51 protein-coding genes, 1 tRNA gene and 1 pseudogene (2 of these 53 only partly in view) are annotated in these 57,671 nt (G+C 60.8%); 33 read left to right on the forward strand and 20 right to left on the reverse strand.

The features are described from left to right. From CV102_RS26590 to tuf, 5 genes are all read right to left on the reverse strand, one after another. Nucleotides 1–149, reverse strand: the 5' portion of a protein-coding gene (locus CV102_RS26590) for a DUF7563 family protein (RefSeq protein WP_148858489.1). 91 nt of this gene lie to the left of the window's left edge; only the first 149 of its 240 coding nucleotides appear in the window; it begins with the start codon at nt 147–149; its stop codon lies off the left edge, out of view. A gap of 311 nt (nt 150–460) precedes the next feature. Continuing rightward, nucleotides 461–532 (reverse strand) — tRNA-Ala (locus CV102_RS13235). A gap of 83 nt (nt 533–615) precedes the next feature. Further along, entirely contained in the window at nt 616–1,290 is a 675-nt protein-coding gene (locus CV102_RS13240) for a rhomboid family intramembrane serine protease (RefSeq protein WP_148858490.1), read from the reverse strand. A 137-nt stretch (nt 1,291–1,427) separates the two neighbouring features. Then, nucleotides 1,428–1,736: a 30S ribosomal protein S10 gene (gene rpsJ, locus CV102_RS13245; RefSeq protein ID WP_004215311.1), complete on the reverse strand. Its 309-nt coding sequence runs from the start codon at nt 1,734–1,736 to the stop codon at nt 1,428–1,430. Beyond that, on the reverse strand, nt 1,737–3,002 hold the full coding sequence (gene tuf, locus CV102_RS13250) for a translation elongation factor EF-1 subunit alpha (RefSeq protein ID WP_148858491.1): 1,266 nt from the start codon (nt 3,000–3,002) through the stop codon (nt 1,737–1,739). Between the two features lie 556 nt (nt 3,003–3,558). Between tuf and CV102_RS13260 the strand changes: the two genes are divergently transcribed. After that, nucleotides 3,559–4,755: an inorganic phosphate transporter gene (locus tag CV102_RS13260; RefSeq protein ID WP_148858590.1), complete on the forward strand. Its 1,197-nt coding sequence runs from the start codon at nt 3,559–3,561 to the stop codon at nt 4,753–4,755. Nucleotides 4,756–4,803: 48 nt separating this feature from the next. Here CV102_RS13260 and CV102_RS13265 read toward each other — a convergent pair whose 3' ends face one another. The 5 genes from CV102_RS13265 to CV102_RS13285 form a co-directional block, all read right to left on the reverse strand. Next, nucleotides 4,804–5,757, reverse strand: a complete 954-nt coding sequence (locus tag CV102_RS13265) for a homoserine dehydrogenase (protein WP_148858492.1) — start codon at nt 5,755–5,757, stop codon at nt 4,804–4,806. Then, nucleotides 5,757–6,311, reverse strand: a complete 555-nt coding sequence (locus CV102_RS13270; protein ID WP_187432963.1) for an amino acid-binding protein — start codon at nt 6,309–6,311, stop codon at nt 5,757–5,759. The genes CV102_RS13265 and CV102_RS13270 overlap by 1 nt, the downstream gene beginning before the upstream one ends. Before the next feature lie 177 nt (nt 6,312–6,488). Continuing rightward, nucleotides 6,489–6,851: a NifU family protein gene (locus CV102_RS13275; protein WP_148858494.1), complete on the reverse strand. Its 363-nt coding sequence runs from the start codon at nt 6,849–6,851 to the stop codon at nt 6,489–6,491. A gap of 51 nt (nt 6,852–6,902) precedes the next feature. Then, complete coding sequence (locus CV102_RS13280) at nt 6,903–8,357, reverse strand: LVIVD repeat-containing protein (protein WP_148858495.1); 1,455 nt, start codon at nt 8,355–8,357, stop codon at nt 6,903–6,905. A 64-nt stretch (nt 8,358–8,421) separates the two neighbouring features. Next, on the reverse strand, nt 8,422–9,399 hold the full coding sequence (locus CV102_RS13285) for an ROK family protein (protein WP_148858496.1): 978 nt from the start codon (nt 9,397–9,399) through the stop codon (nt 8,422–8,424). A 122-nt stretch (nt 9,400–9,521) separates the two neighbouring features. Here CV102_RS13285 and CV102_RS13290 point away from each other — a divergent pair, with 122 nt between their 5' ends. Then, a complete protein-coding gene (locus CV102_RS13290) occupies nt 9,522–9,971 on the forward strand; it encodes a hypothetical protein (protein WP_148858497.1) in 450 nt (149 codons plus the stop codon). A 104-nt stretch (nt 9,972–10,075) separates the two neighbouring features. Here CV102_RS13290 and CV102_RS13295 read toward each other — a convergent pair whose 3' ends face one another. Continuing rightward, entirely contained in the window at nt 10,076–10,531 is a 456-nt protein-coding gene (locus tag CV102_RS13295; protein ID WP_148858498.1) for a universal stress protein, read from the reverse strand. 183 nt (nt 10,532–10,714) lie between these two features. Here CV102_RS13295 and CV102_RS13300 point away from each other — a divergent pair, with 183 nt between their 5' ends. The 6 genes from CV102_RS13300 to CV102_RS13325 all read left to right on the forward strand — a co-directional run bounded on the left by CV102_RS13300 (nt 10,715) and on the right by CV102_RS13325 (nt 14,842). Then, a complete protein-coding gene (locus tag CV102_RS13300) occupies nt 10,715–11,455 on the forward strand; it encodes an SDR family NAD(P)-dependent oxidoreductase (protein ID WP_148858499.1) in 741 nt (246 codons plus the stop codon). Between the two features lie 176 nt (nt 11,456–11,631). Further along, entirely contained in the window at nt 11,632–12,042 is a 411-nt protein-coding gene (locus CV102_RS13305; protein ID WP_148858500.1) for an ester cyclase, read from the forward strand. Nucleotides 12,043–12,151: 109 nt separating this feature from the next. Continuing rightward, nucleotides 12,152–12,838, forward strand: a complete 687-nt coding sequence (locus tag CV102_RS13310; protein WP_394349486.1) for a YqjF family protein — start codon at nt 12,152–12,154, stop codon at nt 12,836–12,838. 55 nt (nt 12,839–12,893) lie between these two features. Beyond that, nucleotides 12,894–13,388, forward strand: a complete 495-nt coding sequence (locus tag CV102_RS13315) for an MOSC domain-containing protein (RefSeq protein WP_148858501.1) — start codon at nt 12,894–12,896, stop codon at nt 13,386–13,388. An 87-nt stretch (nt 13,389–13,475) separates the two neighbouring features. Continuing rightward, a complete protein-coding gene (locus tag CV102_RS13320; RefSeq protein ID WP_148858502.1) occupies nt 13,476–14,273 on the forward strand; it encodes a YqcI/YcgG family protein in 798 nt (265 codons plus the stop codon). Further along, nucleotides 14,270–14,842 (forward strand): cysteine hydrolase family protein, encoded by a 573-nt coding sequence (locus CV102_RS13325; protein WP_233710684.1) that lies wholly within the window; start codon nt 14,270–14,272, stop codon nt 14,840–14,842. Before CV102_RS13320 ends, CV102_RS13325 begins: the two co-directional genes overlap by 4 nt. A 19-nt stretch (nt 14,843–14,861) precedes the next feature. On the opposite strand, the gene CV102_RS13330 is transcribed toward CV102_RS13325, so the two are convergent. The 3 genes from CV102_RS13330 to CV102_RS13340 form a co-directional block, all read right to left on the reverse strand. Further along, nucleotides 14,862–15,680, reverse strand: coding sequence for a ZIP family metal transporter (locus CV102_RS13330; protein ID WP_148858504.1), 819 nt, complete (start codon nt 15,678–15,680; stop codon nt 14,862–14,864). Between the two features lie 125 nt (nt 15,681–15,805). After that, nucleotides 15,806–17,050 (reverse strand): digeranylgeranylglycerophospholipid reductase, encoded by a 1,245-nt coding sequence (locus CV102_RS13335; RefSeq protein ID WP_148858505.1) that lies wholly within the window; start codon nt 17,048–17,050, stop codon nt 15,806–15,808. Nucleotides 17,051–17,240: 190 nt separating this feature from the next. Then, a complete protein-coding gene (locus tag CV102_RS13340) occupies nt 17,241–17,444 on the reverse strand; it encodes a DUF7557 family protein (RefSeq protein WP_148858506.1) in 204 nt (67 codons plus the stop codon). A gap of 57 nt (nt 17,445–17,501) precedes the next feature. On the opposite strand from CV102_RS13340, the gene CV102_RS13345 reads away from it, so the two are divergent. Beyond that, a complete protein-coding gene (locus CV102_RS13345; RefSeq protein WP_148858507.1) occupies nt 17,502–17,744 on the forward strand; it encodes a hypothetical protein in 243 nt (80 codons plus the stop codon). Between the two features lie 13 nt (nt 17,745–17,757). Here CV102_RS13345 and CV102_RS13350 read toward each other — a convergent pair whose 3' ends face one another. The 3 genes from CV102_RS13350 to CV102_RS13365 form a co-directional block, all read right to left on the reverse strand. Beyond that, a complete protein-coding gene (locus tag CV102_RS13350; protein WP_148858508.1) occupies nt 17,758–18,771 on the reverse strand; it encodes a BtrH N-terminal domain-containing protein in 1,014 nt (337 codons plus the stop codon). Between the two features lie 503 nt (nt 18,772–19,274). Beyond that, nucleotides 19,275–19,682 (reverse strand): hypothetical protein, encoded by a 408-nt coding sequence (locus CV102_RS13360; protein ID WP_148858509.1) that lies wholly within the window; start codon nt 19,680–19,682, stop codon nt 19,275–19,277. 858 nt (nt 19,683–20,540) lie between these two features. Continuing rightward, nucleotides 20,541–21,272: a hypothetical protein gene (locus tag CV102_RS13365; protein WP_148858510.1), complete on the reverse strand. Its 732-nt coding sequence runs from the start codon at nt 21,270–21,272 to the stop codon at nt 20,541–20,543. Nucleotides 21,273–21,723: 451 nt separating this feature from the next. On the opposite strand from CV102_RS13365, the gene CV102_RS13370 reads away from it, so the two are divergent. From CV102_RS13370 to CV102_RS13405, 10 genes and pseudogenes are all read left to right on the forward strand, one after another. Further along, nucleotides 21,724–22,293: a YdcF family protein gene (locus CV102_RS13370; protein WP_148858511.1), complete on the forward strand. Its 570-nt coding sequence runs from the start codon at nt 21,724–21,726 to the stop codon at nt 22,291–22,293. A 986-nt stretch (nt 22,294–23,279) separates the two neighbouring features. Next, entirely contained in the window at nt 23,280–27,059 is a 3,780-nt protein-coding gene (locus CV102_RS13375) for an outer membrane protein assembly factor BamB family protein (RefSeq protein ID WP_148858512.1), read from the forward strand. Between the two features lie 573 nt (nt 27,060–27,632). Beyond that, nucleotides 27,633–27,797, forward strand: coding sequence for a hypothetical protein (locus tag CV102_RS25995; RefSeq protein ID WP_187432971.1), 165 nt, complete (start codon nt 27,633–27,635; stop codon nt 27,795–27,797). A gap of 48 nt (nt 27,798–27,845) precedes the next feature. After that, nucleotides 27,846–31,079, forward strand: a complete 3,234-nt coding sequence (locus CV102_RS13380; protein WP_148858513.1) for a surface glycoprotein — start codon at nt 27,846–27,848, stop codon at nt 31,077–31,079. Nucleotides 31,080–31,448: 369 nt separating this feature from the next. Next, on the forward strand, nt 31,449–32,789 hold the full coding sequence (locus tag CV102_RS13385) for a hypothetical protein (protein ID WP_148858514.1): 1,341 nt from the start codon (nt 31,449–31,451) through the stop codon (nt 32,787–32,789). 276 nt (nt 32,790–33,065) lie between these two features. Then, nucleotides 33,066–35,543, forward strand: a complete 2,478-nt coding sequence (locus tag CV102_RS13390) for a PKD domain-containing protein (protein ID WP_148858515.1) — start codon at nt 33,066–33,068, stop codon at nt 35,541–35,543. A gap of 164 nt (nt 35,544–35,707) precedes the next feature. Further along, nucleotides 35,708–37,075, forward strand: coding sequence for a right-handed parallel beta-helix repeat-containing protein (locus CV102_RS13395; protein ID WP_148858516.1), 1,368 nt, complete (start codon nt 35,708–35,710; stop codon nt 37,073–37,075). Nucleotides 37,076–37,337: 262 nt separating this feature from the next. Beyond that, complete coding sequence (locus tag CV102_RS13400) at nt 37,338–39,932, forward strand: S8 family serine peptidase (protein WP_148858517.1); 2,595 nt, start codon at nt 37,338–37,340, stop codon at nt 39,930–39,932. Between the two features lie 505 nt (nt 39,933–40,437). Then, nucleotides 40,438–40,539: pseudogene (locus CV102_RS27220) on the forward strand (surface glycoprotein); the annotation flags it as partial. Nucleotides 40,540–40,614: 75 nt separating this feature from the next. Next, on the forward strand, nt 40,615–43,218 hold the full coding sequence (locus CV102_RS13405; RefSeq protein WP_233710685.1) for a PGF-CTERM sorting domain-containing protein: 2,604 nt from the start codon (nt 40,615–40,617) through the stop codon (nt 43,216–43,218). Between the two features lie 703 nt (nt 43,219–43,921). Here CV102_RS13405 and CV102_RS26000 read toward each other — a convergent pair. Then, complete coding sequence (locus tag CV102_RS26000) at nt 43,922–44,086, reverse strand: hypothetical protein (RefSeq protein ID WP_187432964.1); 165 nt, start codon at nt 44,084–44,086, stop codon at nt 43,922–43,924. A gap of 224 nt (nt 44,087–44,310) precedes the next feature. On the opposite strand from CV102_RS26000, the gene CV102_RS13410 reads away from it, so the two are divergent. Beyond that, nucleotides 44,311–44,814 carry a cupredoxin domain-containing protein gene (locus tag CV102_RS13410; protein ID WP_148858519.1) on the forward strand — a complete coding sequence of 168 codons (504 nt, stop codon included), beginning with the start codon at nt 44,311–44,313 and terminating at the stop codon, nt 44,812–44,814. Between the two features lie 37 nt (nt 44,815–44,851). Here CV102_RS13410 and CV102_RS13415 read toward each other — a convergent pair whose 3' ends face one another. Further along, the gene (locus CV102_RS13415; protein ID WP_148858520.1) at nt 44,852–45,349 is read right to left on the reverse strand and encodes a hypothetical protein; all 498 of its coding nucleotides are present in this window, start codon (nt 45,347–45,349) and stop codon (nt 44,852–44,854) included. Nucleotides 45,350–45,525: 176 nt separating this feature from the next. Between CV102_RS13415 and uvrA the strand changes: the two genes are divergently transcribed. From uvrA to CV102_RS13465, 9 genes are all read left to right on the forward strand, one after another. Beyond that, entirely contained in the window at nt 45,526–48,489 is a 2,964-nt protein-coding gene (gene uvrA, locus CV102_RS13420) for an excinuclease ABC subunit UvrA (protein WP_148858521.1), read from the forward strand. An 89-nt stretch (nt 48,490–48,578) separates the two neighbouring features. Then, nucleotides 48,579–48,986, forward strand: a complete 408-nt coding sequence (locus CV102_RS13425; protein WP_148858522.1) for a hypothetical protein — start codon at nt 48,579–48,581, stop codon at nt 48,984–48,986. 81 nt (nt 48,987–49,067) lie between these two features. Continuing rightward, entirely contained in the window at nt 49,068–50,081 is a 1,014-nt protein-coding gene (locus CV102_RS13430; RefSeq protein ID WP_148858523.1) for an ABC transporter ATP-binding protein, read from the forward strand. Beyond that, nucleotides 50,081–50,878 carry an ABC transporter permease gene (locus CV102_RS13435; protein ID WP_148858524.1) on the forward strand — a complete coding sequence of 266 codons (798 nt, stop codon included), beginning with the start codon at nt 50,081–50,083 and terminating at the stop codon, nt 50,876–50,878. The genes CV102_RS13430 and CV102_RS13435 overlap by 1 nt, the downstream gene beginning before the upstream one ends. 57 nt (nt 50,879–50,935) lie before the next feature. Next, nucleotides 50,936–51,142 (forward strand): hypothetical protein, encoded by a 207-nt coding sequence (locus CV102_RS13440; protein ID WP_233710686.1) that lies wholly within the window; start codon nt 50,936–50,938, stop codon nt 51,140–51,142. 68 nt (nt 51,143–51,210) lie between these two features. Then, nucleotides 51,211–52,257 carry a WD40/YVTN/BNR-like repeat-containing protein gene (locus CV102_RS13445; RefSeq protein WP_148858525.1) on the forward strand — a complete coding sequence of 349 codons (1,047 nt, stop codon included), beginning with the start codon at nt 51,211–51,213 and terminating at the stop codon, nt 52,255–52,257. Nucleotides 52,258–53,037: 780 nt separating this feature from the next. Next, nucleotides 53,038–53,355: a 30S ribosomal protein S24e gene (locus tag CV102_RS13455; RefSeq protein ID WP_148858526.1), complete on the forward strand. Its 318-nt coding sequence runs from the start codon at nt 53,038–53,040 to the stop codon at nt 53,353–53,355. Further along, nucleotides 53,356–53,490, forward strand: a complete 135-nt coding sequence (locus tag CV102_RS13460; RefSeq protein ID WP_148858527.1) for a 30S ribosomal protein S27ae — start codon at nt 53,356–53,358, stop codon at nt 53,488–53,490. Between the two features lie 130 nt (nt 53,491–53,620). Beyond that, nucleotides 53,621–55,291, forward strand: a complete 1,671-nt coding sequence (locus CV102_RS13465; RefSeq protein ID WP_148858528.1) for a bifunctional N(6)-L-threonylcarbamoyladenine synthase/serine/threonine protein kinase — start codon at nt 53,621–53,623, stop codon at nt 55,289–55,291. Here CV102_RS13465 and CV102_RS13470 read toward each other — a convergent pair whose 3' ends face one another. Continuing rightward, nucleotides 55,292–55,513: a YgaP family membrane protein gene (locus tag CV102_RS13470; protein WP_148858529.1), complete on the reverse strand. Its 222-nt coding sequence runs from the start codon at nt 55,511–55,513 to the stop codon at nt 55,292–55,294. A gap of 178 nt (nt 55,514–55,691) precedes the next feature. Here CV102_RS13470 and pcp point away from each other — a divergent pair, with 178 nt between their 5' ends. The 4 genes from pcp to CV102_RS13490 all read left to right on the forward strand — a co-directional run. Then, nucleotides 55,692–56,321 carry a pyroglutamyl-peptidase I gene (pcp, locus tag CV102_RS13475; RefSeq protein WP_148858530.1) on the forward strand — a complete coding sequence of 210 codons (630 nt, stop codon included), beginning with the start codon at nt 55,692–55,694 and terminating at the stop codon, nt 56,319–56,321. Between the two features lie 118 nt (nt 56,322–56,439). Continuing rightward, nucleotides 56,440–56,718, forward strand: a complete 279-nt coding sequence (locus CV102_RS13480; RefSeq protein WP_148858531.1) for a DUF5808 domain-containing protein — start codon at nt 56,440–56,442, stop codon at nt 56,716–56,718. Nucleotides 56,719–56,822: 104 nt separating this feature from the next. After that, nucleotides 56,823–57,029 carry a DUF4177 domain-containing protein gene (locus CV102_RS13485; protein WP_148858532.1) on the forward strand — a complete coding sequence of 69 codons (207 nt, stop codon included), beginning with the start codon at nt 56,823–56,825 and terminating at the stop codon, nt 57,027–57,029. Continuing rightward, on the forward strand, nt 57,022–57,671 hold the 5' portion of the coding sequence (locus tag CV102_RS13490) for a hypothetical protein (RefSeq protein WP_148858533.1). It continues 361 nt past the right edge of the window; the window shows 650 of its 1,011 coding nt (coding positions 1–650); it begins with the start codon at nt 57,022–57,024; the stop codon falls past the right edge of the window. The genes CV102_RS13485 and CV102_RS13490 overlap by 8 nt, the downstream gene beginning before the upstream one ends.

The raw sequence follows: 57,671 nt of genomic DNA on the forward strand, positions 1-57,671 counted from the left end.
CGAGCGAATGTATCGCAGTCACCACAGCGATGGGCTCGGTCGCTATCGTCACCGAAGACGCGACGGAACCTATCAGAAACGTGAGTACCACAGTTACGGCACGTCGAGTGATCGACCGACGGCCAGGGAGCGACGGTCACGCCGACCACCCCCAATTTCCTTCGCCAAAACCGCAGGACAGCGGGGATGCGAATCCCCCGCCGGTAATCACTCGGTTTTGATAGGCGTTTTCTACGTTCGCACCGCTACTGAATGATGCAGAGACAGCCGCTAAGTCGGCGACTATCTGGACAATTCGAAACGTTACAAAATTCTGATGGACTCGCTGGGATTTTGAACTACGCCCAGACGTTCCGGGTCGCTCGCTGCGCTCGCTTCCCGGGCTGCGACTGGTCTAGGCTCAAATCCCAGCGTCGACGATAATTTGCGTCGCTCACGAATTGTTCGCGACGCAGAACCATGGACTCGCTGGGATTTGAACCCAGGGCCTCTTCCTTGCGAAGGAAGCGATCTACCACTGATCTACGAGCCCTCGACCGTTCCTACCCGCGAGATCTATTTGTAACTTGTGTTTCGAGAGCGACGTGGGTGTTCGCCACACGCCTCGAGCCCCCCTCAGACCGTCGACGCGTTCCGCGAGCGTTGCGAACGAGTCTCGAGCACGCCGGCACGGCCCGCCAGCAACCCCACCAGAAAGCCGGAGAAGTGGGCGATCAGGGCGACACCCGGCTGAGCCGTCGCCAGGGTGACGATCACCGCGAGGACGAAGAAGATCGCCCAGGTGACCCACCGGGGGACGTCGACGACCGAGGCGATCACCGACGAGAGCCGGTTGGACGCGATGAGATAGCCGAGCAGGGCGAAGACGGCCCCGCTGGCGCCGAGTACGCCCTCGGTTGGCGTCACTCCCATGAACGGCAGCGACGCGAACACGCCCGTCAGGACGATTTGGGAGACCCCAGCGAGTGCGCCCGTCAGGAGCACGAACGTGTGAAAGCGAAGCCGCGTCGTCGCTCGAGCGACCGGCCAGCCGAACAGAACCAGCGCGACGCTGTTCGAGAGGAGGTGGCCCAGTCCGGCGTGAGCGTAGACGCTCGTGACGATCGTCCACGGGTTGTCCGCGAGCGGCGGCGCGAGGACGAACAGCCCGATCATCGCGCCGGCGGCGGCCGCGACCGCCTGGAGGACGTAGACGACGACGAAGATCACCAGCAGGTCGATCAGTGGGCCGCCCGAGTCGGACTGCTCGTCTCGACTCGAGGAGTCCCGCGAACGCGATCGTCTCGACATACACTGTACTGTGTGCCGAGCGACAAAAGTTCACACTGCTTACTGCGGCCTGCATATAATATACGGAGCTACTGCGTGAGGATCGTCGCCACTACGGGCGAAAAAGAACGGAAAATCGCGCGGTCGCGACCGAGTCCTCAGTCTTCGAGGACGATCTCGATCGAAACGTCGTTCGGCACCTGGATGCGCATGAGCTGTCGGAGTGCGCGTTCGTCGGCGTCCAGATCGATCAGGCGCTTGTGGACGCGCATCTCCCAGTGCTCCCACGTGGCGGTACCCTCGCCGTCAGGCGACTTCCGGGTCGGCACCTCGAGGGTCTTCGTCGGCAGCGGGATCGGACCGCTCAGGTTGACGCCGGTGTTGTTCGCAATCTCGCGGACGTCGTCACAGATGTCGTCGAGGTCGTCTGGACTCGTGCCCGCGAGTCGAACGCGTGCCTGCTGCATTTATTTGTCGTCGACGCTCAGGACTTTGCCTGCTGCGATGGTCTGACCCATGTCGCGGATGGCGAAGCTCCCGAGTTCGGGGATCTCACTGGACGGTTCGATGCTGAGGGGCTTTTGCGGTCGGATCGTCACGACTGCAGCGTCACCCGACTGGATGAAGTCGGGGTTCTCCTCTGCGACCTCGCCGCTTGCGGGGTCCATCTTCTTGTCGATGGATTCGACCGTACACGCGACCTGTGCCGTGTGGGCGTGGAAGACCGGCGTGTATCCAGCGGTGATGACGGAGGGGTGCTGCATGACGACGATCTGCGCCTGGAACGTCTCGGCGACGCTCGGCGGCTCGTCCGCAGGACCACAGACGTCACCACGGCGGATGTCGTCCTTGCCGATGCCGCGGACGTTGAATCCGACGTTGTCACCGGGTTCGGCCTTTGGAACCTCTTCGTGGTGCATCTCGATCGTCTTCACTTCGCCGCCCACGTCGCTGGGCTGGAAGGAGACGTTGTCGCCGATGTTCATGACACCGGTCTCGATACGTCCGACGGGGACGGTACCGATGCCGGAGATCGTGTAGACGTCCTGGATCGGGAGTCGAAGCGGCGCGTCCGTCGGCGGCTCCGGCTCCGGCAGGGCGTTCAGGGCCTCGAGCAGGGTTTCGCCGTCGTACCACGGCGTCTCGTCGGAGGCCTCGGCGATGTTGTCGCCCTCGAAGGCCGAGATCGGGATGAACGAGGCGTCGTCGGTCTGGAACTGAACCTGCTTGAGCAGCTGGTTGACTTCCTCGACGACCTCGTCGAAGGTGTCCTCCTTGTAGTCGACGACGTCCATCTTGTTGATGCCGATGATGAGTTCGTCGATACCCAGGGTGCGGGCCAGGAAGACGTGCTCCTGGGTCTGGGGTGCGACACCGTCGTCGGCGGCGACGACGAGGACGGCGTTGTCGGCCTGGCTCGCGCCAGTGATCATGTTCTTGACGAAGTCGCGGTGACCAGGACAGTCGACGATAGTGAACTCGTACTCGTCTGTCGAGAACTCCTGGTGGGCGATGTCGATGGTGACACCGCGCTCACGCTCTTCGGCGAGGTTGTCCATGACGTAGGCGAACTCGAAACCGCCTTTGCCTTTCTCTTCGGCTTCCTCGCGGTGCTGTTCAATGACGTGCTCTGGTACGCTCCCCGTCTCGTAGAGGAGGCGTCCCACGAGCGTACTCTTCCCGTGGTCAACGTGGCCGATGATGGCCAGGTTCTGGTGTCGTTTGTCGCTCATTGTTGTAGCTCACGCGCAAAGGCGCTTATATCGGTATCTTTTGCCCGTTGCGGTTAAAACCATTTCGAAAGCGAATTCCGCCGATCTCGACGCTTGCTTGCGGTTTGTGTCTGGTGCACACGATTCACGCCACGATCGCGCGTCCAAATATCATCGTCCCAACCGAAACGGTCGACACACCGATCGTACGACGGAAGCGTGGTTCGGAGCGAGCGCGGTTCGGAACGTGCGCGGTTCGGAACGAACGAAGTGAGTGAGAACCGCGAAACGCGAACGGGGAGGAACGACCCGTGAGCGAACGAAGTGAGTGAGAACCGCGGAACGCGAACGGGGAGCGACGCAAGCGAGAACCGCGGACAGCGCAATCGGGCGTGTACTGACGTTCAGCAGGCACGCACTGACGTTCAGCGGCTCTGACGCTCCGTGTGGCGATCCGGGTTTTGTCGGGTTCCGTACCCGTTAAACAAATAGCTGTTCGACGCCTTGCTTCGAACGAACCGTCGACGAACGTGGGTACCGTTCCGCCGTGGTGACAACGGAGTACTACGGGTCACAGATGGTCGAACTCAGCGCCGCACTGCTGTTCGTCCTGGCGATCAGTGCAAGTTTTTTCGCCGCCTGGACGATCGGTGCGGGATCATCCGGCTCGACACCGTTCGCACCCGCAGTCGGCGCGAACGCGATTACGACGCTGCGAGCGGCGTTCATCGTCGGCCTTCTCGGGTTCGCCGGTGCGGTGTTACAGGGTGCGGCGGTTACCGAAACCGTCGGCGCCGGGCTCGTCGAGGGTGTGACCCTCTCCCCGCTCGCCTCGGCGATCGCCCTCACGATCGCGGCGACCTACATCGCCGCGGGGGTGTTCGCGGGATACCCAATCGCGACGGCGTTCGCGATCACCGGGAGCGTCGTCGGCGTCGGACTGGCGATCGGCGGCGAACCGGCGTGGGACACGTACGCCGAAATCGGGCTGTACTGGTCGGTGACACCGGTCGCAGTCGCACCACCTGCATACGTGGTAACGAAACTGCTGCGCGGAGAGGCGGTGTCAGAGAAACTGGTCGTCACCGTCCTCGGCGCGTCGGTAGGGCTCGTCGTGGCGAACATGGAGTTTCTGTTTCTCGGGCCGCCGGGCGAACAGGCGTCGTTCGCAGCGGTCGTCGCGGCGAGGCTCCCGGGCTCGAGCCTTTTCGGCGTGGCCACGACGACGGCAGCTGTCGCCGCCGGCACCGCCTGGCTGGTCGCACGCGCGCTCGATCGTGACCGCGTCGGCGCACAGCGACGGTTCTTGCTCGTCCTCGGCGCCCTCGTCGCGTTCACCGCCGGCGGCGGGAAAGTCGGCCTCGCGGTCGGACCGCTGTTGCCACTCGCGGAGGGAGCCTTCCCCGTCGGTGCGATCATCCTCGTGTTGGTGTTCGGCGGCATCGGAATCCTGCTCGGCTCGTGGATGGCCGCCCCGCGAATGATCAAGGCGCTCTCGCAGGATTACTCCGAACTCGGACCGCGTCGGTCGATCGCCGTCCTCATCCCCTCGTTCATCTTCGCCCAGATCGGGATCTTCTTCGGCATCCCGATGTCGTTCAACCAGATCTTCATCGGCGCGATGGCCGGCGTCGGCTACGCCGTCGGCGGCGACACCGTCAGCGAGCGAAAACTGGTACTGACCGCGGTCGCGTGGATCGGCTCGCTCGTCTTCGGGCTGGTCGTCGGTTACCTGCTCCAGACGGTAGCGATATCGCTGGTCGAACTCGCCTGATCCCAGCAAACGCCCCTCCAGGCCGAAACAAAAAGCTCGTCGCCGCGTTCACTCGTCGAGCGGCGGCAGCCGACCGACGTCGGACAGCACGGCCGTCGCGGTTTCGGGACCGCCCGCGCCGCGACCGCTGTTGTGGAGACTGCCGGCGTGTTTCGTCTCGATCTGGACGATGTTGCGCGTCCCCGTCACGGCGAGGGCGCCGTTTTCGGGAACGAGGCGCGGACCGACGCGAATGCCCTCTCGAGACGCCTCGCCGATGAGCCGGATCGTCCGGCCGTCCTCGGCGGCGAGTTCGAGCGCGCTGCCGGGAATGTTCTGGATCCCCTCGACGGTCGCATCCTCGAGCGAGAAGCCGCCGTCGGCCAGCACGTTCGCGAGGATGACGAACTTGAGCGCGGCGTCGGTGCCGTCGACGTCGAACGTCGGGTCGGCCTCGGCGACGCCCAAGTCCTGGGCTTCCGCGAGGACGTGTTCGTAGTCGAGCCCTTCGGCGGCCATCCGCGTGAGGATGAAGTTCGCGGTCCCGTTGAGCACGCCCCGAACCGCGGTGACGGCCTGCGGCGTCGAGTCCTCGATCGTGGAGAGCACGGGAATCGCGCCGCCGACGGTCGCCTCGAATCGGATCGAACCCTCGCTGTCGGCCTCGAGCGCCCGCAGTTCCTCGTAGCGCTCGGCGACCGGTCCCTTGTTCGCCAGCACGACGTGGTGATCGCTCTCGAGTGCACGCGTTACGTGCGTAAAGCCCGGTTCGGCGTCGCCGAGCGTCGTCGGCGTCGCCTCCACGAGGACGTCGTAGGCGGTCTCGAAGACCGCTTCGGGGTCGTCCGGACCGAGGGGATCGCCACCGAGTTTGCGCTCGAGCGCCCGGTCGACGTCGATGCCGTCGGGATCGACCGCGGCGTCGCTCGAGTCGGCGAGCGCGACGACGTCGTGGCCGTACTCGCTGGCGAGGTCGGCGACCGACCGTCCGACGTCACCGGCACCGAGGATCGCGAGTCGCATCAGGCGTCACCTCCGACCAGCGGTTCGACGACGGTAAACTCCTTCTCCGCACCGATCGATCGGACGACCTCGAACACCTGGTCGGACCGTCCGGAGTCGATCGCGAGTCGAATCCGCGCACTCGAGGTGGCGTCGGTGCCGTCGGGCGCGGCGAGCGAGAGATCCTGAACGACGGCGTCGGCCTCGTCTTCGATCCGCGAGAGCGTTCCCGAGAGATCGTTCTCGACGATGTGGCCGACCAGCACGACGCTCAACTCCTCGCCGTAGTGCTCGGCGCCGGCCTGGATGACGTTGACGCCGGCGTCGCGGAGCCCCTCGACGATCTCGTCGAACCGCTCGGGTGGGCTCTCGAGGTCGACCTCGACCGGAATGTGTCCGCGGGGTGTGATGTTGCCGCGCTCGTGGTGAATACTCAGGAGATTGCCCCCGTTGTCGGCGATGGGCGCAAGTGCGCGAAGTAACTCACCAGGTTCGTCGACGAGTTCGAGACGGACGGTGTAGGCACGAACGCCGCCGTCCGTTTCGGCCTCGTCCTCGGCGGACTCGTCAGCCATCGCCACCACCTGCTTGCGGGCGTCCACGCGTCATTATGATCTATGACTCAGTATCGTGCGGGTAAAAGGATATAGGAGTTCTCAAAACTCTCCGGCCGTGTCAACAGTCGGCACGTTGGGTCCGCCGAGTTGCTCGAACGGGGTTCCGGTTGTGGCCGCAGAGTTCCGGTTGTGGCCTCAGAGGTGATCTTCTCCCGGGTTCGACGACCCCCAGTCGCCGCGCCCCCCTTCGGTGCGGTCGACTCCCATGATCGATTCCGCCTGGTCGGGCCCGCCGAGGCTCTCGCGGGCGTCCGGGACGCGAATGGTGATATCGTCGATCTCGGGCCACTGAATGAGTTCGGCCTCGATGTTGCCCGTCGTCACGTCGCTGACCGAACACCCCTTGCAGCCGCCGCCGAGTTCGATGATAACCTCGCCGTCGTCCGGATCGGCCTTCCGGACGGCGCTGGTCCCGCCGTGCATCTGGATGATCGGCATCTCGCGCGTGAGCCACGCCTCGACTCGCTCCTTGAGCGGTTCGTCCTCGGAGTCAGTCATTGATCGCGCTAGGGACTCGAGCGGTGAATAGGTTCGGTTTGACGACCCCACTTACCGCCGATTGCGGTGCCTGCGAAGCCACTCGAGTGCGACCGCCCCGCCGGCAGCGCCGACCGCGCCGGCCGCGGTGAATCCCGGAATGGTATCGTCGCCCGAATCCGTGTCAGTTTCCCCGTCGTCGGACCCGTTACTGGCGGTCCCGTTCTCGTCGGCGTCGGTGACGGTTCCGCGCTCCTCGGAATCGGTCAGCGACGGCGGATCCGTCTGTTCGCCGGTCTCGATCGGAAAGGTGTACAGCGCCCCCTGGATGTCCGTGTTCGGTATCATCTCCGTGCTGCTCGCGACGAACGTCTCGCCGGGTTCGGCGACGCGCGCGGTCCAGAACGCCGCCTCGTCGGGGTCGCGCCACGAGGTCAGTTCCTCCGGTTCGGCGGGATCGCTCACGTCGTGGATCTTCACGCCGCCCTGGTACCACGAGGAGTAGAGCCGCCCGTTCCGGATCTCGAAGTTGTGTGCCGTCGTCCACAGTCCGCCGTCGTACGTCTCGTCCGCCGCTTCGGGCGCGTCGATCGACGACTGGAGTTCCGGCTCCGCGGGATCGCTCACGTCGTAGAGGTCGATCCCACCCGGCCCGTCCGGTTCGTCGCCGCCGGTCGCCCACGCCTCCCGGCCGACCGCCAGCAGGTCTCCGGTGTCGTCGACCGCGGAGTAGTGGTCGTTGCCCGGCAGGCCGAGCTGAGCCTCGTCGTCCTCGAGTTCCCGCTGCTCCTCGAGGGCCGTCTCGCTCACGTGTGAGAGATACTCGGGCGCCGTCGGATCGCTCACGTCGAGCAGATAGGTGCCGGGATTCCAGTGGGCGACGTAGGCGATCCCGTCCTGGACGTAGACGTCGTGGTTGTAGCGAGCGCGCCAGAAGACGTCGCGCCAACCGGGTTCGTGATCGAGCAGGGACCAGCGGCCGATCTCCTCGACGCCGTCGCCGACGTCGAAGATCACGAGCGGGTTCTCGTCCTCGTCGTTCGCGACGACGAACAGCAGGTCGTCATCGAGGTAGCAGTTGTGGATGTGATACCCCGTTTCGTACGGCTCCGTCGCCGGGACGGGGTCGGCGGGATCGCTCACGTCGTAGACGACGAAGCCGTGAAAGACGTCTTCGGCGGTTCTGGTGGCCGGTCCGACGACCGCCAGTCGATCGCCGTCGACTTTCACGTCGAGGATCCCCGTCAGCGGACGGTCGTCGACCTCGAGTCCCCGTTCCTCGGCGAGCGTTTCGGGATCGGCGGGATCGCTGACGTCGACGGTTGCAAAGCCGTCGGTGGCGGCGAGGTAGGCGATTTCGCCGTCGTCGCCGACGACAGCTTCGGCAGCCTCGTCGACGGAAACGCGACCGAGCGGTTCGTAGCCGTCCTGCCGTGTAGCCGCCGTGGTAGACGCAGCAACCGATCCAGGGATCGTCAGGACAGTGCCGACTGCGGCGCCTGCCCGAAGGAGGGTTCTCCGGCGCATAGTTGTATCACGAAACGAGCGAGTAAATACCGTAGGTTCAGCCGCGGTGTCGAGCCGGGTCGCGTTAACTCCGCATCCGCTGTCTGTCACCCGTCCCCTCCGTCAGGGCGCTCGCGATCGCACCCTCGAGGACGACGTCGTCGCCGTGTTCGGTGACGCGGATCTCGGGAACGTTGTTCAGCAACATGTTCGAGACGCGCTCGCGGATCGGATCGACGACCAGTTCCTCGTTGTGGAGGGCGACGGCGCCGCCGAAGGAGACGACGATCGGCGCGAACGACTGGACGACGTTGGTGACGCCGATGGCGTTCCAGTGGGCGAGCTGGTCGATCACGTAGTCGGCCAGTTCGTCCTCGCCGGCCATCGCGAAGACGTCCTTCGCGGTGAAGTCGGGGCCGTCGAGCGGCAGTTCGGTCGAGACAGTCGGATCGTCGTTCGCGAGCAGCCGGGCGAAGTCGGGGATGCCGTTCCCCGAACAGTAGGCCTCCCAGTGGCCGTCGTGGCCACAGCCACAGGTCAGCCGGCCGCGCGGATCGACGACGCAGTGGCCGACCTCGCCGGCGTTGCCGTCCCAGCCGTCGAGGATTTCGCCGTCGCAACAGACCCCGGCGCCGATCCCGGAAGAGATCGTGATGTAGACCATATCGTCCGGGTTGCGCGACGCGTGGAACCGCTCGCCGATGACCCCTGCAGTGGTGTCGTTGTGGAGATGGACCTCGTCGCTGTCGACGAGTTTCTCGATGGGGCCCGTCAGCGGAATCCGATCGATCGAATCGGGAAGGTTCGCCGGGTCGATCACTGCCCCCTCCGCGAGGTCGAACGGTCCGATCGAACCGATCCCCGCGGCGGCGATCTCTTCCGGAGCGATACCAGCGTCGCCACACGCCTCGCGGAGCGTGCGGAGAACGCCCTCAGTCACGTCGATTCCGGTGGGGCCTCGAGGCGTCCCGTTGCGGCTGACCCCGATCGTCGTTCCGTCGTCCTCGGCGACGGCCGCCCGGACGTTCGTCGCGCCGAGATCGACGCCCGCGTAGTAGACCATGCTATCAGAGAGAGTGCCGTCGTCGTACTTAACTACCGGTATCTTCACTCGAATGGGAGTAGCTACCGCAACGCAGCGCGGTGACCGACATACGTATGACACACGATATCATAGTAGGTCGTATGGCCACCGATCAGCCCGGGACGGAGGCCGAACCCGAAACCACACTCTCCGACGCTGAACTCGAGGCGCTCCACGAGGTCGAACTCGGACTCGAGTGGCTCCAGCGCGCACAGGGTAACCTGCTCGAGTTCCACCACGCGACGGGACACGGGATGGACCACCTCTACGAGGCCGAAGCGCTGCTCGACGCCGCCGGCCACGAGGAACTGGCGGATACGATCCGGACCAACCTGCTCCCCCACGGGGTCGTCGACGGCGATCGATGGTCCTACGATGTCCTCGAGAGCTTCCAGGAGACGATGCTGGCCGAGACGTCGAGTTTCGAACGCCGCGTCCGGCGAGAGCTGGCGGACGGACAGCGCCACGTCCGTGAACGACGCCAGGAACGAACGTGGAAGGAACAGGCGGAACGCTCCCGGCAAGCGAGTGAGGAGGATCGCACCGACTGAACCGGTTTCCACACCGATCGCACAGCCGTCGTCGGCGAGGTCCGTAGTGTCGACCTCGAGGTGACCCCGATCGGCTGTGCACCGGCGGTCAGTGGCTACTGGCGCTACTCGGCGCTGCGGACGAACGTCACCGGGCAGGGCGAGGAGAGCAGGACCTCCTGTGCGGTCGAGCCGAAGACCGCCTTTCCGGTCGGTGAGCGGCGACGACCGCCGACGACGACCCGATCGGCAGCGACCCCGGTCGCAAGTTCGACGATCGTCGGTCCGTGGTCGCCGATCGCGCCGCGAACGTCGTACTCGATCCCTTCCTCGTCGAGTTCGCTTCGCAGGTCCCTGATCGTCGAGTGGCGAGAGGCGACCTCGTCGGGGCGAACCTGATCGCTGTCGGCGTCCATCTCGAGGTTGCCGAGCACTTCGTTGTACTCGTCTTCGGTAAAGACGTGGGCGAGAACGACTGTCGCGTCGGCCGGTTTGGCGACCTCGAGGACTGTTTCGGCGAGTTTGTCGGTGCGGTCGGCGTCGCCGGGTCCGACGGCGAGCAGGATCGTCTGGAGTGTCATACCCCCACTATGCGTGGCAATCTACTTAAACGCCGGACTTTCTCGAAACAGAATTCGGGGGCGCGAGAACCCGGTTAGTCGTCGGCCGCGACGGTCGATTCCGTCCCAAAACCGACTCTCGCGTTCGGCCGGACCTGCGTTTCGGTGCCTACTATACCCTTCCGCGGCGTTGTCGAGCCCGGAATGAACGACCTCGATCTCTCGAATCGGACCGTGCTCGTGACGGGCAGCGCCAGGGGTGTCGGCCGCGAACTCCTGCTTTCGACCGCCGACCGCGGGGCGAGCGTCGCCGTCCACTACCACACCAGCGCGGACGCCGCCCGCGATGTCGCCGACGAGGCCCGCGAGCGCGGCGCGGCCGAGGCGATGACCGTCCAGGGAGACGTCACCGATCCGGAGAGCGTCGACGGCATCTTCGCGGCCGTCGAGGCCGAACTCGGCTCCGTCGACGTCCTCGTGAACAACGTCGGCGACTTCGCGCCCACCCACTGGGAGGAGATCGAGTTCGAGACCTGGAACCGGGTGCTCGAGACCAACCTCAACGGCACCTACCTCTGTTCGAAACGTGCGCTGCCGGCGATGCGCGAGGGCGACTACGGCCGGATCGTCAACGTCGGCTACGCCTCGAGCGAGAAGGGGTTGGTCCACCCGACGAACTTCCCGTACTTCGTGGCGAAAGCCGGCGTGCTCATGTTCACGCGGATGCTCGCAGCCGACACGCAGGACGGCGGGATCACGGTCAACGCCATCTCGCCGTACGTCGTCGAGAACTCCGACGAGTTCCCCGAGGACCTCCCGCGGGATCGACCCGCCTCGTTCGATGACCTGATCAATCCGCTGCTGTTCTTCCTGGATCCCGACAGTGAGTACATCAGCGGGGAAAACGTGGAAGTCGACGGCGGCTGGCTGCCCGAGACGGTGTGAGTCGGGACGAGCGATCGAACCGCGGAACGTTTGTGGTCCAGAGTTCGTTCACCGGCGGACCGACGCGTCGCACGTCGGCTCCCTGGTCAGACCGTGCACCCTGTTCAGGCCCTGCAGTCTGTCACTGGATGACGCTATGTGACTGTGACGCATAGAGGAACACGGTGACCCACCCTATGCCAGAAGCAACGATACCGGACGTAGCACAGATCGTGAGTGACTACAACGACCTGTTTAGCGGGGACCTCTCGAAGCTGGGTATGGTGTCCGAGTCGTACACGTTCTCCTTCCCGTTCGACGAGATTCACGGGCGGGACGGACTCGAAGAGTTCCTCCGCGAACAGGAGACAGCGTTCCCCGACGCCAGCGTAGAGACGGACGACGTGCTCACCGGCGACGAGGTCGTCATGCAGGAGTTCACATGGAAGGCCACACACGAAGGGGAGTTCGAGGGAATCTCACCGACAGGCCGTGAGATCGAGACCAGAGGGATGGCGAAACTGGTTCTCGCAGACGGGAAGATCCAGGAAGATCGAACGTACTTCGACTCGCGGGAGTTCCTCGCCCAACTCGAGGTCACCGAGTAAGGCCCATCTCCTCCTCGTTTCTGGTCGGGCGGCCGTCGACAGGCGTCGCCCCTGCGTGGCCCACCAGGTTAGGGTCAGTCCTTTTGCAGCGTCTGGTGATAGTACCGATATGATCCCGATCGCGATGGGATGGCGACACCTTCTCTTTGCGAACTGGCCCGTCGAACCCGCGATCGTCGACGATCGCCTCCCCGACGGGCTCACAGCCGATCTCTACGACGGGCGAGCGTGGCTCTCGGTCGTCCCGTATCTGAACGTCGACGTCCGCCCTCGAGGGCTCCCCGCGGTCACGGGATTCGAACTCCCGGAACTCAACCTTCGGACGTACGTGCGCTGCGACGGCGAGCCCGGAATCTACTTCTTCAGCCTGGACGCCGAGGGCGTGCTCGGCGTCGTCGGCGCGCGGCTCTCCCACCGGTTGCCGTACTACAACGCGAGCGTCGAGATGGACGTTGCCGACGGACAGGTCGCGTTCTCGAGCGAGCGCCGACACCCGACTGCACCTGCGGCCCGTTTCGCGGGGACGTACGAACCCGTCGGGGAGTCGTTCACGCCCGATCCGGATTCCCTCGCGGCGTTTCTGACCGAGCGATACCGCTACTACACGACGGGGCGCCGCGGTGAGCTTCGCTACGCCGACATTTCCCACGAACGCTGGTCGCTCCAGCCGGCGACGGTCGCACTCGAGACGAACACGCTCTTCGAAGCCAACGGGTTCGAACCGCCGGAGACGTCGCCAGTCTGCTACTACGGTCGAGGCGTCGACATCGTCTCGTCCCGAAACCGCCGCTGGTGAGTCCGACCCGACGACCGACGAACCGTATAAGCCGACAGCGGCCGTGGAGCCGCCTATGACTTCGATGGGGCGTATCCGAGCGATCCACGTCGCTCCCGAGCAGGGCGCACCGACGGAACGAGTCGACCGCGTCCGGGCGTTCGCCCGCCGTGGCCTCGAGGGAGACCGGTACTGCAGACCCGAAGCCGGGGCCGACGACGGACACGAGGACGCAGGGACGTTCGCCGACCGCGACGGGAGCGACCTCACGCTGATCGAGCGCGAGGCCCTCGAGGCGGTCGAACGCGACTACGACATCGCGCTCGAGCCCGGCGTCCACCGGCGAAACCTGACGACCGAGGGCATCGCCCTGAACCACCTCGACGGGGAACGGTTCCGGATCGGCGAGGTCGTCTGCGAGGGCGTCGAACTCTGCGAACCCTGTTCGTACCTCGAGCGCCACCTCGCCGAAAACGGGGTCAGGGAGGCGCTGGTCCACCGCGGCGGGCTCCGGGCGCGGATTCTCGAGGACGGCGTCGTGACGGTCGGCGATCGGCTCGAGTCGGTCTGAGGGAGCGCCGGCGATCGTACACGTTCGGTCGGTCAAGTACTCGACGCGATATAAACGCCCATTGCCGCGGACGCTAACGGTCGCGTAATGAACGAGCCTGGCGTCCAGTCGCTGATGGACCAGGAGACGCTCGAGCGGCGGGTTCGAAACGGCGAGACACCGGCGTGGGTCGCCGCCCACTGGAACTCGTTCCGGGACGGACTGCTCGGCGAACGAAACGGAACGCCGTTCCCGTGTTTCTTCGGCGCCGAGTCGGTCCAGCAGGGCGAGCCGATCTACACCGCAGTGCCGTCGATGTCCGACGCCGACGCGCTGTTGACCCTCCGGGACCGGGTCCTCGAGTACCTCGAGAGCTACCGGGATCACGCCGACCGAGCCTCGCTGGTCACGTTCTTCAAACCGCCCGAAGAACCGCTGTCCGAACGCGAGTACCACGATGCGCTGTGGCACATCCTTCAGACGCTGCACTGCCACGATCCCGAGCCCTGGCCCGAGGAGATCCCGACCGATCCCGACGATCCCCACTGGGAGTTCTGTCTGGGCGGCGAACCGATGTTCCCGACCTGTCGGGCGCCGTTCTACGACCAGCGCAAGAGCCGCTACTGTCCGATCGGTCTCGAGATCACGTTCCAGCCGCGCGCGCTGTTCGAGAACCTTGGCGTGACGGGCGACACCGAGGCAGGTCAGCGCGCCCGCGACGTGATCCAGGATCGTCTCGAGGGGTACGACGGCGTCTGTCCCCACGCCGACCTCGGCGACTGGGGCGTCGAGGGCGACCGGGAGTGGCCCCAGTACATGCTCTCGGACGACGAGTCGCAGGCACCCGACGCGTGTCCGATAACCGTTACTCGAGCCCACCCGAAACCCGGAGCGAGGTTGCCGTGACGACGAACGAAGTCGATCCCGGCCCCGACGAGGCGCTGATCCTGATCGATCTTCAGGAGGGGTTCGACGATCCGACGTGGGGTGCGCGAAACAATCCGGACGCCGAGCAGCGAGCGGCCGATCTGCTCACCGCCTGGCGCAAGGCCGGACGGCCCGTCGTCCACGTCCGTCACCACTCGACGGAGTCGGATTCGCCGCTGCGCGGCGATCAGCCGGGGTTCGCGTTCAAACCCGAAACGGCCCCGCTCGAGGACGAACCGGCCTTCGAGAAGCACGTCAACAGCGCGTTCGTCGGGACGGAACTCGAGACGTGGCTTCGCGAGCGCGGGCTCGAGCGTCTCGTCGTCGCCGGGCTCACGACGGACCACTGCGTCTCGACGACGACCCGGATGGCCGAGAACCTGGGTTTTTCCGTGACCGTCGTCGCCGACGCGACGGCGACGTTCGACCGCGAGTTCGACGGCGAACGCTTCGACGCCGAGACGATGCACCGGACGGCGCTGGCACAGCTCGAGGGCGAGTTCGCGACGGTCGCGACGACGGCGGAACTGCTGGCCGTGCTCGAGTGAGCGGCGCGCGAGAGCCGCCTCAGACGGTGCCGATACCCTCGACGGCCGCGATGATCGCGAGCGTGACGACGAAGCCGACGACCGCGCCGGAGAGGAGTTCGGGACGGCCGCGGTTCTCGAGGTCGACCCCTGCGGCCACGCCGGCCGGCAGGAACTCGACGACGACGAGGTACAGCAGGGCGCCGGCCGCGAAGCCGAAGCTCAGCGCCAGCAGCCCCTCGACGGCGGTGACGAAGTAGTAGGCGACGACGGCGCCGATCGGCTGGGGCAGACCGGAGAAGACGGCCCAGCCGACGACTTTCCAGCGATCCATCCCGTAGGCGATCAGCGGGATCGCGATCGCCAGCCCTTCTGGCACGTTCAGGATCGAGATCGCGATCGCCATGAAGACGGCCAGCGCCGGCAGCGCAACGCCGGCGATTTCGACGCTCCCGTCGGTTCCCAGATCGACGAACGCGACGCCGACGGCGATCCCTTCGGGGATGCTGTGGATCGTGAGCACGCCGACGGTCAAGACGACCGTCCGCGGATCGACGTCCGAGACGGCGCGGGGCGTGAACTCGTAGCCGTCGACGGCGTAATCGGCGAGAAAGACGAAGGCGACCCCGGCGAGGACACCGAGCAGGACGCGGCCGGTCTCGCCGGCGGCGACGCCTTCCCCGATCAGTCCGAACACCGCCGCCGACAGCAAGATTCCGACGGCGGCTCCCCACAGGACGACGAGCCAGCGGTCGCTGATCTCCTCGAGGACGAAAAACGGGAGCACGCCGAGCCCCGTCGCGAGACCGGTGACGAGGCCGACGGTAAAGACGAGCAGTAGTTCGTTGAGGAGCGTCATCGAGCAGATCAGGAGCGCTACGAGTGACCAGTGTGCCGGTTCGTTTTACCACTATCGGACCGTCGTCGGTTCCGGAGGCTAGAGCAGGGAGGTGCGCGGTTGGTCCGGCTACCGATCGGCGCCGGTTACCACGGCAGGTCGACGTCGAGTTGCTGCTTCGCAAAGCGGGCGAGCAGCGACGCGTCCTCGAGGCCGAACAGCTTCGAAATCGCCAGCGGGTTGCCGGCGTTCGCCTTGGCCAGCGTCTCCTCGTCGAGGCGGTGGAGGTCGGCCATGAACTTGTCGTAGCGCTCGTTCTCCGCCAGGTAGAGCAGCTGCGTCATCAGCAGCCGCCGCTTGACGTTCGGGGCGACCTTCTTGTGCCACAGCGAGTCGTAGACGGCGAGGTTCTCCGCGTTCGGCTCGACGTTGCCGTGTTTGAGACAGCTGTCGGCGGCGGCTGCGGCCATCCGGCCGGACTGCATGCAGGTGTGGATTCCCTCGCCCCACAGCGGATCGACCGTCGGGACGGTGTCGCCGATCGCCATGAAGCGGTCGGTGTGAATTCGTCCCGGCATCTGGAGGTGGGCCGAACCGCGGTGTTGCTTGCCCTCGATTCGCGACGCGTTCTGGAATCGGGGGTCGGTATCCATCCAGTGGGTGAGGTAGTCGTCGATGCTGAAATCGTCTCGAGCGTACTGCTCGTGGCTGTCGTTTTGGAGGTAGCAGACGCCGACCTTGGCGGTGTCCTCGCCGGTGTGGAAGATCCAGGAGTAGCCGCCGGGTGCGATGTTGTGATCGAGCCGGAGCATCATGGCGTCGGTGAGGTCGGCGAAGCCGGGACGGTCGACCTCGATCCCCTCGAGTTCGTACTCGATGCCGATGGCGTGGTTCTCTCGCTGCAGGTCGCTGACGTCGAGTTTCTTCGCGATCGGGGCGGCCGGTCCGGTCGCGTCGACGACGATCTCGGCGTAGATCTCCTCGTCGCCGTTGTAGGTGACGCCGACGGGTTCGTCGTTCTCGACGATCGGCGCGGTCGCACGCGCGTCGAACCGGTACTCGGCGCCTTCCTCGCGACCGTCGGCGACGAGGAACCGCTTGAAGTCGGCGAACTCGAGGACGGCACCGGGCTGGTCCTGGACGTAGTGGTTCGAGGGGGACTCGAGGACGACCTTGTCGGTGTACTGCATCACGACGTCGTCGGGGATGCCGAACGATGCCATCATCGACGGGAACGTCCCCGCAGTCGACTTGTTGCTCTGGCGCGGGAACTCGTCTTCTGCCTCCGTCTCGAGGACGACGACGTCGTAGCCTCGTGTCGCGAGGTCGCGGGCACACTGGGCACCGGCCGGACCGGCCCCGGCGATTACTACATCGTAACGCTCGTTCATGGTTCTGAAACTGTCTCGCCCCCTAATGAGTTTGTCCAAGCAGTTGCGCCCCCGTGAGGGGTGGTGTCATTCGACCGAACGGTTCCGAGAGCACCGCTCTAGCCGTAAAAAGCGGGTTCGAGGCCATCGAAGCGTCCGATCCGCGTTCGCCGCGGCACCGACGGGCCGCGGGTCCGTGTGTGTCCGTCGGTCACCCGGTGACCCCTTCCCGCGTGGACGTCCCTTCGGCCTCGTGGATCGAGGCGAGTTCTGCGACGAACTCCTCGGGCGACTGGCCCTCGTCCCGGTGGCTGTCGACTCGTTCCACGAGGTCGTCGTTGATCTCGAGTGTCGGGCTCACGACGGTATGCACGCCGGCGAGCGGCAAATAAGCCTGGGCCGTGTGTGCAGCCATCGCGGCCGGCACGAGACGGCACCGCGATTATCCCCCCTCCCCCCGAAGCATCGGGACATGGTAGCCACACTGACCGACGACGAGGTTGGCAAGAAAGTGATCGACGACGAAGGGAAGGAACTCGGCATCGTCGCGAAGGTCGAGGGCAAACGCGCGTCCGTCGACCCCAACCCGAGCGTCGCGGAACACCTGCTCGCGAAGATCGGCTGGGAGGGCGAGGACGAGGAGGACTACCTCGTGACGGAGGAGATGGTCGCGACGGTCGACGACGACACCGTGATCCTGCAGGGCGACATCTGAACGTGAATCCGAACTAGCCGACGCCGACCCGCAGCGCTTCGTACAACTGTTTCTCGCGATCCGCGATCTCGCGGATCGATTCGCTCGCATCGACCAGCGCCGGCTCCATCGCGTCGGGATCGTCCCGCTCGCTCGCCGCCTCGAGCGTCTCGCCGACGGCGGTCCAGTCGGCCGCGACGGCGTGCATTCGCGACGGTGCATCGTCCGGCAGCGCTGCTGTCGAGTCGATCACGCGCTCGAGGAAATCGGCGTACAGCCGGCGGAACGCGCCGCCGCCGGTCCCTCGCCGTTCGACGTTCTGGTAGGCGAAGCGGGCCGTCCACTGCGGATTCTCGAGGTCGACCCACGACGGGAGGTCGTCGGCGAGTCGGCGGATCCCCTCGATTCCCTGCGTCCCGAAGGCGGCGCCCCGATCCCGCTCGCTCGGTTCGAGCATCGAACGAGCCATCTCGGCGACGGCCTCGGGCGCGGCCTCCGCCAGCGTGCGATTCGGTTCGGGATCGGAGACGACGATGTGGCGGTTCCGAAGCGGGAGGACGTGGTCGGACGTCATCGCCGCGCGGAGTCGCTCGAGGGGGACCTCCCGTCGCTCGTCGAACTCGCTGTCCGAGAGCAGCGCCGTTCCCCGCTCCTCGTCGACACCGACGCAGAGCAACGCGTGAGGCGCGAAGTGGGTGTCCGTCTCGAAGTACTCGAGGTAGTAGATGTCGGTGAAGACCAGCACCGGATCGTCGGCCGCGACGGCGGTGCGAATCCGCTCGAGCGTCGTCTCCCAGTCGTCGCCCTCGTACCGATCGACGTCGATCGCGAGTCGGTCGAAGAAGGCGGGCTCGAGGCGCGGCGGGCGGCCGAAGAACGCCCGGTGCGGGCTCTCGGGGAGGTCGAAGTACGTAAAGCCGAGTCCGGCGGCGAGCCCGAAGCAGGTCTCCTCGTCGTAGCCCCAGCCGTAGTGACTGGAGAGGTTCCGAAGCGACGTCGAGCCACAGTGGCGGCCGGTGTGGTGGGTGTAGTCGTCGACGCGGACCATACTAGCGATGCCGTCGGTGAGCCGATAACGGTTCGGGTTCCGTCGACTGCGGGTTCGGGGAGCGCCAGACGACTCACACCCGAACTCGGATCGGTCCGTTCTGACTCGATCTTCGACGGTGATTATCGGATTCAAATCCGGGGTCGAGCCCCGGGGAATTCTCACAGACTGTTTATAAAACAGTTCGGCAGCAACAGTGGTTTGAGCGAAAGCCAACGGGTTCTCGAACACGGCTCTCATCCACGACCGTGGGGGACGCGCACCTCGATCGATCTGTTCTGGCGGCGACCGTGGCGCTTCGAGTGGCTCCATCCGAGAGTTCACGATCGGGACTCGAGAGAATAAGCTACCGTCCGGCAGACATTCTCGAGAACCGAGTGTCGGTAGCCGGTTCCCGAATAGCGAACGACGTAGAGTCGAATACGAACTGGAGCGAGGATGAGACGTTTGTTCGATCGAACTGCTCCATCATCAAACTCGCCCAGTGACCGGCGAGAACCGTTTCACGTGTTTCCTCCCATGTACTCGACGAGGCGGATAGCGATGAGACAAGCCATCATCCCACCGATTCCTCCGAGAGACGCCTGCAAACCTAACCGGGCCGGAACGAGATCGAACGTGAACACAAATACGGATGCGGCCGCTGCGATCGTGAACACGGCTAACCCGTAGGTGAACAGTTCTACCAGATACGACTGCAGGGTTACTTCTGTATCGCTATCGAGTTGGGACTTACTCGTTAGCATAGCTCCGAATCCGACGACGACTCCCGGGACTCCGATACTCCGCGGGACAAATTCGAAAATACCTGCACCGAGGAAGGCAAGCGTCCCGACAGTCGAGACTACCAGGACGCGTTGCAGTCGGTTCTTCGTTCTGGAGACCGATCCCCCTCCGTCTTCATAGCCCACGATTTGACACTACAGTGTACCTTCACCAATTCGTATATATTGGTTGGTATTTATTTTCCTTCTGCTACCCAACTATTCGACGTATTCGGATACTGTGATCGGAAAATACACGCAACCTCCGGAAGTGGATCGTTCTGAGTTGCGACGAACGGCGACTCGAGCGAACGCGCGCCTTTTTCGAGTCGGTCACGCCCGGTGATCTCGAGACGGTCGAACGACGGTTAGTCGACGAGCACGATTGCTATACGCGGGAGCACGTTCTACCGCAGCCATAGTTTTCGATCGAGTGGGTTCGGGTCTCCGTTGTTCGCTCCACTTCAATCAGTTCCCAAAGATATAATATCGTGACTTACAGAATTTCGTATGAGTTTGGTCCAGGGTGGAGGACGGCCCGCGGATGTGCTGTGGCTTCCCCGGGTGACAGACTGCCCAGAAAGGTGCATGAGAGACGCTCGATGCGTCAGAACGGTTCGACACCCACGATCGGATGTCGAACGGTCTCGAGCATCCAGTTCGAGGGATCACGGACGGATACACGACCTTCGCGTAATTGCGATCGAAAAATGACTGAACAAAAACTCGAACCGTCGACTGAGGATGAGGGGACTACGAGGAGATACCCACGCGGCCACTGTCAAGAGTGTGGTGAACCGCTTCGCTTCGAGCCGTGTCTCAACTGTCTCGAACTCGATCGCCTCGATCAGGGGGACGGATAAAGTGCTTCACAGCTAACGTCGGTGTTTTCGTCGTGGACCATCAGTTTCCGTCGCTCATCAGTACCAACAAATCTCGATTTGAAATCTAATAGAAATATAGTTTGTTACCCGTGCAAGGTCTTCTCCTGGCTACCGCTGTGAGTTAGTCGGTCGTCGACAGCTCGTATTCCGTCCCAGCGACGGTGAACTCATCGTAGTACGTCTCGATGACCGATGGTTCCATCGTCGGCGTGCCGTGTCCGAGGCCAGCGGCTCGAACCCTCGTTTCACCGTCGAAGCGCTCGAGGAGGTTTTCGTCGAGGTGTTCGACGTTGCTTCCGTCCATCGCAGCGACGTTTTTCCGGGTTACGTGCAGTCGCTTCCACGGTTGGTCGCTGCCCGGGAGGTCGCTGTCGCCGGTGAGCTCGGGCGTTACGTCGCGTGTATACCAGCCACCGTTCCGATCGTCGTCTTTCGTCCGGAAGACGAGGTCCATCCCGCTTCCACGACCAGTGAGCACGAGACACAGTTCGTTGGGGGCCATGCTGGTATTGTCTTCACCGACGTAGTACTCGTACGACAGTCCCTCACTGACGAGATCGTCGAGTGTCAGCTTTGCGGACGTAATGTTCTGCAGCGAGACTGCGTAATCCTTCGTTGGTTGGCCCTGCGAGGTGGCCTGCAGTACGGTTCCCCGCTCTCCATCAGGATCAGGGTCCTCTGTCGCTGTGAACTGGACGTGTTCCGTGCCATCTCCGTCGATATCGAACGAGCGTGACAACGCCGCCGAAACTGGTTGCTCGAGTACGTCCGTATCTCCGCTGAGTGCCGTGCCGCCGAGTGCCGCAACGACACCGGTTCCGAGGACCGATCGTCTTGTTACATTTTCGTACATTCACTAATTCCTTATTTTCTATATAGTTAAGCTCTTCTCCGGTTACCTTCTCCCCATGTGACCAATGCCCAGAATAGTGGCTTTCCAGGGCTTCTACGTCTTTCCGGACTGCAGTGAATACACTAACTAATTCTGAGTGGTTTGTGGGGATGGTAGATTCTTATTGGTTATTTTGCTCTCGATCAGCGATCGTCTGACTGTTCGCGGTACCTCCCGTCTCGTGTGTCTCTCCCAGTTCCAGAATCTTTGACTCTCCACCCCTGACCTATCGATGTGAGTGTCGAGAGCGCAGCATCGAACGGAATGACGACGTGGTACTCGTCCCGGAGCCCATCTGCGTGACTCTCGTTGCGCGTTATCTAATCGAGAACCCATTCGCCTAAAATGATTCTTAGGCATAGTTTCACAAAATAGTGAATGTTCATATGGTAGTACTGAAAATCACTACTTCATGATTGTTGTCACACTCGGCCACCGGCTCACCTCACCGACGATTCATCCGGAGTTACAACAGCGGGTTGAGACCGGGATCGACGCGCTGCGTGCTCTCGATGCGTCGTATTTGCTCTGCAGCGGGGGACGGGGAAACGAGGCCATCGCGCGTACGGAGAGTGAAGTCATGCAGGAGTATGCCCGTTCCCAGGGCGTCGACGAGGAACGGATCCTACTCGAGGACGAGTCGGTCGACACGATCGGGAACGGATACTACACTCGACGGCTTCTCGCCGACCGAGGAATCGATCCCGAAACGATCGTGCTCGTCACCTCCGATTATCACATGGAACGGGCGCTCTACGTCTTCGAGCAGTGTTTCGGTGACGCCGCCGCTCTCGAACCCGAGGCCTGTGAGACGTCCGTCACCGACGTACTGGGGTACGACGAAACTTCTAACGAGACGAAACTCGAGCGGACGCGCGCCTTTTTCGAGCCGGTGACGGCTGGTGATTTCGAGATGATCGAACGACGGTTAGTTGACGAGCACGATTGTTATACGCGGGAGCACGTTCCACCGCGCCCGTAGAGTTCGACCAGCTGGTCACTACTGGCGGGAGTTCGGCATCCGTGGCTGATTCGTGTGACCGGTGTTGCACTCCGGTATCGGCTGTTGCTTTGGCGTCCTCCGCAGAGCTGAAGTAGAACTTATTGCGCTCGAGATCAGTCGTGGCTATCTCTCTCCTCGGTGCACTCTTTGCACGGCCGGTAGAGTCCGTTGAACACGGCTAAGGGCTTTTCGAGCACCTCGCCGCGGCTTTTGAGTCGAGAGCAGTCACGACTGGTGTGATAGACGTCGGTGGTGGTACTGCGGCTGATCAGTACAGTGGTATTTTCGCTGCCGGAACTTGTAGCGGCTTTTGGTCCTTGGTGACTCATTGAAACGATTCTGAGAGTCGCTTGCCAGTGAAGTACCATCTGCTTTGTGTCTATTGACACCCAGCATGACTTTTGTTTGTGTTATTCTATTTATCACGGAAGTATCAGACTCCACGCTTCGGTGGTTCGGTTCAGCAGGAACCAAAATACAATCACTCCCTGTTCTCAAATTCGGGAGTACTCCACACTATGTTACTCTCTCGAGTGGAAAGACAACGTCTGCATCGGAGACGAAAACTCCAGTCCTACCCGGGATTTTGTCCTCTGATGCAGTACATTCTGACAAGCGACCCGATCCGCGATCTGGGGCCACACTGCGGGTCGTCCTACGCGCAAGTAGCATAGTCTGCTTCTATATTTGCTTTCCTATACTAACGTTCGAGTACACTGATTATCGAATCTGAGCATAGCTAGGAGAAACGTAGAGTTCGCGTTATAGTCTCTCCAAGAGTTGTGATCTTACTCCTCGTCGGCTGCTTTTCAGGATCTACTCGCCAAAAGGAAGGTTGTTGGTCCATTGAGATAGAATACATATGTATTCGATTTTCATTTCCTATAAGAAATACTTACCCTGGTTAGTGTCTATGATAACAGAAAAAGTGATATTAATGACTACTAACCAATTTGGAATGCAGAATGTCAAGAGAAAATGGGGTTAGGAGACGAGATACGCTCAAGCTGATGGGTATTTTCGGACTCGGTGCAGCTGGGGTTGTACCGACAGTGGGGACCGCTGACGGTGACTATCCAGTTGACGCCAGTGAGTGGTTCATGTACGGCCGAACCGCTGATCAAACTGGGTATAACGATAATACGACTGGTCCTGCCGACGACGCAGATGGTGTGACACTCGACTGGTGGGAAACGTTGGATGCAGCCGTGAGTGCGCCGGCAGTCGACAGCGATCGTGCGTACGTCGCTGCGGAGAACCTGTACGGTATCGATGTTGACGAGGGTGAAGTAGACTGGGAACTCGAGATTGATGGCGACTTCTGGGACCGGCCAGCGCTTATGGATGGGAACGTCCTTGCGCTTGAACGAGATTGGAGCGGCGACACCACCCACTTACACTCAGTTGATGCGGCAAGTGGAACGAGACAATGGGACCAGTCAGTTTCGGATGGTGCGATGCCCCCGGTTGCAGACGAAGCACGAGCATACGTCGGGGACCAAGAGGAGGTTCGCGCACTCGAACTGTCGACTGGTGAGGAAGAGTGGTCTTATTCGCCACAAGAGTATATCAGCACTCTGCCGGCGCTTGTCGATGGTGTTCTCTACGTCGGAACTGAAGAGTATTGGAGCGAGGATACTCCATATCTTCACGCCATCGACGCCGATTCTGGTCTCGGCCAGTGGACTGCTGAGCCGGGTACCGGAGACATTACCGATCTCGCCGTTGGAGATGATTTCATCTTTGTTTCGACTGACAACGGCGATGTCGAGGCCTACGATACGAGTGGATCGCTTCAGTGGGCCGAAAACGATGTTGCAGATACAGTTAGACATCTAACGCTAGACGATAACCGACTGTATGTAGCGACTCACGCGGGAATCATTGCCCTGGAGCCAACATCTGGGAATCAGGATTGGAGCCAACCAGTTGGTCCCATTTCTGACAAACCGGCGGTGTCGACGGCTGGACTATTTGTCGGTACTTCTAACGAACACGTGGTCGTGCTCGAACCAGAATCGGGTGACATAATCTGGCACCGGGTTCATGACGGTACTATTTTTGGACCAGTCGTCACGGACGACCGAGCGTTCGTCGGTGGAAGTCGGACGCTGCGGGCTCACACGACTGGTAAATTGCCGGAGACGACTGTGCCGGAAATACCGGCTGGTGAGTGGCGGTTCCATGGCTATGACACGGCAGGAACTGGTCATAACCCGACCGCAAGTGTGCCAGATGCGGACGCCGATGGCCCTCATTTGCGCTGGTGGCAAACATTTGATACGTCTGTTAGCGCGCCAGCGGTCGACGAGGACACTGCCTACGTGGCTGCCGATGATATTTATGCTCTCGATACCGACGACGGGAGTGTCCGGTGGCAGTACGAGACGGAGGACCATTTCACGGGGGACCAACCGGTCCTCGCCGGGGACCTTGTGTTCGGGATCGAACGGGACTGGAGCGATGACCCGGTTCGAATTCACGCGATCGATCCCGAATACGGGACCCGACGATGGGATGCAGATATAGATGACGATATCCAACATCCTGTTGCCGGCGACGAACGAGTGTTTCTCACTTCTGGTGAGACTGTCCGCGCACGGAGTCTCCTCAGTGGCCAGCAGGAATGGCAGTTCGAACTTCGCGAGCCACCCGCAACGACGCCAGTACTCGCGCATGACAGGCTGTACGTAGGTACTGAGGAGTACTGGAGTGACGATGAAGCGTACGTGTACGCGATTAACGCAGCGACAGGAAACGCAATCGGTCGGATAGATTATCCAGACGGTGGTGATGTGGCGTCGATGGCAGCATCGGATGATCAGTTGTACGTTGTCTTCGAGACTGGAGGTATCATCGCGTACGATCGCGACGGGAACGAACAATGGAGCCACGACGGGTCTGCGGATTGGTTCGATTACGTTGGGACCGACGGTGAGCGGGTGTATCTCACGACTAGTGACTCGTCGGGAGTAACAGCGCTTGATCCCGATGATGGGTCGGTCCTCTGGCGCACCTCGAGTCTGGGTCGGGCCGCTTACCCGCCAGCGTCAACACCTTCCGGAGTATTGGTTGGCACAGAACACAACAATGTTGTCCTCCTTGATCCGGAATCAGGCGATATCCTCTGGTGGAGACAGCATGATGACGATATTGCTGGCCCTGTTGCGGTTGAGGGCGACGTATACGTTGGAGGAAGCTCGACACTACGCGTCCATGCAGAGGGTGAGATGTCCACAGTTGAACCAGAGACAGTTGGCCCGCTCGCTTGGCATACCGCTGGACGGACGGCCACTCGATCCAGCTACACTGATGGGGAACCGGGACCAACGGCCGAAGATTCCTTCGAACAACTCTGGCAAATTGATACTGGCTATGATATAACGACTCCACCTGCATCCGATGGTAGAGTTGGCTACGTCGCCGCCGATTCACTCTTCGCGTACGATCTCCGTACCGGCGATCTTCTCTGGGAATACGAGACTGACGATCACTTCGAATATCCCCGTCCTACGATCGTTGAGGATACTGTTCTTGCCATTGAACGCGATTGGAGCGGAGATGCAGAGCGTCTCCATGCGGTCGACCGACAGACTGGTAGCAAAAATTGGACTGCTCCTGTCGCTGATGGTGTACGGTCGCCCGTTGTCGGAGATAACCTTGTATTCCTCACCGCTGGCAGCTACATCGAGGCACGAACCCTTTCTGATGGAGATTTTGTCTGGCGGTTTGAGCTTGAAGAAGACGTTGGAACCGATCCGGTGCTGTCGTTGTCAGACGGTCGATTGTATATTGGCACCGAAGCTTACTGGAGTGACGATGCTGCTCATGTGTACGCGATCAACGCTGCGACGGGTAACGGGCTCTGGCGGGTGCGCCGCGAGGGCGGTGACGTAACATCGATTGCAGTGTCGGACTCTGGAGAGACAATTTACGTCGCCTTCGGTATGGACGGTATCGTCGCATACGATCGCGACGGACACGAGCAGTGGAACCACGACGGATCTGCAGATTGGTTCGATCACGTCGGGACCGATGGAGAGCTGATCTATGTTGCGACCACTGATTCAACAGGTCTCTCCGCACTGGATGCTGATACCGGCCATCTCGTCTGGCGTACTGGCGTTGATGATCCGATTACGAGTCGACCCGCTATCAGTGACCAGGCGGTGTTCGTCGGTACTGTTGAAAATGAAGTCATCGCGGTTGATGCTGACACCGGAGATCGACTTTGGCAACGGGTCCATGACGGTAGTGCTGCCAGCCCGACAGTCATCGGGAATCGAGCGTACGTCGCCGGCGAAAGCCCGAACCTTCGTACGTTCGTTGATGCCATTCCGCCGGTAGCTACACTTGGACATGATGACGAAATACCGGTTGACGAACCAATCACGTTCCACGCCGAGGAATCAGAGCCGGGCGACGCTGCCATCGCAGAATATCGGTGGGACTTCACCGGCGATGGCGAAGTCGATGCGACTGGCGAACAGGTAGAATACACCTTTGAGGAGGAAGGGTCCCACGAGGTACGGTTGACCGTCAGTGATGAAAACGACGTGGTCGACGTCGACCGTGAAATCATTACTGTCAGCGAGGACCCTGATGATCCACTCGAGGAGTATCGAAACGACGACGGTGTTGTCGATACGACAGGGCTGCGAGAGGGGATCGACCACTGGCGCAACGGTGACCTCGGGACGGATCTGCTGCGCGACGTCATCGACGCTTGGCGGACCGGCGCCTAACTGGTCGCCGAATTACTCTTTTTTATAGTGCGATACTTGTCCAACCGTCTCTATTCCCGGACTTCATGGAGTTCCACTGCCTCCAGTGCAGCTCCTAACTCTCTCACCGAGTATCATACGGTGACACTATACTCTGTTACATTATATCTCGGAAAAATCGCTCGAGCTCATTCGGAGATTGTTGGGGAAATTTCGAAGAGACCTCAAAGCTAATAGAATAGTCACAGTATTTGATCAGCTAGCAAATTAGTATTTGGATTGATATTTTGGCTAATCGAATCGCAGATGGTAGCTGGCGATATATTGTCGAATTAGGAGTCTTTGCCGTGATAGTGAATTACAGAGGATTCTTTAGTAGTCTAGTATCCACTTAATAGATAATTCTACTCTATACGACTCTGCCGGAATATATCGGCAAGAGTTAAATACCTTCTCTATAGACAGTCAACTACAAGAGAAGGTAATAAGATTTGACTAATAGGGCGGATGTATCGGTCTGCAGACAACACAACGCACCAAAATGATACAAAAACACGGTGCCGACTCGGGCCCGCCGAATCCATGAGTGCTGAAATGACAGCGTCAGAAGACGGGGACAATACGACCCGTACGACGATCAAAGTCGACGATAAGATTTGGCGACGCGTCCGGTCGCGCGCAATACGCGAAGACAAGCGGGTCTCCGAACAACTCGAGGAGATCCTTCGGGATTACTTCGACGAGGAGGAGAAGCCATGACGCACAGCTCGCTAACCGAACTTATGAAACACGAGGTATACGATCACAATGACAAGTAGGAGAGAAAAAGTACAGTCAGTCTTCCTGACGGTCTTAATGATTATGTCCGTCGTCGCGATGGGCGGAGTCGGGTTCGCAGGGAGTGCGGCGGCAGAAGAAGAGATTGAGGCTACTACTGACCCGCAGACGGTCATTGACGACAAGATTACGACCGTTGATGTGACGGTAGAAAATCTGGATGGAACGGGAAAGTATGAAGTCGGGACGAATGGCGGAGGTGACGATGTCACATCTGGTGAGACCGACGGGACCTTCTCCTTCACCGCAGACCCAGTCGGTGACGATGTAAATGCAGGTGAAGAATACACCATTACGGTCGATCCCGATGGAGAAGCGGAAACTGTTACAGTATCAGTCGTTCCACAGATCGATGTTGATTTTGACCTGGACACCGATCCTGTCTTCGATGACTCGTTTGTCGTGAGCGGAGAGGTGGCCAACGACAACGGTGACTTCGACAATGACAAATTCGAAGCACTCCATCTCGCTTTCAACAGCGACGATGTCGATACTGAGGATGATCTCCTCGAGTCCGGAGAGGACCTCCGTGTTCTCTCCGACGGCACGATCGACGACGTGACTGTTGATGCAGAAGATGCTGGTGAGTTTGTCTTCGTCTACGAAACCGAAGGCGATGGGGGAGAGGAGCAGTTCTTCCTCGTTGAGGATGCTACCATCGACGTAGCATCACAGGAAGGTGACCTCACGATCGACGCAGAGGACCCAGTTGCCGGTGGCGATGCTGACGAATTCTCAGTGAACGTCACCGATGCAGAGGGAACGACCCTTGACCTCGAATCGGACTACTCGGATGATCATACCAGCTACGTCAATGTAACTGGTCCATTCGACGGTGAGAGCCTCGACATCGACGATTCCGACGTCGTTGCAGCCTATGACGATGAGGACGAAGAAGTCGGATACGAGGCTGGATGGGAAGATGACATTGCCTACTTCCACGCTCAAACTGATGGTGATGAATTTGAGTTCGATGCCAACGCAATGGATGCTGATGTTGAGGTAACGGCTACGCTAGAAGTCAACACCAACTACGGAGAAGAATCCGGCGAGGTCTACACTGGCGGTGTTGAGGGTGCTGAGTTCGAAAGTGCCAGCACACTTGATATCGTGGCTGACTCGGATAGCGTCGAAATCGGTGAAGGCGAATTCACTGTTGATCTTAGCGATTCCGACACGTTAACCGTTGATGAGTCGGGTGACGTCCATGTGAGTGTCACTGGACCAGACTTCCAAGAAGTTGGTTCTGCTGAGGCTGACCTTGACAAGGCAACGATCACTCTCACCGGTGATACGCTGACTGAGGAGCAGGATCCGATCGTTGTTGATGACGAGGGAGATAACCCAGAAACCACACCGGTTCAATTCGAAGGTCTCGAGTTCGCTGAGGCTGGTGAAGTTGTCGTCAATGTCACCGCTGAAGACGAAGACGCTGACGAGACCTACGAAGCCACCGAGACGCTGGAGGTCAGCGGTGACATCCTGTTGGACATCAGTCCAGAGGAGGTCACTGCCGGTGAAGAAGAGAACTTGACCGTCCAGATCGGTGACGAGGACCGCGAATTTGTCTTCGACCGAATAGTCACCCTCACTCACGAGGATGATGCAGAAGGCTTCGGTGAGGACGATGGTAACACGATCGAACTCACCTCCGACGAGTACAGCACGAGCGAAAACGCGTTCGTTGACGAAGTTGACTTCGCCGCACCCGGTGACGTCAGCATCGAAGTGACGCTTGAGGACGAGACGACGACAGTAAAACTCGATGACATAATCAGCATCGAGGGTGAGGAACGCTATGAAGTCGAAACTGACGACGAACTCCTCGTAAGCGCAACTGAAAACTTTGACTTCCAGGTCATCGATCTCGAGGACGGTGAGGTCGTCTCCGAAGAAGAAGACCTCGAAGCGTTTGAGGTTGAGCTTGTCCAGGATGGTGAGATTATCGACAGTGATCCCGCACTAGAGATCGATGCGGAGAACAACACGATCACTGTCGAGGACGCACAAGTTGACTCTGCTGAAGACGTCACTATCGAAGTCTCGGATGAGGACAACATTGAAACGGGCGACGGTGTCTTGTCCGTCATTGAACCCGAAATTGAAACCGACCTCGGTGATGCTGTCCTGACGGAGGGTGTCACGACCGAGGACGTTACGGTGACCGTCACGGACCCACGCGACGGCTCACCGATTGAAGGCGAAGTGCAGTTCACTGCAGACAACGCGACCTTCCACATCACCGACCTTGACGCTGATGACGGCGGCGAGATCGGGCACGAAGGCGCCACCTACGAAGGCTCCCTCTCTGACGAGGGCCAGCTGAACATCACGATCACGCCTGACGAGATCGACGACGCCGAGAACACCTCGCTCAAGATTGGTGCACAGGCTGAGGATGTCGGTGAATACTTCGGTGCCATCGATGTCGACGCCGGCAACATGCAGCTGTTCGAGCGCGAGAACGGCGAGGACGTTGACGTCAGAGACGAAGTCGAATTCGACTCTGAGGACGAGGTCCTGTTCGTCGTGCGTGACGCCAATGGCGACCGCATCGAAGAGCAGGACGTGACGCTCACTGGTGACTGGAACGAAGCAGATGAGGAACCTGAGCTTGAGACCGACGAAGGCTTCTTCACTGTTGACTTCGCCGAGTACGACCTCGTCGAAGGCGAAGAGATCGCCTTCGAGGTCGACGCTGACGAGAGTGCAAGCTCCGACGAGATCACGGTTGTCACGCTCGACGTGACTGAGGACCTCGAGGAAGTCCAGCTCACGTTCTCCGCCAACGAGACGGAGATCGAAATGAACGACTCCGTTGAGTTCACGCTCGTCCGCGAGGACTTCGCGGAGGAGACCTCTGGTACGCTGACGGTCTACAACGCGTCGGGTGACGCGGTCGCTGAAGACGTCGAAATCGACGGCACGCTTGAATACACGTTTGAAGATGTCGGCGAGTACACGGTCGAAGTTGAGAAGGAGGACTCCAACTCCAAGACGTTCGTCAGCGATTCGGTTGACATCACTGTTGGCGACGTCTCCGAAGATCCAATCGACGAGTATCGTAACGACGACGGTGAAGTCGACACGGACAACCTCCGTAACGCTATCGACGACTGGCGTAGCGACGAGATCGACACCGATCTCCTCCGCGACGTCATCGACGAATGGCGCTCCGGCGGTGACGACAACAGCGACGAGTAATCACGACTAACCACCGATCCTCCGCGGATCGGCTTTGATTTCACATTTTTTGATGCATCACATCCTGTAGCTCTGAGTCTCTCGAGACGCCAACGATGGGTTCGTCAGTTCCGTTTCGGATCCCTGGCTCGCTTTCCGTGACAACCGAGGTGGTACTGCAGCCGTGGATGTGTAACTCAGGTGCCATTCACTATCAATAATAGAATTTATCTGAAATGTACTACATACCAATCATATGGCTGCTAGTAATAGCCGGACGGGAGGGGACAGCTGACAATGATGGGGTACGGACTGGGGCGGCGCAATTTGTTGCGAACCCTCGGTGGAACAGCCATCGCTTCGGTGATCGCAACAGGAACGTCAGCCGGAATGATCGGAACTGAGACCGTCGACGGAGCCACCGTTCAGCTCGATCCGAAGACGGAAACTGAAGTGCTCGAGACGGCCGAGGAGTTTGCTGATCTCGTCGGTGACGAGATCGGAACGGAAGCTGTCGAACTGTTTGCCGATGAAAAGCGGTGGATCGTTGTCGCCGACGAGCCGGTAGAAACGGGTCGAACGACCGTCGAAGGCGACACGTTCGAGAGCACGTACTCGGACATTCTCGACTTCAACGTCGTTTTCGCGGATTCGGTCGAGACCGAGACGTCCGGTGAGTCGATCGCGCTCGAGGACCTCCGCAAAAACACTGCCGAATACAACGAAACGCTGGTTCGAGTGACGGATGACTACCAGCAGATCGCCTACGTACACGAACTCGCAGACGGAGAATTCACTCACCAGGTGACGCACGGGCGGTACAGTTCTGAACCTGACCTCGAGCAACTCCCACCCGGCCAGGCCAGCCAGTGGGCGGGAATGTACCTCACGAGCCCTGACGTTGGTGAGGGTCTCGAAACAGAGTTACAGGATCGACTCGGTGAGTCGATACCAGCTGTCAACGATTCCGGGTCACATCACTACTGGGTGAACGCCGAAACGGAGATCGACGGTGTCGTCCTCACTCGTAGCGGCGAACCGCCACAGTTCCACGTCGTCGACCAATCTATCGCCAGCACCTCTGTGGACGACTTACAGTCGCTCTCGAGTGGAACGTACGATGGCGAGGTGATCACGGTCGAAGCTGACACAACAGAACTCCAGATTAGCACCAAGGAGTCGTTGCTAGAGATCGCGCCCTGTGGGCCAGACGCTGTCACGATCGGACAGACCTGTCTCCCCATCCTCGGCGATGCGGTCGTCCATGCCGGCGTCCTGTATGAGGGGCAACCAGCCGAGCGTGATGACATGCTGCTATACGCCGGTGTCTCCAACAAACTGCAGGATAGACCCGTCGAGACACGGAACGAGCGCGTTCGTGTCACCGGTGAACTTGTGACCGCTGAGAGTATCGATCCGAACTTTGGGGATCACCGGGCGCTTGTCGTCTACGATATCGAGCCGGTCGGAACAAACGATGATGGGATTCCGGATGCAGTCAGTACCTATCGCGACGAACTTCACGCGCATGTGAAAGAACAAGCTGAGACAGCACAGGGAGAGTATCTACCAGATTCTCCGGCCGATGAGTACGCGAACGAGAGCGGGATCGTCGAAACTGATGGGTTACGTGGTGCGATCGACGACTGGCGTCGCGACAATATTGATACGAACCTGCTACGCGACGTCATTGATTACTGGCGCAGTGGTAATCCTATTGACGAAAACTAATTACTAATACACGCGATCGACTCACTTTCGCTCGTGGATTCGTTTTTGATACGTTCCACGATTCATAGCTGAAGATTGCCAAAGAAGGCGATCCAGTTGCTGACTACTGCAATGCTACCGTGGTGTCCAACTGCTGTCTGCGCAACACAGACAATGATTGCCATAACGACTATTCATAATTAATTGAATACACCAAACAATATATTCGTATATAATATTATATGAAAAAACGAAAGTCAATAATATTTATATAATCGCCGTCCATTGGGCTGACTGATGCCATACGAATCAGGTCGACGCGAGTTTATGGTGGTAACTGGCGGGACAGTACTATCAGCAGGGTTATTGTCGGGCTCTGGGACGGCTGGCGCCGAAACCGGTGCGATGAACCCACAATCAGCGGAGGAAATCTCAGACGAAAAATACGTCATTGAGACAAATGATGGGCTCGCTCTTTACGATCCTACCGATGGAGACCCACGGCAGGACGACGATCAAGTCCTGGAGTCTGCCACACAGACGGCGGGAGATGAAGTGCGGGTTGCAGTGACTGCCGTCCCAGTTGGCCCTTCGTTCCCCAGTAATGGCGTTGCAGACATCTGGTTAGGAACATATGATACCACTGGTACTGCGACTACTGGACTTGAAAGCGAGGCGATGACAGCCCAAGTTGAGCGACCAGATGGAACGACGGATTCGTTCAATGTCACTACTGATGAGAACGGTGGTGCACATATCGAATACGACTTGTCCGACGAGAGTCGCGAAGATGGAACCTATACGATTTCAGTCGAACACGATGAGACGGAGACGACGACTCAGCTCCAATTTTCGGTCGGGACCTGGATCGATCTCACGACGCGGACATTTGATCCGGTACATGTCGACAAAGAGGTTACGTTCGCTTTCCTCGCGAGAAACGGTGAGTATCCCGAGTCAGATGTCGAGCTCGAGATGACCGTCGAAAATCCGGATGGTGAGCTCGTCGCCGATCAAGTAGCTACCACCGACGAGGACGGATTCGCGACGATCTCTTTCACACCCCACCAGACCGGTGCATATCGTATCGAAGGTGTTGAAACGACTGAAGGAGACCAGTCCGCTGGCGGAAGGGTCACCGCTGCAGACGTCACTGGGGGGCAGAATTTGAGTCTCCGACATGCAATCCCTGGCACTGAGAGTGTCTACGGGGGATATCTTTATGACGGGGACGAGATGGTTGCTGACACGACCGTTACGCTTCAGTTCCGAACGAATTGGGACGACGAACCAGTCCTTGAGGAAGAAGTCACGACTGACGCTGGCGGGTTTTTCCTATTAGAGTATGAATTGCCGTCAGATGTTGAGGAAGATCTAACCGTTACTGCTGAACTATCGGATGAAAGGGAGGTTGAATTGACGGTTGACCGAATACGAGTAAATGAATTCGATGAGGGAGACGACTCCGATGACGAGGATGAGTCGGAAGATGTTTCGTTCGGAGCCTGGATGTGGAGTCCTGAACCGGGTGAGCCGGTTCAAATTGAACTCGGAGCGGACGATGCCGGTGAACCGATCGTTGATGAACAGGTGGATATCTTCCTCCAGTACGATCACATCGGAGCACCTGCGCTTTCGACATCAGTAACGACTGACGAGGACGGTACTGCGACTACAACGTTCTCAGTTCCGGAGTCTGTACCGGATAATATTTGGTTAGGCGGCGAGGCAGTATTGCAGTACGAAGACGAACAATATACGAGTTCCATATTCGCATCTCTCCAAGCATACAACATCAATTTCAGTCCATCGGCGATCCCCGGTGAGGAATCGGAGTTTTCTGTTAGCGCGACCGAAATTGGAACTGATGAGCCATCTGCGGACATCCCACTTCTGTTCGACGCTCACTACGGCACTGATTCAACTGGATCGTTCGGAACAGAGTATCTGCTTACTGATTCAGATGGCCAGGATTCGACGAGCGTAGCAATCCCTAATGATGTCCGATTCCACGAGTATGTGAATTACATTAATCGATATACTTCGACCACTACGTATCGTTGGCTGGAGCCAGAGCACCCTGGATCACTAACATTCGCTGACGATACTGCTACGCCGGGTGGGACGATTGATGTTGAGTTTACTACTCCAGATGACAGCACGGCTTACGGAATTGTCTTCGCTAGTACATGGTCGCCACGGGATACGATTGGGGCCCGAATAACATCTGAGGAAATCGTCTCGCTGTCTATCCCTGATCACACGGCCGGTGATTCGTTATCGCTTCGAGTTTGGGCTACTGACGAAAGCGGTCGATACTATAGCGACACCGAGTGGATCACGGTTGAGGATGGTGAACATCCACCAACGGCTGATTTTGACGTGAGTTTACCAGAACCGTATGTTGACGAGACAGTGGAGTTCGACGCCGGTCCGTCTGCACCGGGAGACGCCAGTATCGTTGATTATCTGTGGACGATCGAGTCCGATGACTCGGTAGAACTCACTGGCAAATCTGTCACGTACGCGTTCCCGAATTCTGGTGAGCAAACGGTCTCGCTTACCGTTACGGACGCAAACGGTCACTCGGATAGCACTGCAGAGACAGTAGCCGTATTAGAAGGGTCACCGCCGGAGGAAGCAGAGGACTACGCCGATGAAGAAACTGGTAAGGTCGAAACAGATGGTCTACGCGATGGAGTTGATGACTGGCGGCTCGGTAGGAGTGATACTGACCTGCTTCGTGATGTGATCGATCTTTGGAGATCTAGCTAACAACCGTTTCTCCATTTGCATTGAGACGTCTTTATTATAGATTTCTATAAAGTTGCGAGTAGCTGTAGCGATTGACCTGCCCAGTGAAACCGGATTCAGTTTGCAGGTATTGATGATTGACAACATAGATTATATATTTCGCGGAAACTATCATCATAAACAGGATGAAGGGGGAACACGAGCGGGAACTCACTTTCCTTCATCGGCGATCGTATCTTGGAGTAGTCGGCATGGCAGCTATGGGTACGACGACAGTTGAGGCGGAATCTGGTTCGGATTACAAGACTGTCACTGTTCCTGTGGATCAGCGAAAACTTATTTACGTTGACGACGGTGAGACGCTCGAGAACGTTCTCTTTGACGTAACTGCGACTGATGCAGGGGTATCGATTATCGCGACCGGTACGGACTGGACGATCCGAAATGTCGCGGTCCGTGGACAGGTTGAGATAGGGGACGAATGTGTTCTCTGTGTTGCCGATACGGGAAGCGGTAACTCTCATATCGAGAACGTCTGGATCGGCGACGGTGCCCGCTACGAGGAGAAAGGTGGAACTGGGCTCTGGATTGCTCCCGAACACGATGGCCACCTCGAAATCGAGCGGGTGAACATTCAGGAGATGAGTGACAACGGCTTCTACTGTTCCGCTCCCGGGACCGACGGTGGCGGAACGGTCACCCTGCGGAACTGTTACGCTGCGAACTGCTGGGTCTCTCACTACCGGATTGCCGAAGGAATCATCGAGAACTGCGTTGCATCTGTTACCGACTCTCGTCAGTACCGCAAGGGACGGGGCGTCTGGGCATGGGAACCTGGATCCGTCGAGGTGAAGGGGTGTCATTTCCATATGAATGGCCACCACTACTCGTTTGTCGCCGGTGCGAACGACAGTCCCAGCCATATTACCGTCGCCGATACGCAGTGGGACGACGGATTCCACGGCGGATGGAGCGAGCGACATGGCAGTCGGATAAAGTTCGAGGACGGTAACGGGAATGACCCACAGAACGTTATTCCGGAAGGGTGTCCAGCGTCGATCGTAGACGTTCTCCCGGGAGAGGTCGGCGATATCTCCATCAGAAATCAGGTATCGACTGGTGAAACGGTCGTCGTGGAGAGGGCGGCACACAAGCCGGATGATTTCGTAGTTGTCATTCACGACGAGTCAGGAGACGCCATCGGCCATAGCGATCCGATCGAGGGCGGCGAGACTTGTGAGAATCTTACGGTCGCCCTTGATCCTCCGCTCGCGGAGAGCCAAACAGCGACCGCGATGCTTCATTACATCGATGACGAGAACGATTTCGGTGAGTCGATCAGAGTCAACGATGAACCCATTCAAAATGCTGCTAGTGTGACGATATGCACGGAAGACGAACCGAGTGTCTGTGGCTACACTAATGAAGACAATGTGGTCGATACGAGCGGACTCCGCACCGCCATTGACGACTGGCGGAACGGCGACATCGATTCGAGTCTACTGCGCAATGTTATCGATTACTGGCGCAGTCGTGACCCCATCGAAAAGTAACTAAGCTTATAACTCACGCGGACTGGTGACTGTGGCTTTCAGGATGAGTTCTCGTTCTACCTCTTGAACGTGGCAGGAACCTACCGCTATTCACGTTCGGACAATAATCAGGACGGATTTATAGTTACTATTCCTGGCCAGTTGCCTCTATACCCGTTCACTCTGTCAAATGGTTTTCTCCTTGTCAGGCACACTCGTTGTACCGTCTGCTCGAGAATGGTAATAGAAATTGTTATTATGTTGAAACAGAATTTCAGTACTAATGAGGAATCTATCAAACTCGATTGTCAGTGTACCAGTGCTGCCTTTAGTTATAGTATTTTTATTTATCGTTCTCGCAGTGTTTAGTGGAAACGTTGCAGCCGCAGAAAACGAAACACAGGGGGAAATCCATCCCGAGCTAGCTGACGCCGATAGCGAGGTAGAACTGTTAATCCACTTTGATGATCCTGATCTCACTGGCCTATCAGAGTCCGAAGCCAAACAAACGCTCCAACAACGCTCTGAGCGCACACAGCAGCCACTGGTGGAGCACGCTAAAGCGACGCCAGGTCTGACAGTTGAACGGCAGTTTTGGATTACTACTGCTGCTTTCGTGACGGTCGACACCGAGGCAGTATCAGTCAATGAACTCGCCACTCTTGAGGGTGTCACGATGATTACTCCGAATTCCGAAGTCCAGGCGCTTGGCTCAACTGTCCAGGCAGAAAACAGCTTGAACTCACCGGTCACGGGTCCCTCTTCCACAGATACGCTCAATTCGAGCACTATAGAGCCAACCTCGAGCCCGCAAACGACGTATGGACTCGAGCAAATTAATGCCCCAGAGGTTTGGGATGAGTACGATACGCGCGGTGAAGGTGTACGGGTGGCGGTGCTAGATACGGGCGTTGATCCAAATCATCCAGATATTGATCTCGCCGATCAGAACGGATGGGCTGAGTTCGACAGGTGGGGTTTCGATCGTGGTACTGATCCGCAAGATTACGATCCTTCTGGACATGGAACTCATGTAAGTGGAACAGTTGCTGGTGGCGATGCCAGCGGGACACACATAGGTGTTGCACCCGATGTTGAATTGATGCATGCTGCAGTATTGACCGAATATTGTGACATGGGCTGTGTCGGATACAATACGCAAATTCTCGCTGGGCTTGAGTGGGCGGTCGAAAACGATGCCGATGTAATCAGTATGAGTCTTGGTGGCGGAGATTCCGATCCAATATATATTGAGTCAGTCCGTAACGCGCAGAATTCGGGTACGATGGTCGTAGCAGCATCTGGAAACAACGGAGTTGATACAAGTGGTTCCCCCGGGGACGTTTACGATTCACTTGCAGTTGGTGCGACCGATAATTCCGAATCCGTTGCTGAGTACTCTTCGGGAGAAACAATCGATACGGAGAATGTGTGGGGATTGGATGCCCCCTCCGATTGGCCTTCTGAGTTCGTTGTTCCTGATGTCGTCGCACCAGGTTCGAATGTCGAGAGTGCAATGCCTGGCGGTGGGTACGAAAGCAAGTGGGGTACCTCAATGGCGGCACCTCACGTTTCAGGCATTGCGGCGCTGATGCAGTCGTCGACGGAGGACCACCTCACGCCTCAGGAGATTGAGGAAGCATTGGCAGAATCTGCAAGAAAACCCGCTGGCGAACCTGAGGAACAGGACATCCGCTACGGGCATGGCATTGTCGATGCTCATGGTGCAGTTGAGAGTGTCAGCGATGAGACGGTTGTCAGTGCCACACTCACGGATCACAGTGGAGATCCGATTGACTCTGGTATTATAGGCCTCATCGATACTGAAACGGAAGAAGTCCTTGGCGTCGACGTACCAGACGAATCCGGGTCGTTTTCCACTGTTTCATCTGAAGCCGAGAGTATTGATGTAGTGTATTATCGGTTTGACCATGAAGGAGAACCTCTTCCATCGGAAGGTGTACCAATCACGTATGCACTCGACCGCATCACCGCGGATGACGGTGATCTCGGATCAGTGCAATTCCCTAAGGCTCAACCTATGAAGCCTACGGTGACGACAACCGATGGCGAACCCGTTGAAAATGCATCCGTCATGGTCACACACGTTGGTAACGGCGATGCCGAGGCCGGTCAAGTTTTTGACACGGATGAAGAGGGAGAAATAACGTACCACGAAGATGAGCCGGGTGAGATCTATCTGGCTGGTTACGTTGTGACCGCGGTACACCCACCAGAGGAAGACCGTTTTGAGCAGCGATCGTATGGAGATACACTCGTTCTTAACGAGCCCACCGATTTTACGGTTGAACTCCAGCAGACGCCAGTCGCCGAACACCCTACCCGGTCAGTTAAAGACACATCCGTTGCCCCTGGAAACAAAACTAGCGTATCAATCGATGTTGACGTACCTCGGTCAGGCTCGGTCGAGGTGAGTGAAACTGTTGACTCTGAGCTGGTGACGATATCCGATCTCGAGGCGACCTTCGACGACGAACCGATCCAACCGGATGAAGCAACTATCAATGAAGATAGTGTTGACGTACAGTTCGACCTCGAGGCAGATTCAACTGAGCAACTGACAATAACCTACGACCTACTGATCGATGACAATGTAACAGAAAACGAAGAACTGGAAATCAATGGAACCCTGACCGACCGTGCGGGAACCTCCACGATCACGGGAGCGGACCAGATCTGGATCGGGAATGAGAGTTTCGAGGAATCTTATCTCCGTTTGATCAGTGACGATGAGGGGATCGTTCAGACTAGTGGTCTTCGAACTGGGATTGACGACTGGCGGACAGCAGAGATAGATACTGGATTGCTGCGAAACGTCATCGATGCTTGGCGGAGTAGTGGACCGGTAGCTGCTTGACTGACTACTGCAGCCGTTTTTCTGCTGAGCGCACAGCGGTCAATATTCAACTCTCGCACTTCTGTATAGAGACTCAAAACCCCAGACTGGATCCATGGAACAGCCATCAGTATTCAACAGAATACGATGTATTAAATTCTAAACTATTCAATTAGTACAAAAACCCTATATCGGATTCATCGATCAACTGCTCTAACTGTATTTCAACAATACCAGAATGACCAGGAAGCAGTCAATCACCAATAGCTCGAGTTATCTACTTCATTGATTGTCAATATGCAACATAATCGGTGTGGCGCAAATGGAGCTAAGACCGCCTAATACAAGGCATACAGGCTAAATTCACGTTAATTGCTAAATCATGTTCAATACTATTTCTGCCCCACAAAACATTTATACCATCTGTCTAAAGTAGCAGTTACCCCTACCCACCAAACCGAGTCGACTACCGCCGTGATATTTCGGCGAGAAAGATTCGGTTTACAATAAACGCAGACAACAAACAATGACAGAAAACAACTCATATCGCGAAAAGGGACGTGCAGTGTTCCTTGCCGCGCTTATGGTGCTTTCCGTGGTCGCGATGGCCGGGTTTGCGGCGCCAGTCGCAGCCCAGGCCGTTGATTCCTCGGACCGCACTTCCGTTTCGGACGAAACACCATCGGCTGGTGACTCAGTCGATGTGGAGGTACAGGTAGAGATTGGTGAAGTTCCTGAAGAAGGTAACTTCGGATTTGACGAAGAATTCGATCCCGCTTTCGCTGACGTGAGTCTGGGACCGGTTGAAATCAACGGAGAATTCTATGGTGATACAACTACCGTCTCCGATGAGGACTTCGCTTCGTGGAATATCGAAAGCGAAGATCTTGAGGACGGTGACGTAGTCACTGCCGAATACACTGTTGATGTCCCCGAAGATGCTGCTGGAGAGACGTACGAAATCTCCGGAGAAGCAGTCTTCGGTGACGAGAGCGTCGAGACCGGAACCACCGAAATCAACGTCCAGGAAGAGGACGATGAAAACGGTGAAGACGAAAACGGTGAAGACGAAAACGGTGAAGACGAAAACGGTGACGACGACGAATCCGACGAGTCCGCAGTCGACGCTGACGTAGTCTTCGACAGCCCGGACGACGTTGAAGACGTCTGGGTCGGCCAGCAGATGGCCGTCGGTGACCTCGAGGACGCCAACGGTGCCGAGATCCGCGAGGGCTTCCCATCGGACGATGCTGACAACGTCGAGACCTCCGCTATCGACAACGGCTACGCCACCTTCGACACCAGCGAACTCGAAGATGACGAGCCGTACCACCTGGTCGTCCACGGTGACGACACCTACGACGACAAGTACGGATTCTGGGCCTACGAAACGAACTTCGAGGTCGAGATGAGTAGTGTCGTCTCCCAGGTCAGCAGCACTGACTTCAGCTTCGACTCCGACCGTGACGACGGCTACGACGTCGTCGTCTCCTCGGACGACCTTGACGAGGACGAACTCGACGAGATCTTCGGTGCGGACGATAGCGTTGACACCTCCGTCGACTCCGACGACGGTGTCGTGACCCTCGAGGGCGTCGGCAACGCCGACAACCTCGACGCTGACTTCAGCGACGCTGAGGTTGGCGAGTACAACATCACCTTCGACGTCGCAGACACCGTTGACTCCGACGAGGCAACGGTCGAAGTGACCGACGAGGAACTCGACTACGAGTTCGTTGACGTCTCCGAGCCCGCACAGGGTGAACTCGGACAGATCACGATCGGCGTGAGCGAGTCCGACACGGCCGCTGTCGTCCTCGGTGACGATGACGACGGCTACGTCTCCACCATCGAACTCGAGAACATCGACGACGAAGAAGTGACGCTGCTGTTCAACACGCACGCCGCTGCTGACGAGCCGTGGATCGTCCACGAGGACTCCGACGCAGAGATCGCCGACCAGGACGTCGACACTGAACTCGGCTCCGATGAGGCCTTCCCCGCCTACAACTGGGACCTCTCGGTCGGTGACTCCGTGAGCGACAACGAGATCGACAACGAGTACGACCGCGACCGTCTGGTCGTCCAGGACCGCACGACCCCGGGTGACGTCTCGCTCGAGACCGCCCCTGCTGCGGACGAAGTCTCTGACTTCGACTCCTACGACGACGCAACGGTCACCGCGACCGACAGTGTTGCTGACGAAGACGCCCTCATCGTGACCGTCGACGACTTCGGCGCAGAGGGCATCATTGCTGGGCTCCACGGGGACGCTGACCTGGACGATGAAGGAATCGTCCTCAGCATCACGGAGCAGGAATCTGGCCCGATCGGCGAGCCAACCACCTGGAGCACCGACGCTGACGACGAACACCTCGACGCCGAGCTAGTCAACACGGCACAGGACGACTACGATGGCGACCTGGTCTTCGTCGTCCACAACGCCGACGAGCTGGAAGTCGGTGACGACTACGACGTCGAGTTCGAGATCACTGACGACAACCGCTACGTTGACGACGAGGACGACGAGTTCAGCGAGGAACTCGAGCTGAGCATCGTCGACCGCGTCGTTGAGTGGGATGCCATCGAGTCGCTCCCCGCTGAGGAGGACGCGACGGCGAACGGCACCACGACGGTCGCACCTGGCACGGAACTCGAAGCCAACGCTGACTCGCCCAACGACGAGGGCGGCTTCGTTGCCTTCACCGACGCTGTTGTCACCGCTGGTGACGACGGCGCCCACGTGTTCAGCGCTGAATTCGACCTCGCCGGCGAACAGGACGGTGTCCTCTTCGACCTCACCGTCGAAGACCACGAGTCCGACGCTGAGGACACGCTCGAGGACGTCGAACTGGTCGGTGCTGAAGAGCCTGAGCCCGAAACCTACGACCTCGACGTGACCGTCGAGAACGAGGACGGTGAGGCTCTCGACGCTGACGTGACGGTCGACGGCGAGTCCGACTGGGGCGCGCTCGAGAACGGCACGTACACCGTCACCGCTGACCACGACGACTACAAGTCCGCTTCCGAGGATGTCACCATCGACGGTGACGACAAGAGTGTCACGCTGACGCTCGAAGAGGAAGAGGACAAGAACGGCGAGGACAAGAACGGTGACGACGAGAACGGTGACGACAAGAACGGCGATGACGAGAACGGTGACGACGACGCCAACGGCGACGACGCCAACGGCGACGACGGTGACGACGAAGGCGAGGATGACGACTCCACGCCTGGCTTCGGTGTCGCTGTCGCAGTCGTCGCACTGCTCGCCGCCGCCATGCTCGCACTCCGCCGCGACAACTAATCGGCTAACGAACTACCGGATTTAATCCGGCCCTTGCGGCATTTCGCTTTTCTTTCGAACGCTACACCACCCAGCGACAGCAGTCAGGAGTATACGCTGGCAAGACGTTCAGACGTTACACACGATCTGCGGGTCAATCCGGCTCACTGTGAGGACGCTCTCCGACAGGCTTACTGAGCGCCCCCGAACGAAGGTCAATACTGGAGGGCTTTCGTATGAGGAACGGCCTGAGCTGCGACAGATCGAGGTCACATAGTCCTCGGAGACGACGAACACAGGGGACGGAGGCGGGTTCACGACTGTCTACTACCTCGAGGGCGACGATCGCCGAGCAGCCGAGGTCTTCGTCGAGGAGAACCGCGACCAGCTCGAGGACATCGCCTTCTCGAAAAACCGTCGTCCAGCGAGGTGTCTTACGCGAAGTGTGTGACTGAATTCTTCACTACGACGGGGAACGCGACCTCGAGAAAGACGAGTCGGTCGTCCGCGAAGTACGTCCCGACGGCCCGACCTGGGCGATCAGCCGACAGCACTACGACGAGTATCCACAGCGACGGTAGTCGATCGGTGAGACGCCATCCGTCCGCATCGATCAGGTCTCGCTCGAGAAGCTGTGCGACTCCTTCGGTGACGCGATCACGATGTCAGATCTCGAGGCACACGATGCGATCGGTGTGGAACCCGTTGCAGTTGGTACTCTCGGTCAGGAGGGGTGCTGATGGCTGAGCCGCTCGGCGACCACGCCGGGAACCGGCGTTCCGCAGTCCTTGCACTTCCAGTTGCGGCTGACGCCGCCCCGTTCTTTTTGCATGTCCTGTCTGAACTGCAGCGTCGCACCACAGGTACATCTGTGGGTCGTACGGGACATGGATGCTAGCACTCGGTACAGGGAAATAAGCGGTACGGGCACGACGCTGTAGCGGCGGCGACGCCGACGTGGCTTCGAATCACCGTCGTCCCACCCGTCAGTTCTTCCTGCCGACCGCGTTGGGAGAACCGACTGAGAATAATTCAGAAATAACTGGTTTCTTCGAACGATTTTACACCATCTTCCGGAAATAGTCTAAGGGCTTCATCTGCATACTATCGAACATGTGGGGGGAAACTAGTGCAACTCGGCGAACGGTTATCAAGCTCGCTGGAGGCGCGATCGCCGCGACGCCGGTAGCCGGGTGTCTAGCCGACGAAGAGCCCGAGGCCGAACTCGACCCGGACGAGGAAGCGCCGGAAGACGAGCCGGAAGAGCCGGACAGGGCGAGCGAGTGGGAAGCCGTCGACGAGATTCGACTCGAGTCCGACGTCACGGTCTGGATCGGCGCCGAACCCGATCCGATCGATGGCGAGGAGAACCCGACGCTGGTGCTCTTCGAGGGGCGAGAGTACGCGATCACGTGGGAGAACGGAGACGGGTTCCGGCACAATATCGAACTTCGGGACGCCGACAACGAGATCGTAGACGATCACGCCACCCGTCCGATAGAGGGCGAGGGTGAGACGCAGACCCTCGAGTTCGAGGCGAGCGACGAACTGGCCGAGTACGTGTGTGAACCGCACGAGCCCACGATGCGCGGGGAGATCGACGTCGTAGACGGCTGAGTCGAACCACCCGTAACGCGGGACCTCGAGTGCGGAACTACTCGTCGGACGACTGGGACTCGAGGGCGGCCTCACACACCGTCTGCCGGTCGTCGAAGTAGGCCGGAGCGTCGGCTTCGGCCTCGAACTCGACGACGCGAGTCAGCGCCGCCTGGCCGTCTTCGACCTCGGCTTGCAACGTCTCGGCGAGCTCCGTGTACTCCGCTGCGAGTTCCTGGAAGGCCTGGATCCGCGCCTGCTTGGCGTCGACCAGGAGCTGCTTTTCCTCGACGTCCTGGCCGGTCGCCTCGAGGTCGTCGACGTCGGGCTCCTCGTCGGGACCGGTCGCCGACGGTGGACGGGCCGTTCGTGGCGTCTCTCCCGACTGATTCTCGAGTTCCGAGCGGAGTTCGGCGAGTTCCTCGTCGATCTCGTCCAGCAGTGCGTTCGCCTCGTCGGTCATCGTCTCGACGCGTCCCGAGAGCAAGCCGGCCTGCGTCCGACAGTACTCGACGAACTCCCCGACTGAGAGTGCGGCTCCGGTGTCGTCGCTCATACAGATCCGTTAGCGCTTCTACCCGAAGTCATTTGGGTCGCCGCGAGCCGCTCGCTGCTAGCACACACCACGGGATTGGCCTTTCAGACGCGTTAAGTTCCTCCAACCCGTGACTCGCGTATAATGAACCGACTGTCAGATCGACCACCGGTCCGTTCTATCGCTCAGGTCTACCGATGAGCCAGGAACACATCGAGGTTCGAGGGGCAGAGGAGCACAACCTCAAGGATCTCGACGTCACGATTCCGCGAGAGGAGTTTACCGTCGTCACCGGTCTCTCCGGTTCCGGGAAGTCCTCGCTGGCGTTCGAGACGATCTACGCCGAGGGGCAGCGCCGCTACATCGAGAGTCTCTCGGCGTACGCTCGGAACTTCCTCGGCCAGATGGACAAGCCCCAGGTCGAGACCGTCGAGGGGCTCTCGCCGGCGATCTCGATCGACCAGAAGAACGCCGCGAACAACCCCCGCTCGACGGTGGGGACCGTCACCGAGCTTCACGACTATCTCCGTCTCCTCTACGCTCGCGTCGGCACCCCCCACTGTCCGGAGTGTGGCCGCGAAGTCGGCGAGCAGAGCGCCCAGAACATGGTCGAGCGAATCCTCGAGCTCCCCGAGGGAACGAAGGCCAAACTCGCGGCACCGGTCGTCCGCGACCAGAAGGGAGCCTTCGAGGACCTGTTCGACGAACTCGTCTCCGAGGGATACGCTCGCGTCGAGGTCGACGGCGAAGAGCACGATCTGACCCTCGACAGACCCGACCTGGACGAGAACTTCGACCACACGATCGACGTGATCGTCGACCGCGTGAAGGTCTCGACCGAGGCCCGACCGCGGATCATCGACAGCGTCGAGACCGCCCTCGACGAGGCCGAAGGCGTTCTCAAGGTCATCCTTCCGGACGCACCCGAGGAGGTCGCCGCGGAGCTGGGCAGGATGGCCCGCAGTACGGGCGCGCTCGGCGACGAGACCGAATCCGACGACCGCTTCGTCGTCGAGTTCTCGAAGGACCTCGCCTGTACCCACTGCGGAATCGACGTCCCCGAGATCGAGACGCGCTCGTTCTCCTTTAACTCGCCCCACGGCGCCTGTCCCGAGTGCGAGGGGCTGGGCGAAACCAAGGAGGTCGACGAAGACCTCGTCGTCCAGGACGAGTCCAAGCCGCTCAAACACGTCTTCGAGGCGTGGAGCTACAACCGGTCGTACTACAAGACCCGGCTCGACGCCGTCGCGGAGCACTTCGACGTCTCGCTGTCGACGCCGTTCGAGGAGCTCGACGCGGACGTCCAGGACGCGTTCCTCTACGGCACCAGCGGACAGGTGCTGTTCAAGCGCCACACCAAGAACGGCACCCGCCGGAAGCGCAAGCGCTTCGAGGGCGTTATCCCGAACCTCGAGCGTCGCTACCTCGAGACCGACTCCGACTCGACGCGCGAGCACATCGAGGACTACATGTCGGTCACGGAGTGTCCGGCCTGCGACGGGACCCGGCTCAAGCCCGCCAGTCGGGCCGTGCTGGTCGACGGCACCTCGATCACCGAGATCAACGGGATGAGCATCGGCGACGCGCTCGAGCACTTCGAATCGCTCGAGGCCGACCTCACCGAGCGCGAGAAGGTGATCGCCGAGGAGATTTTGAAGGAGATCCGCGCCCGTCTCGGCTTCATGTGCGAGGTCGGCCTCGAGTACCTCACGCTCGACCGCGAGGCCTCGACGCTTTCGGGCGGCGAGAGCCAGCGGATCCGACTCGCGACCCAGATCGGCTCCGGGCTGGTCGGCGTGCTGTACGTGCTCGACGAGCCCTCGATCGGGCTCCACCAGCGGGACAACGACCGCCTGCTCGACACGCTCGAGGAGCTTCGGGACCTCGGCAACACGCTGATCGTCGTCGAACACGACGAGGAGACGATGCGCCGCGCGGACAACGTCATCGACATGGGGCCCGGCCCCGGCAAGCGCGGCGGCGAGGTCGTCGTCAACGGCTCCGTCGACGAGGTCAAAGCCTGCGAGGAGTCGGTCACCGGCGACTACCTCTCGGGACGAAAGCAGATCCCGGTCCCGGACGAGCGCCGGGATCCCGACGGCGCGCTCACGATCCAGGGCGCTCGCCAGCACAACCTCGCAGACCTCGACGTCGACATCCCGCTCGGCTGCTTTACCGCGATCACGGGCGTCTCGGGCTCGGGCAAGTCCACGCTCATGCACGAGGTGCTCTACAAGGGACTGGCCCGCGAGATGAACAACAACACGAGCGTCATCCCGGGCGACCACGACAGCCTCGAGGGCCTCGATCAGATCGAGACCGTCCGGCTGATCGACCAGTCGCCGATCGGTCGGACGCCGCGCTCGAACCCGGCGACGTACACCAACGTCTTCGACTACATCCGGGAGCTGTTCGCCTCGACGAAACTGGCGAAACAGCGCGGCTACGAGAAGGGACGGTTCTCGTTCAACGTCAAGGGCGGCCGCTGCGAGGAGTGTGGCGGCCAGGGGACGGTGAAGATCGAGATGAACTTCCTCTCGGACGTCTACGTCCCCTGTGAGGAGTGCGACGGCGCTCGCTACAACGACGCCACGCTCGACGTCACCTACAAGGGCAAGACTATCGCCGACGTCCTCGACATGAACGTCGAGGAGGCCTACGACTTCTTCGAGTCCTCGAGCCAGATCCGCCGCCGACTCCAGTTGCTGAAGGACGTCGGTCTCGACTACATGACCCTCGGCCAGCCCTCGACCACCCTTTCCGGCGGCGAGGCCCAACGGGTCAAACTCGCCGAAGAGCTCGGGAAGAAGGACTCCGGCAACACGCTCTACCTGCTCGACGAGCCGACAACGGGGCTCCACAGCGAGGACGAGCGCAAGCTGATCGATGTCCTCCACCGGCTGACCGACAACGACAACACCGTCGTCGTCATCGAACACGAACTCGACCTCGTGAAGAACGCCGACCGCGTCGTCGACCTCGGCCCCGAGGGCGGCGAGAACGGCGGCGAGATCGTCGCGACCGGAACCCCCGAGGACGTCGCCCGCCTCGAGGCCTCCCACACCGGTCGCTACCTGCGAGATCTGCTCCCCGGCGTCGACCTCGAGGGGCCGCGCGGCGAGCGCGTCGATCCCGTCACTGCGCCGATGGACGACGACTGACTCGCCGAATCCGTCGTCCGAACGGTTGCGAGCTTTTTGCACCGAAATCGGAACCGTTACCGGAGCCACATGTGTGGTAGCACCAACAGATGAGCGACCAGAAGGAGACCGTTCGACGCGGATTCACCGGCGCCGGAGTCGTCACGGCACTGCTCGCGCTCGGAGTCGTCGTGTTCGGCGGAGTGACACCCGTGACGGCGTTTCTGGCCGGCTGGCTCGCAGTCGTCGGAGTCTTGCTCTTCGTCGCCGGCGTCCGCGAGCGCGTCTCGGTCGGCGGTGCGACGGCCGACTGGCCCCGGATCGGCGCGGTCGGCATGGCGGCGCTCGCGCTCGGATCGACGACGCTCGGGTTCGCACAGCTCCTGACCGGACCCGGCGGCTGGCAGTTGTTCAACGGGATCGCCATGCTGCTCGTCGGCCTCTACCTGGTCTGGGTCGCCCTCGAGTGCTGGCTCGGCGGCGTCCGAATGGATTCGGAGACGTTCGCCGTCGAGTGACCGACCGGAGTCCGCGTCGAACGAACCGAATCCGGTGACCGTTCGCTCGAATATAAGGTACGTCGTCGATAATCAGGGGACGTGACCGACGCGAACGCGGCGACGATCGAGGTTTCGGGATTGACGAAGTACTACGGTGACGTTCGCGGCGCCGAAGACGTCACCTTCGACGTCGAGCGCGGCGAGATCTTCGGCTTTCTGGGACCGAACGGCGCGGGAAAGTCGACGCTGATCCGCGTGCTGCTCGGCCTCCTCGAGCCGACCAGCGGCGAGGCCCGCCTCCTCGGCTCCGACGTGACGGCTCGCGACGAACTGCTCGAGGCCAAACGCAACCTGGGCTACCTGCCGAGCGACGTCGCCTTCTACGACCGCGTGACCGGACGCGAGATCCTCGACTACTTCGGCGGCATCCGCGGCGACGAACGCCGCGAGGAACTGCTCGAGCGCTTTCCGGTTCCGCTCGACCGGACGGTGAAGGCCTACTCGAGCGGCAACCGCCAGAAACTCGCCATCGTCGCGACGTTCATGCACGATCCGGACCTCGTCATCATGGACGAGCCGACGTCGGGGCTCGATCCGCTGGTCCAGAACGAGTTCTACGAACTGCTCGACGAGCAGCGCGAACGCGGGAAGACCTCGTTTTTCTCGTCGCACATCCTGAGCGAGGTCCGCCGGGTCTGCGACCGCGTCGGAATCATCCGCGACGGCCGGCTGATCGAACTGGACACCGTCGAGGGCATCATCGAGGAGAGCGGCACCGTCGTCCGGGTTCGCCTGGCGGAGGCGCCCGATCCGGAGGCGCTCCGATTCCCGGGCGTCTCGAGCGTCGAGCGAATCGACGGCGGTAGCGATGTCGGCGTCGGCGACCTCGAGAGCCCCGGAGACGAGAGTCGAGGAGGCGACGACGCGGGCGCCACCTACCAGCTCGTGCTCTCCCGGGAGTTCGACGCGCTGATCGACCGCCTCTCGGCGTACACGGTCGACGATCTCGAGGTGCGCGAGGCCGCCCTCGAGGACGTCTTCATGCACTTCTACGACGGCTCCGGGGCGGCGGCCGACACGGCGGAACCGCCGGCCGCTGGAGGTGACGCCTGATGCTCGAGATCGCTCGGTTCGAGTGGGGGCGACGCGCCCGCGGGACGGTACTGCTGTCGGTCGCCTTCCTCGCGCTGATCGCGCTCACGATGGGGCTGTTTCCGTCGATCCGCGAGACCGGCGGGGAACTCGACGCCTACCTCGAGACGCTCCCGCCGGAGGTGGCCCGCGCGTTCGTCGGCGACGTGACGACGCTGACGACCATCGAGGGCTACCTCGTCTCGCAGCTCTACCAGTTCGGCTGGGTGATCCTCCTCGGGATCTACTTCGCCTACGCCGCGGGGTCGACGATCGCGAGCGAGGTCGAGCGGGGCCGGGCCGACATGCTGCTGTCGTTGCCGATCACTCGCGCCAGGTTCGTCGTCGAGAAGTTTCTCGCGTTCGTCCCCGTCGTCGTCGCGGTCAACGTCGTCACGTTCGCGGCCATCTACGCGGGGATCGTGCTGGTCGACGAGTCGATCGATCTGGCCGACATGGCCGCAGTTCACGGCGTTTCCGTCCTCTACCTGCTCGCCTGTGGGGGTATCGGACTGCTCGCATCGGTCAGCTTCGACTCGGTCCGGCGGGCCCAGACCGTCGGCGCCGGCGTCGTCTTCGGCACCTTCCTCCTCGACTCGATCACCTACGACACCGACTACGAGTGGCTCGGCGCCCTCTCCGCCTCGCGGCACTTCGACCCCGCGGCGATCCTCGTCGCGGGCGACCTCGAGTGGACCGGCATCCTCGTCCTCGCCGTCGCGACGGTCGCGCTGGTCGCCGCGAGCGCGGTCGTCTTCGAACGGCGCGACCTCCAGTGAGCGAGCCGCGGACGAAACGAAAACCGATTTGACAGCCTCGACTCGAGAGACGAACGAATGAGTCCCGACGTGGCCGACGACCGGTGCCAGATGAGCGGCTGTACGCGCCCGGCCGAGCACACGATGACGTTCAAGCGACACGAGGACGTCGCGGTCTGCGAGACCCACCGCAGGCGCAACGTCGCGATCAAGTACGGCGTGCTCGTCGCGATCTCGGTCGTTCTCGCGGGACTCGGGCTGGCCGCCTACTGGCTCGTCGTCTGACCGCCGCTCCGTCGGTCGGTCGGACGGCCGGGGGAACCTTTCTGAGTACGGCCGACCTATCCCCGGGTATGGCGACGATCTACGCCGCGATGCGGAATCGGCTGCTCCGCTGTGAACGTGACGACGGGAACTGGGAGACAGTGAACCACCTCGAGGGCCACGACCTCGAGTGCGTCGCCGCCTCCCCCGACGCGCCCGACCGCGTCTTCGTCGGCACGTTCGAGAGCGGCCTCTTCCGATCGACAGATGGCGGCCAGACGTTCGAGCCCCTCGAGACCGAGTTCACGACCGAACTCGAGGAGGGGTACGGCGACGCCGAGGACGTCGAGAGCGACGCCGTGATGTCGGTGACGATCAGCCCGCACGATCCCGACGTCGTCTACGCCGGGACCGAACCCAGTCGCGTGTACCGGTCCGAGGACGGCGGCGACAGCTGGGAACACCTCGAGGGACTGGTCGACCTCCCCTCGGCCGACGAGTGGTTCTTCCCGCCGCGGCCGCACACCCACCACGTCCGCTGGCTCGAGGTCGACCCGTTCGATCCCGACCGACTCTACGTCGGCATCGAGGCCGGCGCGTTCGTGTTGAGTACCGACGCTGGCGAGAGCTGGCAGGAGCGGCCACCGGGCTCGAGACGGGACAACCACAGCCTGGCGATTCATCCCGATCGCGAGGGGCTCGTCTACTCGGCGGCCGGCGACGGCTTCGCGGTTTCGACGGATGGCGGCGAGTCGTGGGACCAGCCCCAGGAGGGCCTCGAGCACCGCTACTGCTGGAGCGTCGTCCCCGACCCGAGCGATCCCGAGTCGGTGCTCCTCTCGAGCGCCAGCGGCGCGGGGTCGGCTCACACGGCGAGTTCGGCCAAGTCGTACGTCTACCGAAAGACTGGTGACGACCCCTGGGAACGGCTGGACGGCAACGGGCTTCCGATGGGCGAAGGCGTGGTCAGGGCGGTGTTCGCGACGACCGACACCGAGGGCGAGGTGTACGGCGTGACCAATCGAGGACTGTTCCGCTCGAGCGACTTCGGCGACTCGTGGGATCGCCTCGACGTGGCGTGGGCGGAGGGGCTCGAGACGCAGACGCCTCGCGGACTGGCGGTACTCGAAGAGTAGGTAGCGGTAGTCGCCATCGATTCTCCATCCGAGATAGTTGATTCAGTGCGCAGCGGTGCGTGTGTATGAGTTCGCGTCGTCGGATGGCAAATACCGCCTGGAAACCGCTACCTATCGTGGACACACGGGATTTCCACACCCTCCCCAGCCGCTTCACTCGGTCACTGCGTTCCCTCGCTCATCCCTCGCACGGCATTAGACGAGGGCTCGCTATTCGCTTCGCCCTCGTCCAGCGCGCGCCACCGCAGCGTGCTCGATCGGTCCGGTGTGAATCGCTACGGCTCTGACGCCCTCGAGAATCCCGCGCTCTCGCGGCGGTGCTCGAACAGCGACGCGATCGCGACGGCGTGGACCGGGGCGACGAGTGCGCCGGTCAGGGCGGCGCCGGCGACGGGAACGCTGGCGAGGAGCCAGGCGCCGACGCCGAGGACGAAAACCAGGCCGAGCGCCGTCAGGCCGTCGCCCGTAATCCAGGACCCGCTTTGTCGGATCGCCGTCCAGGGCGACGCGCCGTCGGCTCGGTTTCGGCGGGACGTTCGAACCGGACTCGTCCGCGTGCTCGTTCTGTCGCATGCGCTGACGGTCCATCGTCGCCGACCTCGTTGTCACGCCGTGACACTGCCCAGGCAGCGCCCGCCCATCCGTCGCAGCGACCGTCAGCCCCGGAAACAGGGCCTCGAGACGCCGACGGCGCAGTCCGCTCGAGGGTGGAGCCGGCGTCACCCGCTTCGAAATCCTTTTAGGCGCTACACGGGGATAGTAGTGTAACTGAGTGATATCATGGACGTCGACATCATTTCCGAAGAGGAGAACCCCATGTTGCACCGATCGGACGTTACGTTCGAACTAGTCCACGAGGACGCCACGCCCTCCCGTCTGCAGGTGCGTGACAGCCTCGCCGCGAAGCTGAACAAGGACGCCGCCGAGGTCGTCATCCGTCAGCTCGACACCAAGTTCGGAATGCGAAAGACCGTCGGTTACGCCAAAGTCTACGACTCGGCCGACCACGCCCGCGACGTCGAGCAGGACCACATGCTCGAGCGAAACAAGATCGGCGCCGACGAAGGCGACGCCGAAGCCGAAGCGGAGGAGGCCTAAATGTCCCGTCACGAACTCTACGGAGAGGACGGTACCACGGACCGCGAACAGTGTCCCCGCTGTGGCGACGCTTTCCTCGCCGACCACGGCGACCGCACGCACTGCGGCAAGTGCGGGTACACCGAGTGGGAGTAAGGCGACGTGCCGAGCGACGCGAGGCAGGTTGTGGACGTGCAAACGGGGACCGAAGTGACCCGTAAGCGCTCGACGTGTTTCGCTCGCTCGTTCCACCGAACGATTACGTACTGACACTAACCTAAGAGTCGTGAGTTCTCACACGCGCGTTCTCGGCATCGAAGGCACCGCCTGGGCGGCCAGCGCAGCCTGCTACGATTCCGGGACCGACGACGTCTTCATCGAGAGCGACGCCTACCAGCCCGATAGCGGCGGTATCCATCCTCGCGAGGCGGCCGAACACATGCACGACGCGATCCCCCGCGTCGTAGAGACCGCACTCGAGCACGCTCGCGAGACCCACGACGGTCCCGAAACCGAGCCGCCCGTTGACGTCGACGAGCGGAGCTCGTCGGGCCAACAGGCTGCGCCTGTTGACGCCGTCGCCTTCTCCCGCGGGCCCGGTCTCGGCCCCTGTCTGCGCGTCGTCGGGACGGCCGCACGAGCGCTCGCCCAGTCGCTCGACGTGCCGCTCGTCGGGGTGAACCACATGGTCGCCCACCTCGAGATCGGTCGCCACACCTCCGGCTTCGACTCGCCGGTCTGTCTGAACGCCAGCGGCGCGAACGCCCACCTGCTGGCCTACCGGAACGGCCGCTACCAGGTGCTCGGCGAGACGATGGACACCGGCGTCGGCAACGCGATCGACAAGTTCACCCGCCACGTCGGCTGGTCCCATCCCGGCGGTCCGAAGGTCGAGGCCGCCGCGGAGGACGGCGAGTACGTCGACCTCCCCTACGTCGTCAAGGGGATGGACTTCTCGTTCTCGGGGATCATGAGCGCCGCGAAACAGCGATACGACGACGGCGTCCCGGTCGAGGATGTCTGCTACTCGCTCCAGGAGAACATCTTCGGAATGCTGACCGAAGTCTCCGAGCGCGCGCTCTCGCTGACCGGCAGCGACGAACTCGTCCTCGGCGGCGGCGTCGGCCAGAACGCCCGCCTCCGGGCGATGCTCGAGGAGATGTGCGCCCAGCGCGGCGCCAGGTTCCACGCGCCCGAGCCCCGGTTCCTGCGCGATAATGCGGGCATGATTGCCGTCCTCGGCGCGAAGATGTACGACGCCGGCGACACGCTCGCGCTCGAGGAATCGCGAGTAAACCCGGACTTCAGGCCCGACCAGGTGCCGGTCACGTGGCGGGCCGACGAGTCCGACCTGGCGCTCGGTCGCGAGGAGGGGAGCGTCCGCGGTGCCGAAGCGGTCGTCGATCTCGATCCCGACGCGGGTTCCGCGACGAAGCGCCGCGAGCGCAAGGAGTACCGACATCCCGAACTCGACGAACGGCTCCGTCGAGAGCGAACCCGAATCGAGGCGCGACTGACGAGCCTGGCCCGGCGCGAGGGTGTGCCGACGCCGGTCCTGCGCGACATCGATCCACGACAGGCGCGCCTCGAACTCGAGTACGTCGGCAGGCAGGATCTCCGAACGTCGCTCTCGCCCGATCGGGTTCGCGACGTGAGCCGGCACCTGGCGCGGTTACACCGGGCCGGGTTCGTCCACGGGGATCTGACGACGAGGAACGCCAGAGTAGATGGGTCGCGGACGTACCTCATCGACTTCGGCCTCGGCTACCACACCGACCACGTCGAGGACTACGCGATGGACCTGCACGTCTTCGATCAGAGCCTCGTCGGCACCGCCGCAGATCCCGAACCCCTGCGCGCGGCGCTCCGCGAGGGGTATCGCGAAGAGGGAGACGAATGCGTTCTCGAGCGCCTCGAAGACGTCGAGGGCCGGGGTCGGTACGTCGACGACTCGTAGTCAATCCACGCCGCAGGAGTCGTCCGTCGTATCGATCCCGAACAGGTAGTTTCCGCCGCAGAATCCGGTCACCGTGTTCTGGAGGAGGCCGAGACCGGCGATCCCCGCAATCGCGGCGCGTTCGTGCTCGTCGTCCGTGTACGCCGCGACCGCGACCACGAGCAGCCAGATGCCCAGCACCCCGCGAACGATACGATCGAGTCCGCCGACGTTCTTCCTCATACACTAACTGTTGTTGCAGGATCGAGTTAGCTATATCGCCACCCCCTCGAGCGGGATCGTCTGCTGTCCCTTTTAACCGGGTCACTCGAACGTCGACGCCGGCCGACCATCGAATGTGTGTTCGAGAGACGCCACCGAAACCGAGAGATTCTTTCGGTGACCGTTCGAGGAACGACCGATGAGCGACGTTCTCGTAACCGGCTACGAACCGTTCGGCGAGTTCGAGACGAACCCCGCAATCCGGCTCGCGGAACGACTCGACGGGGCCGAGATCGGCGGTGCTGGCGTCGTCGGGACCGAACTCCCCGTCGTCTTCGACCGCGCGACGCCACAACTCGAGGCTGCCGTCGACGAACACGACCCCGACGTCGTCTGCGCGCTCGGACTGGCGGGCGGACGGGCCGCGCTCTCGCTCGAGCGCACTGGGATCAATCTCCGCGATACGAGGGGCGTGCCGGACAACGAAGAGCGCGAGGTCGTCGACGAGCGAGTCGCCGAAAACGGTCCCGATGCCTACTTCTCGACGCTACCCTGTCGGCAGATGAAGACGGCGATGCGGGACGGCGGCGTGCCGACGCGGCTCTCGACCGACGCCGGCACGCACTGCTGTAACAACGTGCTGTATGCCGCGCGCCACCTCGTCGAAACGACCGACGCGGACTTTCGAGTCGGCTTCGTCCACGTCCCCTTCTCCCACGAACAGGCCGCGGCCCGCGACGAGGGTGAGCCGAGTATGGCACTCGAGACGATGGAACGCGGACTCCGCGTGGGACTCGAGGCGGCGCTGACGGGGCCCTCGGGGCACTGAGATCCTGTTACCGTAGCGAGCGGGACACCACTCGACCGAACAGCCGTCGTGACAGACCAATTTCCGGAACCGAGAGGAGCACACAATACTCTTAATCGTGGACGACGTTCGTTGGCGCATGGTAGACAAGCCAACCTCCGGTGAGGTTCTCGGCGTACCGTACAACTTCGAGCGACCGAGTATGGGTCGGATGCTCTCGTCGTACTGGCAGCCTGGCGAGGGGATGCTCGTCGAGAAACCCTTCGGCGTCGGCTATACCCTGAATCTCGCCAACTGGCGCTCCTGGATCGTCGTCGCCGTCGCCGGAGCCCTCCTCTGGCAGGAGCAGAAGGGCAAGACGGAAGGCACCGACGGCACCGAGGACGAGCCGGTCGAAGTCATCGTCGACGACGAGTAACCCTTCTGCGAGCGGGGCGGTCACCCGCCGGGTTCGGAACGATTGAAACGCCGAGCACGCGGTGCAACGCGAATCCTTTTTCGTCGTATCCGAGATATACGAGTATGACAGGAGACGACGGCACCGTCTGGGAGTACGAGACGGTTCGCCCACCTCGCGGACCGACGATGGAAGAGGCGAGTGATCCGAAAGAGACGCTGAACGAACTCGGCCAGGAGGGATGGGAACTCGTCGCGACGATCGACTACTCCGGCGGCGGAACGAAGTTCCTGGTCTTCAAGCGACCCGCGCAGGGTGACAGCGATGAGTGAGGACGAGATCAGTACCGAGAACACGATGCGCGAGCGGGCCGAGGAGAGTCGGCTGAAACTCTGGTTGCTCGTCGGAGCGAACCGGCTGGTCGTTACGGGGGTCATCTCGCTCGCGTTCTTCGGGCTGTTCATGCTCGGCGGACTGTTCGATCCGAGCCTGGCGGAACTGCTCGAGGACCGCGGCGTGATCGAGTCACTGTTCGCGTCGATGCTCGGCGCGCTCGTCACGGGCGTCACCCTCGTCGTCACCATCAGTCAGCTCATCGTCTCCCAGGAGAACGGGCCGCTGGGAGAGCAGCGGGCGCGTATGAGCGAGACGATGGACTTTCGGAGCTATATCAAGGATCTTACCGACAAACCGGCACCGGCCGATCCGTCGGCGTTCCTGCGGGAGATCGTCGACTCGACGGAGGTGCGAGCCGAAGCCCTCCGCGAAGTCGTCGCCGGGACGGACGACCAGGACCTCGAGCGGGAGGTCGACGAGTTCGTCGACAGCATTACGGGTAACTCCGAGACGGTTCGCGAGAAACTCGACGGCGCCAAGTTCGGAACGTTCGACGTCGTCTACGCCTCGATGGACTACAACTACTCCTGGAAGATCTTCCAGATCGAGCGCTTCAAAGCCGAATACGGCGACGTTCT

The organism is Natronococcus pandeyae (genome assembly GCF_008122205.1).
Lineage (GTDB): Archaea > Halobacteriota > Halobacteria > Halobacteriales > Natrialbaceae > Natronococcus > Natronococcus pandeyae.

Coding starts and splice junctions, on each gene's coding strand:
- CV102_RS13335 (WP_148858505.1), bottom strand. CDS start 17,050: ATGAACGAGCGTTACGATGTAGTAATCGCCGGGGCCGGTCCGGCCGGT.
- CV102_RS13400 (WP_148858517.1), top strand. CDS start 37,338: ATGAGGAATCTATCAAACTCGATTGTCAGTGTACCAGTGCTGCCTTTA.
- CV102_RS13460 (WP_148858527.1), top strand. CDS start 53,356: ATGTCCCGTCACGAACTCTACGGAGAGGACGGTACCACGGACCGCGAA.
- CV102_RS13365 (WP_148858510.1), bottom strand. CDS start 21,272: ATGTACGAAAATGTAACAAGACGATCGGTCCTCGGAACCGGTGTCGTT.
- CV102_RS13390 (WP_148858515.1), top strand. CDS start 33,066: ATGCCATACGAATCAGGTCGACGCGAGTTTATGGTGGTAACTGGCGGG.
- CV102_RS13340 (WP_148858506.1), bottom strand. CDS start 17,444: ATGGCTGCACACACGGCCCAGGCTTATTTGCCGCTCGCCGGCGTGCAT.
- CV102_RS13385 (WP_148858514.1), top strand. CDS start 31,449: ATGATCGGAACTGAGACCGTCGACGGAGCCACCGTTCAGCTCGATCCG.
- CV102_RS13290 (WP_148858497.1), top strand. CDS start 9,522: ATGGCCACCGATCAGCCCGGGACGGAGGCCGAACCCGAAACCACACTC.
- CV102_RS13415 (WP_148858520.1), bottom strand. CDS start 45,349: ATGAGCGACGACACCGGAGCCGCACTCTCAGTCGGGGAGTTCGTCGAG.
- tuf (WP_148858491.1), bottom strand. CDS start 3,002: ATGAGCGACAAACGACACCAGAACCTGGCCATCATCGGCCACGTTGAC.
- CV102_RS13435 (WP_148858524.1), top strand. CDS start 50,081: ATGCTCGAGATCGCTCGGTTCGAGTGGGGGCGACGCGCCCGCGGGACG.
- CV102_RS13275 (WP_148858494.1), bottom strand. CDS start 6,851: ATGACTGACTCCGAGGACGAACCGCTCAAGGAGCGAGTCGAGGCGTGG.
- pcp (WP_148858530.1), top strand. CDS start 55,692: ATGAGCGACGTTCTCGTAACCGGCTACGAACCGTTCGGCGAGTTCGAG.
- CV102_RS13350 (WP_148858508.1), bottom strand. CDS start 18,771: ATGGTCCGCGTCGACGACTACACCCACCACACCGGCCGCCACTGTGGC.
- CV102_RS13330 (WP_148858504.1), bottom strand. CDS start 15,680: ATGACGCTCCTCAACGAACTACTGCTCGTCTTTACCGTCGGCCTCGTC.
- CV102_RS13280 (WP_148858495.1), bottom strand. CDS start 8,357: ATGCGCCGGAGAACCCTCCTTCGGGCAGGCGCCGCAGTCGGCACTGTC.
- CV102_RS13370 (WP_148858511.1), top strand. CDS start 21,724: ATGATTGTTGTCACACTCGGCCACCGGCTCACCTCACCGACGATTCAT.
- CV102_RS13410 (WP_148858519.1), top strand. CDS start 44,311: ATGTGGGGGGAAACTAGTGCAACTCGGCGAACGGTTATCAAGCTCGCT.
- CV102_RS13315 (WP_148858501.1), top strand. CDS start 12,894: ATGACTTCGATGGGGCGTATCCGAGCGATCCACGTCGCTCCCGAGCAG.
- CV102_RS13480 (WP_148858531.1), top strand. CDS start 56,440: ATGGTAGACAAGCCAACCTCCGGTGAGGTTCTCGGCGTACCGTACAAC.
- CV102_RS13285 (WP_148858496.1), bottom strand. CDS start 9,399: ATGGTCTACTACGCGGGCGTCGATCTCGGCGCGACGAACGTCCGGGCG.
- CV102_RS13455 (WP_148858526.1), top strand. CDS start 53,038: ATGGACGTCGACATCATTTCCGAAGAGGAGAACCCCATGTTGCACCGA.
- CV102_RS13445 (WP_148858525.1), top strand. CDS start 51,211: ATGGCGACGATCTACGCCGCGATGCGGAATCGGCTGCTCCGCTGTGAA.
- CV102_RS13425 (WP_148858522.1), top strand. CDS start 48,579: ATGAGCGACCAGAAGGAGACCGTTCGACGCGGATTCACCGGCGCCGGA.
- CV102_RS25995 (WP_187432971.1), top strand. CDS start 27,633: ATGACAGCGTCAGAAGACGGGGACAATACGACCCGTACGACGATCAAA.
- CV102_RS13240 (WP_148858490.1), bottom strand. CDS start 1,290: ATGTCGAGACGATCGCGTTCGCGGGACTCCTCGAGTCGAGACGAGCAG.
- CV102_RS13345 (WP_148858507.1), top strand. CDS start 17,502: ATGGTAGCCACACTGACCGACGACGAGGTTGGCAAGAAAGTGATCGAC.
- CV102_RS13485 (WP_148858532.1), top strand. CDS start 56,823: ATGACAGGAGACGACGGCACCGTCTGGGAGTACGAGACGGTTCGCCCA.
- uvrA (WP_148858521.1), top strand. CDS start 45,526: ATGAGCCAGGAACACATCGAGGTTCGAGGGGCAGAGGAGCACAACCTC.
- CV102_RS13310 (WP_394349486.1), top strand. CDS start 12,152: ATGATCCCGATCGCGATGGGATGGCGACACCTTCTCTTTGCGAACTGG.
- CV102_RS13270 (WP_187432963.1), bottom strand. CDS start 6,311: ATGGCTGACGAGTCCGCCGAGGACGAGGCCGAAACGGACGGCGGCGTT.
- CV102_RS13265 (WP_148858492.1), bottom strand. CDS start 5,757: ATGCGACTCGCGATCCTCGGTGCCGGTGACGTCGGACGGTCGGTCGCC.
- CV102_RS26000 (WP_187432964.1), bottom strand. CDS start 44,086: ATGTCCCGTACGACCCACAGATGTACCTGTGGTGCGACGCTGCAGTTC.
- CV102_RS13260 (WP_148858590.1), top strand. CDS start 3,559: ATGGTCGAACTCAGCGCCGCACTGCTGTTCGTCCTGGCGATCAGTGCA.
- CV102_RS13440 (WP_233710686.1), top strand. CDS start 50,936: ATGAGTCCCGACGTGGCCGACGACCGGTGCCAGATGAGCGGCTGTACG.
- CV102_RS13470 (WP_148858529.1), bottom strand. CDS start 55,513: ATGAGGAAGAACGTCGGCGGACTCGATCGTATCGTTCGCGGGGTGCTG.
- CV102_RS13320 (WP_148858502.1), top strand. CDS start 13,476: ATGAACGAGCCTGGCGTCCAGTCGCTGATGGACCAGGAGACGCTCGAG.
- CV102_RS13380 (WP_148858513.1), top strand. CDS start 27,846: ATGACAAGTAGGAGAGAAAAAGTACAGTCAGTCTTCCTGACGGTCTTA.
- CV102_RS13295 (WP_148858498.1), bottom strand. CDS start 10,531: ATGACACTCCAGACGATCCTGCTCGCCGTCGGACCCGGCGACGCCGAC.
- CV102_RS13300 (WP_148858499.1), top strand. CDS start 10,715: ATGAACGACCTCGATCTCTCGAATCGGACCGTGCTCGTGACGGGCAGC.
- CV102_RS13395 (WP_148858516.1), top strand. CDS start 35,708: ATGAAGGGGGAACACGAGCGGGAACTCACTTTCCTTCATCGGCGATCG.
- CV102_RS13375 (WP_148858512.1), top strand. CDS start 23,280: ATGTCAAGAGAAAATGGGGTTAGGAGACGAGATACGCTCAAGCTGATG.
- CV102_RS13305 (WP_148858500.1), top strand. CDS start 11,632: ATGCCAGAAGCAACGATACCGGACGTAGCACAGATCGTGAGTGACTAC.
- rpsJ (WP_004215311.1), bottom strand. CDS start 1,736: ATGCAGCAGGCACGCGTTCGACTCGCGGGCACGAGTCCAGACGACCTC.